The sequence below is a fragment of the Steroidobacter cummioxidans genome (genome assembly GCF_003104955.1).
Genome location: NZ_LSRW01000017.1, coordinates 114997 through 170456 on the forward strand (window position 1 = coordinate 114997; position 55460 = coordinate 170456).

General features: G+C 61.8%; 58 protein-coding genes and 1 pseudogene (2 of these 59 only partly in view). 31 read left to right on the forward strand and 28 right to left on the reverse strand.

Features of this window, described 5'->3' with window-relative positions; all coding sequences use genetic code 11:
* On the forward strand, positions 1–542 hold the 3' portion of the coding sequence (locus D0550_RS10815) for an alpha/beta hydrolase family protein (RefSeq protein ID WP_161965758.1). 1441 nt of this gene lie to the left of the window's left edge; the window shows 542 of its 1983 coding nt (coding positions 1442–1983); the start codon falls outside the window, past its left edge; its stop codon occupies positions 540–542.
* Positions 523–1839, forward strand: coding sequence for a spinster family MFS transporter (locus tag D0550_RS10820; protein WP_116809198.1), 1317 nt, complete (start codon positions 523–525; stop codon positions 1837–1839). The genes D0550_RS10815 and D0550_RS10820 overlap by 20 nt, the downstream gene beginning before the upstream one ends.
* 9 nt (positions 1840–1848) lie before the next feature.
* Here D0550_RS10820 and D0550_RS10825 read toward each other — a convergent pair whose 3' ends face one another.
* Both D0550_RS10825 and argE read right to left on the reverse strand, forming a co-directional pair.
* The gene (locus D0550_RS10825) at positions 1849–2595 is read right to left on the reverse strand and encodes a GntR family transcriptional regulator (RefSeq protein ID WP_116809199.1); all 747 of its coding nucleotides are present in this window, start codon (positions 2593–2595) and stop codon (positions 1849–1851) included.
* Positions 2596–2619: 24 nt separating this feature from the next.
* A complete protein-coding gene (argE, locus tag D0550_RS10830; protein ID WP_116809200.1) occupies positions 2620–3816 on the reverse strand; it encodes an acetylornithine deacetylase in 1197 nt (398 codons plus the stop codon).
* Between the two features lie 173 nt (positions 3817–3989).
* Here argE and D0550_RS10835 point away from each other — a divergent pair, with 173 nt between their 5' ends.
* From D0550_RS10835 to D0550_RS10845, 3 genes are all read left to right on the forward strand, one after another.
* Positions 3990–4376, forward strand: coding sequence for a VOC family protein (locus D0550_RS10835; protein WP_116809201.1), 387 nt, complete (start codon positions 3990–3992; stop codon positions 4374–4376).
* A gap of 26 nt (positions 4377–4402) precedes the next feature.
* Positions 4403–5293, forward strand: coding sequence for a class I SAM-dependent methyltransferase (locus tag D0550_RS10840; protein ID WP_116809202.1), 891 nt, complete (start codon positions 4403–4405; stop codon positions 5291–5293).
* A 385-nt stretch (positions 5294–5678) separates the two neighbouring features.
* Positions 5679–5942, forward strand: a complete 264-nt coding sequence (locus D0550_RS10845; RefSeq protein WP_116809203.1) for a hypothetical protein — start codon at positions 5679–5681, stop codon at positions 5940–5942.
* A 78-nt stretch (positions 5943–6020) separates the two neighbouring features.
* Here D0550_RS10845 and D0550_RS10850 read toward each other — a convergent pair whose 3' ends face one another.
* The 3 genes from D0550_RS10850 to ftrA are packed head-to-tail and all read right to left on the reverse strand — an operon-like array spanning position 6021 to position 8500.
* On the reverse strand, positions 6021–6299 hold the full coding sequence (locus D0550_RS10850) for a Dabb family protein (RefSeq protein ID WP_116809204.1): 279 nt from the start codon (positions 6297–6299) through the stop codon (positions 6021–6023).
* 36 nt (positions 6300–6335) lie between these two features.
* Positions 6336–7505 (reverse strand): MFS transporter, encoded by a 1170-nt coding sequence (locus D0550_RS10855; protein ID WP_116809205.1) that lies wholly within the window; start codon positions 7503–7505, stop codon positions 6336–6338.
* Positions 7506–7516: 11 nt separating this feature from the next.
* Positions 7517–8500 (reverse strand): transcriptional regulator FtrA, encoded by a 984-nt coding sequence (ftrA, locus tag D0550_RS10860; protein ID WP_116809206.1) that lies wholly within the window; start codon positions 8498–8500, stop codon positions 7517–7519.
* 94 nt (positions 8501–8594) lie between these two features.
* Here ftrA and D0550_RS10865 point away from each other — a divergent pair, with 94 nt between their 5' ends.
* Positions 8595–8996, forward strand: coding sequence for a rhodanese-like domain-containing protein (locus tag D0550_RS10865; protein ID WP_116809314.1), 402 nt, complete (start codon positions 8595–8597; stop codon positions 8994–8996).
* 55 nt (positions 8997–9051) lie between these two features.
* Complete coding sequence (locus D0550_RS10870; protein ID WP_116809207.1) at positions 9052–9471, forward strand: hypothetical protein; 420 nt, start codon at positions 9052–9054, stop codon at positions 9469–9471.
* On the opposite strand, the gene D0550_RS10875 is transcribed toward D0550_RS10870, so the two are convergent.
* Positions 9466–9849 (reverse strand): VOC family protein, encoded by a 384-nt coding sequence (locus D0550_RS10875; protein WP_116809208.1) that lies wholly within the window; start codon positions 9847–9849, stop codon positions 9466–9468. The genes D0550_RS10870 and D0550_RS10875 overlap by 6 nt on opposite strands.
* A 127-nt stretch (positions 9850–9976) precedes the next feature.
* Here D0550_RS10875 and D0550_RS10880 point away from each other — a divergent pair, with 127 nt between their 5' ends.
* Both D0550_RS10880 and D0550_RS10885 read left to right on the forward strand, forming a co-directional pair.
* A complete protein-coding gene (locus tag D0550_RS10880; RefSeq protein WP_116809315.1) occupies positions 9977–10249 on the forward strand; it encodes a DUF4242 domain-containing protein in 273 nt (90 codons plus the stop codon).
* Positions 10250–10323: 74 nt separating this feature from the next.
* Complete coding sequence (locus tag D0550_RS10885) at positions 10324–12921, forward strand: ATP-binding protein (protein WP_116809209.1); 2598 nt, start codon at positions 10324–10326, stop codon at positions 12919–12921.
* Positions 12922–12923: 2 nt separating this feature from the next.
* On the opposite strand, the gene D0550_RS10890 is transcribed toward D0550_RS10885, so the two are convergent.
* Positions 12924–13520: a hypothetical protein gene (locus D0550_RS10890; protein ID WP_153067117.1), complete on the reverse strand. Its 597-nt coding sequence runs from the start codon at positions 13518–13520 to the stop codon at positions 12924–12926.
* A 159-nt stretch (positions 13521–13679) separates the two neighbouring features.
* On the opposite strand from D0550_RS10890, the gene D0550_RS10895 reads away from it, so the two are divergent.
* From D0550_RS10895 to D0550_RS10905, 3 genes are read left to right on the forward strand one after another with little or no spacing between them, the layout of a single operon-like run.
* Entirely contained in the window at positions 13680–13913 is a 234-nt protein-coding gene (locus tag D0550_RS10895; protein ID WP_116809211.1) for a hypothetical protein, read from the forward strand.
* The gene (locus D0550_RS10900; RefSeq protein WP_116809212.1) at positions 13910–14101 is read left to right on the forward strand and encodes a twin transmembrane helix small protein; all 192 of its coding nucleotides are present in this window, start codon (positions 13910–13912) and stop codon (positions 14099–14101) included. The genes D0550_RS10895 and D0550_RS10900 overlap by 4 nt, the downstream gene beginning before the upstream one ends.
* An 8-nt stretch (positions 14102–14109) precedes the next feature.
* On the forward strand, positions 14110–15531 hold the full coding sequence (locus D0550_RS10905; protein ID WP_116809213.1) for an aminotransferase-like domain-containing protein: 1422 nt from the start codon (positions 14110–14112) through the stop codon (positions 15529–15531).
* A 24-nt stretch (positions 15532–15555) separates the two neighbouring features.
* Here the strand turns inward: D0550_RS10905 and D0550_RS10910 are convergent, their stop codons facing one another.
* From D0550_RS10910 to D0550_RS10920, 3 genes are all read right to left on the reverse strand, one after another.
* Positions 15556–15789 carry a LapA family protein gene (locus D0550_RS10910; protein WP_116809214.1) on the reverse strand — a complete coding sequence of 78 codons (234 nt, stop codon included), beginning with the start codon at positions 15787–15789 and terminating at the stop codon, positions 15556–15558.
* 116 nt (positions 15790–15905) lie between these two features.
* A complete protein-coding gene (locus D0550_RS10915; protein ID WP_116809215.1) occupies positions 15906–16679 on the reverse strand; it encodes a carbonic anhydrase in 774 nt (257 codons plus the stop codon).
* Between the two features lie 113 nt (positions 16680–16792).
* Complete coding sequence (locus D0550_RS10920) at positions 16793–17362, reverse strand: dihydrofolate reductase family protein (protein ID WP_116809216.1); 570 nt, start codon at positions 17360–17362, stop codon at positions 16793–16795.
* A 450-nt stretch (positions 17363–17812) separates the two neighbouring features.
* Between D0550_RS10920 and D0550_RS34875 the strand changes: the two genes are divergently transcribed.
* From D0550_RS34875 to D0550_RS10940, 4 genes are all read left to right on the forward strand, one after another.
* Positions 17813–17980, forward strand: coding sequence for a hypothetical protein (locus tag D0550_RS34875; RefSeq protein WP_161965759.1), 168 nt, complete (start codon positions 17813–17815; stop codon positions 17978–17980).
* A 177-nt stretch (positions 17981–18157) separates the two neighbouring features.
* The gene (locus D0550_RS10930; RefSeq protein ID WP_116809218.1) at positions 18158–19537 is read left to right on the forward strand and encodes a pectin acetylesterase-family hydrolase; all 1380 of its coding nucleotides are present in this window, start codon (positions 18158–18160) and stop codon (positions 19535–19537) included.
* Positions 19538–19545: 8 nt separating this feature from the next.
* Complete coding sequence (locus tag D0550_RS10935; protein ID WP_116809219.1) at positions 19546–20205, forward strand: hypothetical protein; 660 nt, start codon at positions 19546–19548, stop codon at positions 20203–20205.
* Positions 20206–20324: 119 nt separating this feature from the next.
* Positions 20325–21419: a DUF3500 domain-containing protein gene (locus D0550_RS10940; protein WP_116809220.1), complete on the forward strand. Its 1095-nt coding sequence runs from the start codon at positions 20325–20327 to the stop codon at positions 21417–21419.
* On the opposite strand, the gene D0550_RS10945 is transcribed toward D0550_RS10940, so the two are convergent.
* The 3 genes and pseudogenes from D0550_RS10945 to D0550_RS10955 form a co-directional block, all read right to left on the reverse strand.
* Complete coding sequence (locus tag D0550_RS10945; RefSeq protein ID WP_153067118.1) at positions 21416–22453, reverse strand: hypothetical protein; 1038 nt, start codon at positions 22451–22453, stop codon at positions 21416–21418. The genes D0550_RS10940 and D0550_RS10945 overlap by 4 nt on opposite strands.
* A 119-nt stretch (positions 22454–22572) precedes the next feature.
* A pseudogene (locus tag D0550_RS10950) lies at positions 22573–23365 on the reverse strand (SDR family oxidoreductase).
* Positions 23362–23691, reverse strand: coding sequence for a nuclear transport factor 2 family protein (locus D0550_RS10955; RefSeq protein ID WP_116809222.1), 330 nt, complete (start codon positions 23689–23691; stop codon positions 23362–23364). The pseudogene D0550_RS10950 and the gene D0550_RS10955 overlap by 4 nt, the downstream one beginning before the upstream one ends.
* Before the next feature lie 97 nt (positions 23692–23788).
* On the opposite strand from D0550_RS10955, the gene D0550_RS10960 reads away from it, so the two are divergent.
* On the forward strand, positions 23789–24712 hold the full coding sequence (locus D0550_RS10960) for a LysR family transcriptional regulator (RefSeq protein ID WP_116809223.1): 924 nt from the start codon (positions 23789–23791) through the stop codon (positions 24710–24712).
* 24 nt (positions 24713–24736) lie between these two features.
* Here the strand turns inward: D0550_RS10960 and D0550_RS10965 are convergent, their stop codons facing one another.
* The 4 genes from D0550_RS10965 to D0550_RS10980 all read right to left on the reverse strand — a co-directional run bounded on the left by D0550_RS10965 (position 24737) and on the right by D0550_RS10980 (position 28818).
* A complete protein-coding gene (locus D0550_RS10965) occupies positions 24737–25789 on the reverse strand; it encodes an asparaginase (protein ID WP_116809224.1) in 1053 nt (350 codons plus the stop codon).
* An 84-nt stretch (positions 25790–25873) separates the two neighbouring features.
* Positions 25874–27385, reverse strand: coding sequence for a COG3904 family protein (locus D0550_RS10970; RefSeq protein WP_116809225.1), 1512 nt, complete (start codon positions 27383–27385; stop codon positions 25874–25876).
* A gap of 124 nt (positions 27386–27509) precedes the next feature.
* Positions 27510–28265: a type 1 glutamine amidotransferase domain-containing protein gene (locus D0550_RS10975; protein ID WP_116809226.1), complete on the reverse strand. Its 756-nt coding sequence runs from the start codon at positions 28263–28265 to the stop codon at positions 27510–27512.
* A gap of 100 nt (positions 28266–28365) precedes the next feature.
* Positions 28366–28818: a YidB family protein gene (locus D0550_RS10980; protein ID WP_116809227.1), complete on the reverse strand. Its 453-nt coding sequence runs from the start codon at positions 28816–28818 to the stop codon at positions 28366–28368.
* Positions 28819–29097: 279 nt separating this feature from the next.
* On the opposite strand from D0550_RS10980, the gene D0550_RS10985 reads away from it, so the two are divergent.
* A complete protein-coding gene (locus tag D0550_RS10985) occupies positions 29098–29427 on the forward strand; it encodes a hypothetical protein (RefSeq protein ID WP_206606206.1) in 330 nt (109 codons plus the stop codon).
* On the opposite strand, the gene D0550_RS10990 is transcribed toward D0550_RS10985, so the two are convergent.
* Positions 29381–30730, reverse strand: a complete 1350-nt coding sequence (locus tag D0550_RS10990) for a S41 family peptidase (RefSeq protein WP_116809228.1) — start codon at positions 30728–30730, stop codon at positions 29381–29383. The genes D0550_RS10985 and D0550_RS10990 overlap by 47 nt on opposite strands.
* A gap of 116 nt (positions 30731–30846) precedes the next feature.
* On the opposite strand from D0550_RS10990, the gene D0550_RS10995 reads away from it, so the two are divergent.
* Complete coding sequence (locus tag D0550_RS10995) at positions 30847–31545, forward strand: extensin-like domain-containing protein (protein ID WP_116809229.1); 699 nt, start codon at positions 30847–30849, stop codon at positions 31543–31545.
* Here the strand turns inward: D0550_RS10995 and D0550_RS11000 are convergent.
* Genes D0550_RS11000 through D0550_RS11010 form a run of 3 tightly spaced genes read right to left on the reverse strand, consistent with a single transcriptional unit; the run spans position 31542 to position 35129 of the window.
* Complete coding sequence (locus tag D0550_RS11000) at positions 31542–31961, reverse strand: VOC family protein (RefSeq protein WP_116809230.1); 420 nt, start codon at positions 31959–31961, stop codon at positions 31542–31544. The genes D0550_RS10995 and D0550_RS11000 overlap by 4 nt on opposite strands.
* Before the next feature lie 35 nt (positions 31962–31996).
* Positions 31997–32770: an AraC family transcriptional regulator gene (locus D0550_RS11005; RefSeq protein ID WP_116809231.1), complete on the reverse strand. Its 774-nt coding sequence runs from the start codon at positions 32768–32770 to the stop codon at positions 31997–31999.
* Positions 32771–32780: 10 nt separating this feature from the next.
* Positions 32781–35129: an ATP-dependent DNA helicase gene (locus tag D0550_RS11010; protein ID WP_116809232.1), complete on the reverse strand. Its 2349-nt coding sequence runs from the start codon at positions 35127–35129 to the stop codon at positions 32781–32783.
* 127 nt (positions 35130–35256) lie between these two features.
* Here D0550_RS11010 and D0550_RS11015 point away from each other — a divergent pair, with 127 nt between their 5' ends.
* The 5 genes from D0550_RS11015 (at position 35257) to D0550_RS11035 (ending at position 41546) form a co-directional block, all read left to right on the forward strand.
* Complete coding sequence (locus D0550_RS11015; protein ID WP_241520782.1) at positions 35257–35799, forward strand: GNAT family N-acetyltransferase; 543 nt, start codon at positions 35257–35259, stop codon at positions 35797–35799.
* A 110-nt stretch (positions 35800–35909) separates the two neighbouring features.
* Positions 35910–39008 (forward strand): response regulator, encoded by a 3099-nt coding sequence (locus D0550_RS11020; protein WP_116809234.1) that lies wholly within the window; start codon positions 35910–35912, stop codon positions 39006–39008.
* The gene (locus D0550_RS11025; protein ID WP_241520783.1) at positions 39005–39826 is read left to right on the forward strand and encodes a CheR family methyltransferase; all 822 of its coding nucleotides are present in this window, start codon (positions 39005–39007) and stop codon (positions 39824–39826) included. The genes D0550_RS11020 and D0550_RS11025 overlap by 4 nt, the downstream gene beginning before the upstream one ends.
* A complete protein-coding gene (locus D0550_RS11030) occupies positions 39826–40401 on the forward strand; it encodes a chemotaxis protein CheB (protein WP_116809317.1) in 576 nt (191 codons plus the stop codon). The genes D0550_RS11025 and D0550_RS11030 overlap by 1 nt, the downstream gene beginning before the upstream one ends.
* The gene (locus tag D0550_RS11035) at positions 40398–41546 is read left to right on the forward strand and encodes a hybrid sensor histidine kinase/response regulator (protein ID WP_161965760.1); all 1149 of its coding nucleotides are present in this window, start codon (positions 40398–40400) and stop codon (positions 41544–41546) included. The genes D0550_RS11030 and D0550_RS11035 overlap by 4 nt, the downstream gene beginning before the upstream one ends.
* Here D0550_RS11035 and manD read toward each other — a convergent pair.
* Together manD and D0550_RS11045 are read right to left on the reverse strand one after the other, a co-directional pair.
* On the reverse strand, positions 41536–42747 hold the full coding sequence (gene manD / locus D0550_RS11040) for a D-mannonate dehydratase ManD (protein ID WP_116809318.1): 1212 nt from the start codon (positions 42745–42747) through the stop codon (positions 41536–41538). The two genes, D0550_RS11035 and manD, sit on opposite strands and share 11 nt — an antisense overlap.
* A 105-nt stretch (positions 42748–42852) precedes the next feature.
* Positions 42853–43644, reverse strand: a complete 792-nt coding sequence (locus D0550_RS11045) for a FadR/GntR family transcriptional regulator (RefSeq protein WP_206606207.1) — start codon at positions 43642–43644, stop codon at positions 42853–42855.
* 188 nt (positions 43645–43832) lie between these two features.
* On the opposite strand from D0550_RS11045, the gene D0550_RS11050 reads away from it, so the two are divergent.
* Positions 43833–46058, forward strand: a complete 2226-nt coding sequence (locus D0550_RS11050; protein ID WP_161965761.1) for a TonB-dependent receptor — start codon at positions 43833–43835, stop codon at positions 46056–46058.
* Between the two features lie 100 nt (positions 46059–46158).
* Positions 46159–46863, forward strand: a complete 705-nt coding sequence (locus D0550_RS11055) for a glutamine amidotransferase-related protein (RefSeq protein WP_116809238.1) — start codon at positions 46159–46161, stop codon at positions 46861–46863.
* Here D0550_RS11055 and D0550_RS11060 read toward each other — a convergent pair.
* From D0550_RS11060 to D0550_RS11070, 3 genes are read right to left on the reverse strand one after another with little or no spacing between them, the layout of a single operon-like run.
* The gene (locus D0550_RS11060; protein WP_116809239.1) at positions 46847–48205 is read right to left on the reverse strand and encodes a sensor histidine kinase; all 1359 of its coding nucleotides are present in this window, start codon (positions 48203–48205) and stop codon (positions 46847–46849) included. The genes D0550_RS11055 and D0550_RS11060 overlap by 17 nt on opposite strands.
* Positions 48205–48870, reverse strand: a complete 666-nt coding sequence (locus D0550_RS11065; protein WP_116809240.1) for a response regulator transcription factor — start codon at positions 48868–48870, stop codon at positions 48205–48207. Before D0550_RS11065 ends, D0550_RS11060 begins: the two co-directional genes overlap by 1 nt.
* Before the next feature lies 1 nt (position 48871).
* Complete coding sequence (locus D0550_RS11070; RefSeq protein ID WP_116809241.1) at positions 48872–49198, reverse strand: PepSY domain-containing protein; 327 nt, start codon at positions 49196–49198, stop codon at positions 48872–48874.
* Between the two features lie 152 nt (positions 49199–49350).
* Here D0550_RS11070 and D0550_RS11075 point away from each other — a divergent pair, with 152 nt between their 5' ends.
* The gene (locus tag D0550_RS11075; RefSeq protein ID WP_116809242.1) at positions 49351–49680 is read left to right on the forward strand and encodes a PepSY domain-containing protein; all 330 of its coding nucleotides are present in this window, start codon (positions 49351–49353) and stop codon (positions 49678–49680) included.
* Between the two features lie 49 nt (positions 49681–49729).
* On the opposite strand, the gene D0550_RS11080 is transcribed toward D0550_RS11075, so the two are convergent.
* Positions 49730–52069 (reverse strand): NADP-dependent malic enzyme, encoded by a 2340-nt coding sequence (locus D0550_RS11080; RefSeq protein WP_116809243.1) that lies wholly within the window; start codon positions 52067–52069, stop codon positions 49730–49732.
* A gap of 281 nt (positions 52070–52350) precedes the next feature.
* Between D0550_RS11080 and D0550_RS11085 the strand changes: the two genes are divergently transcribed.
* Both D0550_RS11085 and D0550_RS11090 read left to right on the forward strand, forming a co-directional pair.
* Positions 52351–52752: a hypothetical protein gene (locus D0550_RS11085; RefSeq protein WP_153067119.1), complete on the forward strand. Its 402-nt coding sequence runs from the start codon at positions 52351–52353 to the stop codon at positions 52750–52752.
* Between the two features lie 124 nt (positions 52753–52876).
* Positions 52877–53587, forward strand: a complete 711-nt coding sequence (locus D0550_RS11090) for a response regulator (RefSeq protein WP_116809245.1) — start codon at positions 52877–52879, stop codon at positions 53585–53587.
* A gap of 60 nt (positions 53588–53647) precedes the next feature.
* Here D0550_RS11090 and D0550_RS34880 read toward each other — a convergent pair whose 3' ends face one another.
* Positions 53648–53917: a hypothetical protein gene (locus tag D0550_RS34880; RefSeq protein WP_161965762.1), complete on the reverse strand. Its 270-nt coding sequence runs from the start codon at positions 53915–53917 to the stop codon at positions 53648–53650.
* A 6-nt stretch (positions 53918–53923) separates the two neighbouring features.
* Between D0550_RS34880 and D0550_RS11095 the strand changes: the two genes are divergently transcribed.
* Positions 53924–54943, forward strand: coding sequence for an ATP-binding protein (locus D0550_RS11095; RefSeq protein WP_161965763.1), 1020 nt, complete (start codon positions 53924–53926; stop codon positions 54941–54943).
* 122 nt (positions 54944–55065) lie between these two features.
* Positions 55066–55460: the 5' portion of a carbonic anhydrase gene (locus D0550_RS11100; protein WP_116809247.1), read on the forward strand. Its footprint extends 298 nt past the window's final position; 395 of the gene's 693 nt are visible here — the first part of the coding sequence; it begins with the start codon at positions 55066–55068; its stop codon lies off the right edge, out of view.

Here is a 55460-nt window from a genome sequence, read left to right on the forward strand (position 1 = left end):
TCGCGTCGCGCGTCATCGGTGAGTGGGGAGGCGAAGACAGCTTCGACATCCTCGCCGGTATCGATCATGTGGTCGCCAACTACTCGGTCGATGCCGAGCGATTGTTTGTTACCGGCGGCAGCTATGGCGGCTATATGACGTCGTGGCTGGTCGGTCAAACCCAGCGGTTCCGCGCAGCTTGCGCCATCGCGCCATTGACCGACATGCGCAGCCAGTTCTTCACTTCGCATCATCCGGAATTTCTGTCGATCTATACCTGCGGCGATCCGTACGAAAGTGGCGGGCCGTTCGATGAAAGAAGTCCGCTGCGTCACGCGCACAAAGTCACGACGCCCACGCTGGTGATCGCAGGCGAGCGCGACAAGACCACGCCTTCGAGCCAGGCCATGCAATTTCACCGGGCATTGGTGTTGAGAGGCATCGCGTCGACGCTGGTGCTGTACCCCGAAGAGGGTCACGCGGCGCAGCGCTACGAAGCGCAGATCGATCAGGGCATCCGCGTGCTGCAATGGTTCGAGGCGCATGGCGGACGGCGCCGTTAGGGCTGGCATCGAGCCGGCGGCGCCCGCGGCCGGCGTGATCGACTCCACGCTGTACTCGCCAGCGCGGCGCTGGTTGTTTCTGGCCATTCTGTTTCTGGTCGGCACCTCGAGCTCCGTGGACCGAGTCGTGATCTCGGTGCTGCTCGAGCCGATCAAGCAGGAGTTCCAGGTTTCCGACACCATGCTCGGCATGCTGAGCGGTTTGTCGTTCGCACTGCTGTACTCGGTGCTGGGATTGCCGATCGCGAGGCTGGCCGATCGAGGCGATCGCAAACTCCTAATCACTGTGGCGATTACCGTGTGGAGTGCGATGACCGCGCTTTGCGCCGCTGCAGGTACATTCTGGCAGCTGCTCATCGCACGCATCGGCGTCGGTGTCGGCGAGGCGGGCGCGACGCCGCCGGCGCAATCGCTCATCGTCGACTACTTTCCGTTGTCGCAGCGAGCGCGGGCGATCGGCATCTTTGCCACGTCGGGAACCGCGGGATATCTGCTGGGCTTGTCGCTCGGGTCGCAGCTGGTCACGTCGTTCGGTTGGCGCATGACGCTGCTTGCCTTCGGCTTACCGGGTCTGATCGTTGCGGCGATCGTTTATTTCGTGCTCGACGAGCCGCGTCGGCGGCAGGCGGCCGCCGCCAAAGCTCCGCCGGCCGAGGATTTCATGCAGTCGATTCGCCGGCTGCTCGCCAAGAAGTCATTCGTCCGGTTGCTGATCGGATTCACCATCTATCACTTCGCTGCGTATGGCTCGCTGGTGTTTGTGCCGTCGTACATGACGCGCGTGATCGGCAGCCCCATCGCGGACGCTGGGCTTTACTACGGCATGACTTCCGCGCTCGCGGTGCTCGTCGGCAGCCTCGCTGGCGGCTCGCTGTGCGACATGCTGGTACGTCGTGACAAGCGTTGGATCGCGTGGTTTCCGGCCGCCGGTTATGCGCTGGCGGCGGTGCCATCGGTGTTGATGTTTCTGATCGACGATCTGACGCTGTTTCTGTTCGTCAGCACGCTGAGCGGCATTTTGCTGTACGCCTCGCTGCCGGCCGCATTCTCAGCGGTGCACGCGGTGTGTGGCAGCGCGCGGCGTGCGACGGCGATTGCGCTCGTTCTGTTCTTCGGCAATCTGCTGGGCTTCGGTCTGGGACCGGTGCTTACCGGTGCGATGAGCGACGTGTTCAGTGCATCGATGGGTCCGACGGGGCTGCGTTATGCGCTGCTGTTGGTCATGGCGCTGACGGTGCCGACGTCGTTGCTGATGTTCAGCGCTGCGAAATCGGTGCCCCAGGATCTGGAGCACTGAAGCAAACCGTTACTTGCGCGGCGACAACGAGAAGTCGGCGGTGTTGGTGCCTGCGACGAAGCTCCGGATGCGGTCCCGGAACTCGTCAGAGTGACGGAACACCAGCTTCTCGGCGGCATCGGGATCGCGGTTCTTGATCGCAGCGATCATCTGGCGGTGCTGCTCGACGACATCGCCGTAAGTCGACTTGCGCACATCGGCGGGCTTGAACGCGAGAATAGACAGACGCATCACACTGCGGAGCATCTTGGAGCAGTCCGCCGCCAGAAATTTATTGCCGCAGGCCTGATTGATCGCATCGTGAAACATCCAGTTGGCTTCCACGATCAGACGCGGATTGCCGCCGGCTGAAGCCTGTTCGAACTCTGCATTTCGCTGCTCCAGCAGTTCGATGTGCGCAGGCTGACGACGCAACGCCGCCCAGCGCGTGGTGACGCGCTCATAAAGCTCCAGCGCTTCGAGTATCTGCGGCAGCTGATCGAAATCCAGAGGCGCCACGCGCGCGCTGCGATTCGGCGCGAGTACGACGAGGCCGTCAGAGGCGAGGCGAATCAACGCCTCTCGGATCGGCGTGCGCGAGAAGCCCATTTCATTGCTGATGCGGACTTCGTCGAGCTCGGCGTTCGGCGCCATCTCCATGCTCAGGATTTTTTCCCGCAGCAGTGAATAGACGATCTGCCCGGACGACTGGCGCGTTTCGTCGCCGCCCGCGTGGTTGCCCGCGCGGCTTCTAACCGCTTTTTTAGTGCGCTTCATGCGTGCCCCAGGATCCTTGCATGGTCATTGTGTGCGCACGAAGTCTACCAGTCTCGACATGAAGCGCGCGCCGGCCTCGATCTGACTGACCTCGATGAATTCGTCGGGCTTGTGCGCCTGGGCGATCGAGCCCGGGCCGCAAATCACCGTCGAGAAACCGGCTGCTTGGAATTGTCCAGCCTCGGCGCCGTACGGGACCGCCGTGCCTTCATCCTCCAGGCCCTGCAGCTTGGCGCACAATTTCTCGGCTGCACCGTTCTTTTCATAGCGAAGACCGGGCACTTCCGCCAACGCGCGAACCGCGATGCCCATGTCTGCGCCAGCGGCCTTCAACTTCGCATCCGCGTCAGCGACGGCATCCCAAAAATCTTTGAGGACCTGCTCCGCGTCGCGGCCCGGAATGCAACGCAGATCGAATACGAAGCGGCATTCCCGCGCCAGGATGTTCGCAGCCGTGCCGCCGTGGATCATTCCGACAGTGAGCGTGGACCACTCGGGCTCGAAGCGAGCATCGCGGTGGTGCTGCTGTTCCGCCTTGGCAATGCGCGACAGGATGGCGAGCAGATCGATGGCGATCATGTTCGCCGACACGCCCTCGTGCACCAGGCTCGAGTGCGCTTCGCGGCCCCTGATGACCAGTTCGTAGAAATGAATGCTCTTGTGGCTGTTGACGATGGTCATGCTGGTGGGCTCGCCGACGATGGTGGCGAGCGGCCGATAACCGCTGTCGACGATGTGCTGGATCAGATGCGGCGCGCCGAGGCAGCCGATTTCCTCGTCGTAAGAAAACGCCAGATGCACCGGGCGTTGCAACGGCGCGCGCTGGAGCGCCGGCACGGCGGCCATAGCCAGTGCGATAAATGACTTCATGTCGCTGGTGCCGCGCCCGTAGAGTCGATCGCCACGACGAGTCAGCTGGAATGGGTCGCTGCTCCAGGGTTGATTGGTCACGGGCACGACATCGGTGTGACCCGACAACACCACGCCCCCATCCGTGCCCGGGCCGACAGTCGCGACCAGATTCGCCTTGGTGCCCGCTGCATTGGCGATCCGCTTGGAGCTCACGCCATGCGCGGCCAGATAGTTCTCCACGTAGGCGATCAGCGACAGATTCGTGTCTGACGAAGTGGTGTCGAACGCCACCAGCTGCGCCAGGACGGTGAGCGCCTCGCGGGCGATCTCGACATTCAACGGCTCGGCATCGACCGCGGATTTCTGCATGAAAGACGGCAATTCTGGCGCATCCTGTAAAACGTCGCCGCGCTACCGACAACAATTATACAAATTGTATTTTCTTGCGGCACATCGAGCAACAGCCGCGATTGAACCGGTTCGGCGGGCGGTGCGATGCTTGCCGCCCTACAGCGGCGGCTGTCAGTCAAAAAGGGGGAACCATGATCGACCATCTCGGCATTTCCGTGCCGGATTTCGCGGCGTCGAAGCAGTTCTATCTCAACGCGCTGGCGCCACTAGGCATTGGCGTGGTCATGAACGTGCCCAAAGAGGAGAGCGGCGGCCCGAGCGATTTCACTGGCTTCGGCGCCGACGGCAAACCTTTCTTCTGGATCGGGCAGGGCGTGGGGCCGCAGGGCATGCATCTGTGCTTCACAGCCAAGACTCGGGCCGAGGTGGATGCGTTCTACCAGGCGGCTCTTGCCGCGGGCGCTCGCGACAATGGCCCGCCCGGCATTCGCGCCCATTATCATCCGAACTACTATGGCGCTTTCGTCATCGACATCAACGGTGTGAATCTCGAAGCGGTCTGTCATCGGCCCGCCTGATAACACTCAAACGCAGGAGACAAGAAATGAGAAATGTATTGCTCGCGTCCGCGCTCGCCACGCTTACGGCGCTGTCAGGTTGCTCGAAGCAAGAGCCCACGACGCAGCCCGTTGCTGAAACGACCCAGCCGGCGGCAGAGAGTCCGTTGGTCGCCAGCCTCAACGGCGAGTGGCGCAGCGCCGATGACAAGTCGCGCGATGCCTATCGCCATCCGCAGGAAGCGTTGGAGTTCTGGGGCCTCGCACCAGGCATGACGGTGCTCGAAGTGCAGCCCGGTGCCGGTTGGTGGAGCGACATTCTCGCGCCGTACGCGAACACAACGGGCGGCCAATACTACGCGACCGCTGCGGATCTGGCGAACCCCGAGCTGCCTGAAGCGGCTAAACAGGCGCGCCAGGAGTTCGAAGCGCGATTCGCAGCGAAGCCGGAAGTGTATGGCTCGGTGCAGTTCGTGAACTTCGGTGCCAAGTCGGCGCCGCTGCCGGAGAACACCTTCGACCTCGCGCTGTCGGCGCGCTCGTTCCATGGCTGGATGGGCAGCGGCCTCACCGATAAATTCCTCAAGGATCTGTACGGTGCGCTCAAGCCGGGCGGCATTCTCGCGATCGAGCAGCATCGCGCCAATCCGGGCACGCAGGATCCCAAGGCGCCGACCGGCTATGTGACCGAAGAGTATGTGATCGAGCAGGCGCAGAAGGCCGGCTTCGAGTTGGTGGAGAAGTCCGAGATCAATGCCAACGCCAAGGACACCAAGGATCATCCGTTCGGCGTGTGGACGCTGCCGCCGACCAAGCGCACGCGGCCGTACAGCGAAGGCCCCGATGCCAACGACCCGAACTTCGATCGCACCAAGTATGACGCGATCGGTGAGTCGGATCGCATGACGCTGAAGTTCCGGAAGCCGGCGACGGCTTGAAGCAAGCGTGCAGCACACTCGGACGGCTGGTGCCCATCGGGCACGAGCCGTTCCGAGAACGCGCCGGTCCGCCAGGACCGGTTCGATAAGATGACCGCCATAAGCCTCATAAACAAGAGACGGTCATCCAATGAATATTTGCAACTGTTCAGAAACTCGTCGATGTCTTGGTTCGCACGCGCTGAGGGACATCGCACTACAGTTATAACCTACGGCTGCCTCGGTTATTTCTTGCGCGCCGAGGGCATGTCCGCATGCAACTCGGCGAGGCGCTGCGCGTTTAACTCCGCGATGTCGGGCGCAACATCGATGAGGGCAATCTCCCCTCCGTAATTTACACGGAGGGCCTCATGAGAAGTCAACGCGCTATCCGAGGAGACTTTCAATGGCGAACGAGCGAAACAATCCTGAGGAAAGGAATCGTAATCAGCAGCAGCAACAGACGTCACAAGGTGGCAAGCAACAGGGCCAGGGCCAGGGCCAGGGCCAGGTGCGTCAGGATCAGCAAGGGGGCGGCTCGAAGTCGGGTCAGCACAGCCAGGAAGGCGGACAGCGCAATCAGCCGGGCCAATCGGGTCAGATGCGCTCACCCCAGCAAGGTGGCAATCGCACCGAGCAACAGGACAAGGATCGGGACCGTAATCGCTGAAGTATCGATGCAGTGAGTGGGAGCCAGCCGAGCAATCGGCTGGCTTCATTTGTTTCGAAGGGTTGGATCGAAAACGGCTCAGGCGTCGTAGTCCAGCACCCACCGCTCGGCCATCAATGGGCCGACCGCTTGCTTCACCGGCACATGCACTGGATGGTCGGCATAGGCGTCGAGCGCCGCCCGGTCGGAGAATTCGGAGTACAGGCCGATATCCACCGGTGAGTTCTCCGCGAAGTTGAGACCGACTTCCAGGCCGAGCAGGCCCGGAATCTTGCCGCGCATGCTTTCGAGTTCCTGCTTGACGCGCGCTGCATCAGCTTTGTTCTTGAGGCGCCACAGGACGATGTGCTTGACCATTGTTTGATTTTCCGCGTTCAGTCGAGGGCCGCGATATTACAACGCGGTGGCGCGTTGAGTACGGCGTAATGCCAGGTACGTCGTCAGTAGCACCGCCCAGCCCACAGTCAACACAACGGGAATCAGCTCCAAACCCCAACGCTGCGCAATCAAGCCGCACAGTGCGGGCAGCGCAGCCAGGCCGACCGCTCCCATGGAGATTTGCAGGCCGACGGTATTCGCCGTATGTCTCGGGCCCACCCGTGCCGGCGTGGTTGCGATCATGGAAGGGAAGATCGGGCCGGCGGCGAAGCCCATCAAGACGATTGCGACGGTGTCCACGGCCGGATGCAGGTCGAGCAGCAGTGTCACAACGCCGGCGAGTGCGGCAAACATGCAGAGCTTGATGATGGCATCAGGGCTGGCATCGGCAGGCAGGAACGCATAGCCGAGACGACTCGCAAACAAGCCGCCCCAATACAGCGTGACGGCTGTGCCTGCCGCCGCGGTGGGAATGTCGCGAGCTTCATATAACAACGAGAACACCCACGCACCCGCAGCAGCTTCACAACCGGTGTAAATCAGGAACACCAGCAACGACAGTTGCACCTTGCCGAGTTGCAACGTTTCCAGCAGCTTCGCCGGCCGCTGATGTTCCTCATGCGCCGTGACTGGAGGCGGCCACTGCCGACGCGACATGATGAAGGCAACCGCGAGCACGATCTCGACGACGACGATGATTCGATAACCCAGCTGCCAGGGGCGGCCGGTTGACAGCACTGTCGTCATCAATGCGGGTCCCGCAGCGGCGCCAACGCCATAGAACGCGTGCAGCACATTGACGAGCCGCGCCGAGTAGCGAGTAGCGGCATGCGTGTTGATGGCCGCATCGATGGCCCCCGCGCCGAAGCCGGTGAGCAATCCGAGCGAGACCAGGACAGTCCACGAGGGAGCGATGCTGTAACCAAACAGACTGAGGGCAGTGAGGGCACAAGACAGCGCGAGCAACTCGCCAATGCCCATCCGGCTGAGGATGACGCCGGTCGCAGTGCTCGCTATCACCGAGCCTACGGTCACGGTAATGAACAACGGACCGAGCGCATCCTGATGCAGACCAAAATACGTGCGAAGTGCCGGCCACGCGACTCCAATGACCGCATCCGGCAGACCAAGTGCGATGAATCCAACGAAGCTCAGGACGAGCAACAGCTTGTTCGGTCGTGACATGAAGCGGCGGGTCAGCTGTTGGCGAACTGGCGGCGATACATCGCCGGGCTGGTGCCGGCGACGCGACGGAAGTGGCGTCGGAATGTTTCTTGCGATTTGAATCCCACCGCCTCGGCAACCCGAGGCAGCGAATGGCGTCCGGCTTGCAGCATGTCTTTGGCCAGCGCGACCCGCTCGCGAATCAGCCACTCATAGGGTCCGAAGCCCACCGTTTCGTGAAACTGACGCTGCAGGGTGCGAGGGCTCATGGATGCACGACGAGCCAACGTTCGCAATGTGTGTGCCTGAGCTGGATGCGCGCGTACCCAGTCGAGGAGTTTCGAAAGACGGTTGCGATCATCCTGAGGCATGGGCCGCGGCAGATATTGAGCTTGTCCGCCTTCGCGATGCGGCGGGATGACCAGGCGTTGCGCGACCTGATTCGCGATGCTGGCGCCATAGTCCCGCCGGACCAGATGCAGCAGCATATCCAATCCAGCAGCGGAGCCGGCCGAGGTCAGCACCTGTCCCGAATCGATATAGAGTGAGTTGGGTTCCACGGTGACGGCCGGATAGCGCTTGCTCAGGCGCTCGGCGTAACGCCAATGCGTGGTTACCGTTCGGCCGTCCAGAACGCCAGCCGCTGCAAGCACGAACACTCCCGAGCAAATCGTGCAAAGGCGTGCGCCTCGCTCATAAGCGGCGCGAATCCGGCGCAGTAGTGCCGGCGGAGGGATTTCGTCCGCATTCCGCCAGCCGGGAATCACGATGGTGTCCGCCTCATCGAGCAACGAGAGTGAGTTCGGAACTCGAATCTCGATGCCGCCGGCTGCGCGCAACGGGCCGCGCTCCGCTGAGCACACGGCGAAGTCATACCACTCTACGCCGAGCTCCGGCCGCTCCAGCGCAAACAGCTCGACGACACAGCCGAACTCGAACGTGCACAGTCCGTCATACGCGAGCGCTACGACACGATGACGTTGGACGCGGCGGCTGCCGCGGGCGGTTTTGCTCATGGCGCGATGTTACCGATCTATGGCGTCGGCGCCAGTGGGTGGCGAAGTGGGCTTTGCGCAGAATGCTTACACCATCCAACGCCTGGAGGCACTCATGACCACCGCTGTGACCGCTGTCGCGCCCGCTGCAAGGGACCGCGCGCTGGCGCATTTCGAGACGGCGCTCGAGTTCGAGACCGATTGCTGGGACGTGCACGACGCCCTATCCAGCGGCCAGCAGGATTTTGTGTTGCTCGATGTGCGTAGTCATGCGTTGTATGAAAAAGGCCATGTGCCGGGTGCGGTGAGCCTGCCGCATGGAAAAATCATCGAAGGGACGCTGCGGCAGTATCCGTCCAATACCGTGTTCGTCGTGTATTGTGCGGGACCTCACTGCAACGGCGCACATCGTGGCGCGATCCGACTGGCGCGACTCGGCCGCCCCGTGAAGCTGATGATCGGCGGCATCACTGGCTGGCTGGATGAAGGATTCAGGCTGGCGACCGGTAAGCAATGATTCGTCGCCTCAGGGAGCGCTGGCGAAAGCGCGCGCAGGCTTCTACTCTTGCGGTATGCAAAACATCAGCATCCGCGCGGTCATTCTTGCAACGCTTGCCGTTCTGGGCATCGACATCATTTCCGGCATGGTGCTGACCCAGATGTTCGGCGGCCCGGGGTTCGATTCGGAGCTGTCGAGAGAAGAGATCCGGCGCGCCTATCAGGTAATGATGCAGGATGTCCGCTACCTGGCGCTGGGATTGCTCTTTGGCACTGCATCCACCGTGCTCGGTGGCTATCTGGCCGCACGGCTTGCGCGCGGCATGCCGTATTACAACGCGCTTGCGTTCGGAGTGCTCGGCATCCTCATCAGCATGATCGGCGCGGGCGATCTGCCGACGTGGGTCAAGGTCGTCGGGTTGGGATTGAGCGTGCCGGCCGCATTGGTGGGCGGACACATTGCGAAGCTGCAGATGAGCAGGCCAACGTCATGAGCCGCTGCCGTACGGGCGTGTGATGATTTCCAGATAGTGGCCGTTCGGATCGTTCCAATACACGCCGCGCCCGCCATCGTTGCGATTGATCTGGGCGGGGCGCGAGTGTCCCGGGTCGGCCCAATATTCCAGCTGGCGCTGCTGGATGCGCCCGAAAATCTCATCGAACTCGCTTTCGCTCACCAGGAAGGCATAGTGCTCGACGATGAACGGCTGGTCGGTATCGATGTAGTCGAGCGTGACGCCATTGTCGAGGTTGGCCGTCCAGAACGGCCCGAACCTGGTCGGCTCGGCCAGGCCCAGCAGCTGCGTTAAAAACGTCGCCGAAGCCTTTGCATCCTTCGCGTGCACAATGGTGTGGTTGAGCTGAATGGCCATGAGTTTGCTCTCCGCGCCGTGCGCTGCCCTACGTAGTATGTCAGAACGCAATATAGGCAATCCCGCCGTATCGTCCGGCACAGCAGGTTCGTATGTTGGCGAGGCTTGCCTATACGAGGAGACGATCATGGCACGTTATCTCATCGAGCGTACTTTTCCCGACGGTCTTGGGCTGCCGAGCAATGCGGACGGCGCCAAAGCGGCGTCGACCGTGGTCGCGAACAATGCCAAGGAAGGCGTGACCTGGGTGCATTCCTATGTGACCCCGGATCGCAAAAAGTCCTACTGCATCTACGACGGTCCGTCGCCCGAGGCCATCCGGCTGGTGGCCGAGCGCAATGGCTTGCCGGTCGATCGCATCACGGAAGTCAGGGTCCTGGATCCTTATTTCCTGTACTGACTGGAGTCGAGCTCGCACCCGGGCGCCGCCGCCGCGCTATGATCCCGTGACTTTGGGGCGTTGCGGGCCCGGGCATGAACCTGTTGGAACGGGATGAGCTGCTGACCTCACTACAGGTGCTGCTGCGCAATGCCGCTGCGGGCCAGGGCAGCCTGTTGTTTCTCGAAGGCGAGGCGGGCATCGGCAAGACCTCGCTGCTGCGAGCTTTCGCTGACTCGCAGCGTGCGCAGGTGCCGGTGTACTGGGGCGCTTGCGACGCTCTGCAGACACCCCGGCCGCTCGGCCCGTTGTTAGATATCGCCGCACAGCTCAAAGGTGAGTTGCAGACCGCTCTCGATGGCAATGTCGATCGTCTGCGTGCCTTCAGCAGTTTTCTGACCGAGCTGGCCCGCCCGCCTGCGCTGGTCGTGCTGGAGGACATGCACTGGGCGGACGAGGCGACGCTCGACTTGCTGCGCTATGCGGGCCGTCGTATCGGCCGCACTCGTTCGCTGCTCGTCGTGAGTTTTCGTAGTGACGAGGTCGGGCCGTCGCACGCGCTGCGTCTGGTGCTCGGTGATCTCGCCACCAGCGGCGCGAAGCGAATGTCACTGCAGCCGCTGTCGGTCGCTGCTATCGAGGCATTGATCGGCGATCGCGACATCGATCCTGCTGAGCTGCAAACAAAGACCAATGGCAATCCGTTCTTTGTTACTGAAGTTGTCGCGGCCGGTACAGCAGGAGTGCCGGCGACCGTGCGGGATGCAGTGCTCGCACGCGCTGGTCGGTTGCGACCATCTGCGCGTGCCATTCTCGATGCCGCGGCTGTTGCCGGTCCGCGTATCGAGCCGTGGTTGTTACAAGAGCTGACGTCGGCAGAGAGCGGTTGGATCGACGAGTGCCTCGCGACCGGCGTGCTGTGCGCACAGAACGGGGTGTTCACATTTCGTCATGAGTTGGCGCGTGAAGCCGTGCTCGATGCGTTGACTCCAACGAAAGCCATGAGCTTGCATCGAATGGTGTTGCAGGCGTTGCAATCGCGCTCATCCACGGACCTCGCCCGTCTCGTGCATCACGCCGAAGGTGCTGCATTTGAGGATGCCGTATTGGCGCTGGCGCCCGCAGCGGCTCGTGAAGCGGCGGCGAAAGGTGCGCATCGACAGGCGGCTCAGCAGTTCGCGCGAGCGCTCAAGTTTGCCACGGCATCTACAGCTCAGCGCGCCGCGTTGCTCGATGACTATGCTTCCGAATGTCAGCTCAGCGGCCTGGTGAGCGACGCCATAGTCGCACGACGGAGCGCCGTACAACTGTGGCAAGGCTTGGGTGAGCGAAGCAGTCAGGCGATCTCGCTTGCTCGACTCGCACACGCGTTGGTGGTGTCTGGAAAGAATGCCGAAAGCGAGTCGACGATGCGCGAGGCCGCGTCGCTGGTCGCCGATGATTTATCGAGCGCGGCGGTTGTCGTGCGCCGGTGGGCGGCACATTTGCGAATGCTCGATCGTGACGTCGAGGCAGCAATCAAGCAAGGGGAACAGGCCAAGGCGGTCGCGCAGCGGCTTGGCGATCGAGAGTCGGTCGTTCATTGTCTCAATACCATCGGCTCGTCGCTGATCGTCGCGGGTCATGTGGAAGAGGGCTGCGCGCAACTGGAGCGTAGCCGTGCACTCGCGCAGGAGATCCGCTCGGACTCATGGGTCGCGAGCGCCTTCGTCAATCTCGGCTCGGCGTGCGGCGAGGTGTATCGATTCGATCTGGCTGACAACTACCTTCGCCAGGGTATCGAGTTCTGCAGCGAGCGGGACATCGACTTCTCCCGCTTGTATCAGCTGGCGTGGCAAGCGCTGGTGTGGATGTATCGCGGGCGTTGGACGGAGGCGACGGGCACGGCCCACGTGGTGCTTGCCGATCAACGATCGCCGGTGATTGCTCGCATCACCGCGTTGATTGCACTCGGGCGTGTGCGCGCTCGTCGCGGTGATCCGGCGGTGTGGGAAGCTCTGCATGAAGCGCAGGAGCTGGCGGGCAACACGGGAACGTTGCAGCGGGTGGCGTTGATGCAGGCGGCGCGCGCCGAAGCTGCGTGGTTCGAGGGAAGAACTGCCGAAGCGGCGAGTGAAGCATGCGCAGGTGTCGAGCTGGCGGTCCGCAAACGACATCCGTGGTTTGCGTCGGAGTTGTTGTTCTGGTGTTGGCAAGGGGAGGGTTCCTTGCCGGGCGGCATGCCGCAGTTTTGTAGCCAACATCCTTTCGCGATGGAGATCTCTGGCCGCTGGCGAGAGGCAGCTGACGCATGGAGCGCGTTGAAGTGTCCGTTCGAGGCGGCGCGCGCGATGATGGAAGGGGATGAATCGGCGCAACGCGAAGCGCTGGCAGTGTTTGAATCATTCGGCGCGCGGCCCATGATCGAGCGGATGCGCTACAAGTTGCGCTCGGCCGGCGTTCGTGGAGTCCAGCGTGGGCCGAGAGAGAGCACGCAGAACAATCTGGCGGGGCTCACGACCAAGGAAGTGGAAGTGCTAGGTCTGCTGGCGCAGGGGCTCAGGAATAAGGAGATTGGCCAGCGATTGCATCGCTCGGCGAGAACCATCGATCATCACCTGGCGGCGATATTCACCAAGCTCGATGTTTCAACCCGCGCCGAGGCGGTCAGCGCGGCGTACCGCCTCGGGTTGATTTCAGCCAGCGCGCCGTAGCGTCACTGCGGAGGCTGCGTCGTCGTCACGCCGGCCGGCAAATCATCGCGCGATGTATCGCGACGCTCGCACTCCGACTTCTCCAGTCCCTGCATCTTGGAGCAGTCAGGCCGACCTGGCTTGCCCACGCCTTGCGAAGCAGGCGGTACGTGCGGCTGAGTGTTGACGTTGTTGTTGGGGGCCATGCTCTGCTGCTGCTGTTGTTGCAGCGGGCTGTTCGCCGGATTGTTGGGATCGATGCGCGAGTCCGGCGGAAACACAGTCTGCTGTACCGTCGAGTTCGGGTTGGTCGGAGTCGGCTGCGCCGGCTGCATCGGCTGAGTCGTCGAGTTGGGCATCAACTCCTGCTCGGCTGCGTTCGGCTGCATTGGCTCGGTCGCCTTCGGCAGCGATTCCGGATTGGGCGGGTTCGGCATGTCCTGCCCCATGCTCGAGTTCGGTTGGATCGGCGGCATCGGTGCCAGTCGTGCTGGTGGTGCCGGTTCCGCGACCGGGGGCAAATTCAGTGGCCGACTCGCCGGGTTGCCGGTGTTCTGTGCGCCGGCGCTCGAAAAGCCCGTCACAGCCACGGCTGTGATGACGTAAATATATGTGCGCATTGAACTTTCTCCACAACCTCCATGCAGGAGTAACGGGCCGGGCAGGGGCCGGTTCCATGGGGTACAGAAGGCCTTCTGTGCCACTTTTTTTTCACCGATCTGCATCTGTTATGCAGCACAGACCGTCCCTACCATGGCTCTACCCACGGAGAAAAAGCGATGCGGATTGCCAAGCCCCTGCTGCTGATAACGACGCCGATCGGCGTCATAGGCGCGATTTACGAGGCATACCGCCAGGCCGGTGGCCTGGTGATCCTGATGGTGGCGCTCATGTCATTGATCGGCGTCGCGTTCGGTACGCTCGTCTACACCATTCGCCGTGAAGCGGCGGAAGAGAAGCAGCGGCTCGCCGCCAAGCAAGCCATCCAGGCCAACGCATCGGAGCAAGCATGAAAGAGCTCATCATCCTGACGATCATCGGTATCGTCATCAGTCTCGGACATGCGCTGTTCAGCATGGTGTCCGGCCCCACCGACTCCAAGCGCATGGTGAAGGCGCTGACCATTCGGGTCGCCTTGTCGGTGGCCTTGTTTGCCTTCCTCATGATCGGCTGGTACATGGGAGCGCTGCAGCCCCACTAGACGCAAGCATGAAGCTGTATCAGGAGCTGGCCGCCGATATCACGTCGCTCATCCAGCAAGGCACGCTGCAGGCGGGCGAGCGGATTCCATCGGTGCGCGAGCTGTGCCGTGAGCGAGGAGTGAGTCCCGCCACGGCGATGCGCGCCTACGACGTGCTCGAAGCGAATGGTCTGGTCGAGAGTCGCCATCGCTCGGGTTATTTCGTCAGCAATCGTTGGCAGCAGACACCCAATGAGCCGCGCGCCTCGCGGCCGTCGTCGCGCACTACGCAGGTCGATGTCAGCGATCTGGTCTTCAATATTCTCGAAGCATCGCGCGATCGCGATGTCGTGCCGCTGGGATCGGCATTTCCGAGTCCCACCTTGTTTCCCTGGGCAAAACTCGCCAGACATCTCGGCAGCAGCGCGAGAAACATGGATCCGTGGAGCACCGTCGAGAGTCTGCCGCCCGGCAGTCCGGAGCTGCGACGTCAGATCGCGCGTCGCTATTTGCAGTTCGGTTCTCGGGTGCCGGCCGACGAAATCGTCGTCACGTCCGGTGCGCTCGAAGCACTGACGCTCTGCCTGCAAACAGTCACGCGCCCCGGCGATACGGTTGCGATCGAAGCGCCGGCGTTCTACGCCTGCTTGCAAGCCATCGAGACGTGGGGCTTGCGAGCGGTGGAGATTCCAACCCATCCGCGCGAAGGCATCGATCTCGGCGCGCTCGAGCAAGCGATCGTAAAACACAACGTGCGTGCCTGCTGGGTCATGACGACGTTTCAGAATCCGCTCGGCGCGTCGTTGCCGGAAGAAGAAAAAAAAGAAAAACGCGATCTGGTACAGCTGCTCGCCGAGCATGAGATTCCGTTGATCGAAGACGACGTGTACGCCGAGTTGCATTTCGACCAGCACCGTCCGAAACCCGCGAAGGCATTCGACCGCAAAGGCCTGGTGCTCAACTGCGGCTCGTTCTCCAAAAGTCTGGCGCCCGGCTATCGATTGGGCTGGACCGCCGCGGGTCGGTTCGCCCCCGCAGTTCAACGCCGCAAGGTGACGACCTCACTCGCGACCAGCGTACCCATTCAGAACGGCATCGCGCAGATGCTGCGGAACGAAGGTTACGATCGTCACCTGGATAAGCTGCGTCAGGCGTTGCGGTCACAGCAGGGCACGGCACTCGCATCTATCAAGCAACATTTTCCCTCGGGCTCCCGCGTCGCGACGCCCGAAGGTGGCTACTTCCTGTGGATCGAGTTGCCGGAGCAGGTGGATGTGCTCGAAGTTCATCGCCGCGCCATCGAGGCCCACATCAGCATTGCGCCCGGCCCGATGTTCTCGGCGCGTCGGCAGTTCCGCAATTGTCTGCGCTTGAACTACGGCCACCCCTGGACGGCCCAGGTCGAGGACGCCGTGGCGGAGTTGGGTCGCATCATCCGCGGGCTGACCTGAAAAATTTTCTGCTGGGCTCGAGATTCAGCGTGAGCTCGCCCTGCCGCGCGAGAACCGCCCGCTGAGCCAGCCAGCCACGAATACCAGCGCCAGGCTGATCCACAGGGGGAGGCGCGCGCTGATGAAAAACAAATCGATCGACACCGCGTCTCGGTTCTGGACGATGAATGCAATCGCGAGCACTGCAAGTGCGATCGCCAGCCAGTTTCCGAACGTCAAGCGAGCGATGAATGACCGTTGTTCCAGCTGTGTGTTCATTGGGGACTCACCTGCGAGAGGTTGAGTACGCTCGTCGTGCTCTCTGTAGAGAATCGAGGGTAGCCGGGCGAATCATGGGGCCCAATAGGTGACGAGGGCACTTGCGCCAGGAACGCTCAGTGGCTGGCCCGAACCTCTCGGCCATAGAGCGGCTGCACAGGGCGGGCATTCATCGGATAGATCGCGCCGAAACGCGCGATCTCCTCTGCCGAGACGGAGGTCGGGTGTTGCAGAACGAACCATGTGACGCCTTCCGTGCACGGTGGCGTGGTGAGCGATCCCGTGAACGTGTAGTAATCGTGGTTCTCGGGAAGTAGATCCGCTGCGTTGATGGTCACTCGATCGACCGCGATCTCTTGGTTCTGTTGCGCGGGGAGATTGCTCCAGAGGTTATCGATGAGTGGGCTCGCGTGTCCCTTCGCGAGCAGCACTGCTACGACGGCCAGCCGGCCGTCGCTACCCTTGTGCACCAGGTGTGCAACCATGTCATAGCGCTTCTCGTCGATCTCCTCCTCGGAGGGTTTGTGGAAGTGAAACTGCATGAGTTGATAGCGTCGGCCACCTACGTCAATGAAGCTGCCCGGCGCGTAGTTCACCTGGATGGTGTGACCGTTGTCGACGATCCTGAGCGGCGACGGCTGGTAAGCGAAATCGATGGAGGGCAGATTCTCCGCGTGCACGTCGTCATCGCTGATATCGATCGGTGACTGATCGTGTCCCACCGCACAGCTATCGTAGTCGTGCTCGAGGCTGCCCCATTTCTCCGGCCCCGTCTTTCCGCTGTAGCTCCAGTGCGCGCTTTCTTCGGCGGAGACGGAAACAGTCATCGTCAGTGAGACAGCAAAAATTGCGGCCAGCGTCGACTGCCGCGTTGCGCTAGTGCCTGACATGGAAGACTCCTGTGTCGATCGCACTTAGACGCGAGCCTGGGAAGCTGCTGGCGGCGAGTCAAATTACATCCGTGCTGTCGGGCAGGAGCGGACAGCCCGTCGATGCGCGCAACTCAGTCCGCGGCCGCGTCACCCTTTTGTACTTCGTAACGCAATTCAGCCATGCCCGAGCCCATCTGATGAACGGACATCAGGCGCAGAGCTGGGCTGAGCAGCCTGCGCGGCAATAGCGGCTTGCCGCTGCCTAGCGTGCACGAGCCAATTTGAATGATGAGTTGATCCAGCAGGCCACAATCGTAGAACTGGCCGGCGAGACCTCCGCCGCCGACAATCCAGATGTTCTTGGTGCCCGCAGCAGCTCTCATCTCAGCATGTATCTGGCGAACATCTCCGCTGACGAAGCGAATGTCATGGCCTGCCATCGTGGGAAGCTTGCGAGAAGAAAAGATCCATGAGGGCTGACTGTACGGCCAGGGTGAGCCTGTCTCCGCGGCCACCTTGTCCGCACTCCTGAGCATCCACTCATACGTGGCCGATCCCATCGCCAAGGCACCCACGCCTGAAATGAACTCCGGATAGCTGGAGTCATTCAAGTTGCCGAGGGCGAACAGCCAGTCCAACGAGTCGTCCTCAGTCGCAATGAATCCATCGAGGCTGGCTGCTGCGTAGTAGATGGTCTTCATGCTCTGCTGGTGCTCAAATGACGTGGCGTGCGTGTGTCGGTTCGCAACTATGATAGCGTTCCGTCGGTGACATGGTCTGTCATGGATTAGGCGAGGCACTACCATGCATGCGAATCTGTCTGTCGTCGTGGCGCTGGTTGTCGCACTGGTTTCGGCGCCGCTTGCAAGTTTCGCGAATGACAATGGAACCCTCGATGGGTTCGTGGCACGCGAGTATCAAAGCGGGGCGGGAATAAAGCTGCCCTATCGCCTCTATGTGCCGGGAGCTGCTAAACATGGCGAGGAGCTGCCATTGATCGTGTACCTGCACGGCAGAGGCGGCGCAGGCACAGACAACCGAAAGCAGATCTCGGGCGGCAATGCGCGGGGCACCCATGTCTGGATCGAACCGGCGGTGCAGGGACGGCATCCCGCGTTCGTGCTCGCGCCACAGATTCCTGAGGCCTCGACATGGCATTGGTCCTCGCATCGCGCTCGCGCGAAATGGTCGCCGCGCTGCGAACAGTCAATTCGTCGGTTAGATACACGGAGTACCCGGACGTGGGCCACGATGTGTGGACCCGAGCGTTCGCGGAGCTCGATCTGCCGGAGTGGATGTTCGCGCAGCGACGGCTCTGATTCACCCGTTATGGAGTAGCTATAGTTCGATGTGCATTTGTTGACAAACATCTCAATTGGGGAGCAGCATGCCTTCGGGCTATAAGGCAGTGCCCACCAACGCAGTTGCCGTAAAGTTGCGGACGGATTCCCAAGGAGAAGGTCATGGACAGACTTGTTTTCTCCACTGCGCGCACGATGCTTTCTTCGCTTGCCCTGATCGCCTGCACAGTGGGCGCGACGTCGCAGGCGCATGCCGAAGCAGGCGATTACAGCGCCCTGCAGACGATCGTGAATCTGGTCTCCCCGCCGCCTGCCGACAACCCGGTGACGCCGGCGCAGATGCAAGGGCCTTATCCACTGCTGCCGAATCCTTCTGGGTTCAATGACGGCTTCAACCCCGGCGCCTACTATCAATGGCAGACAATCAAACTCGCGCCCTCAACCGGCGCAGTGTGCGGCAACGGTTCGCAATACAAATTTTTCGTGAACCGTGTGCCCAATACGCGCAACACCATCATATACATGGAAGGCGGTGGTGCGTGCTGGGACTATGCAAGTTGCAGCGGCCAGACTGGTATCCGCGGCGCTCGCAATCCGAATGGCATTCCGGACGACTACATGAGCTTGCTCAGCCCTGCGAGCAGCCTGGTCAGTCCCTTTGTCGTGCGCGCGCATCCGTGGTCGTCGGTCAAAACCCAGAACTGGAACATGATCTATGTTCCTTACTGCACCGGAGACGTGTATAGCGGCGACAAAGTCGCGGTGTACAACGATCCCACCGGGCAGAACGCTCCGCTGGTGTGGCATCACAATGGCGCCCGCAACACCCGCGCCGTCCTCGCGTGGCTGAAAAATCGATTGCCCCGGCCGACGCAGATGCTGTCGACGGGCTGCAGCGCAGGCGGCATCGGTAGCCTCAATAGCTATGCGACTGTCCGGCGTGACATGGCTCCAACCTACGGATATCTGATCAACGATTCCGGGCCGTCGTTCTCGGCGCCTGTCGGCGGCAATCCCGCGCAGTATCCGTCGGTACCGTTACATACTCAGATTCGCTCCGCGTGGGGATTGGATCAGGGGCCGATGCCGTATCTGGCTTCGGCGCTGCCCGGCTTCGACAGTAACAATTTCGGCAGCATTTACGCGGCGCTGGCCGCGAAAGTGCCGAACGATCGCCTTGGCCACACGCATTTCTGGCAGGACCTGAATTATTCGTCGTACTCGTACGAGCGCTTCTTCCCAGACATCGTCAACGCGCCGAGCCAGGCTGCGAAAGAGGCGCTGATCCATGCGAAGTGGGGCACGGATACCGAACGTCTGAGACAAACATTGCAGACGCTGCCGAGTTTCGGCGGCTACTTCCCACAATTTCGTGCGCTGAACGAAAGCCACTGCACGACCATCGTCGATTTCGAGAACGGCGACATTCAAGAGCGCTCGCTGGAGCTGCGCCACTTCATCGACAGCGTGCTGGACGGCAGCGGCGCCGTGCTGGACGCGTCCGAAGCCAGCGATCAGGCCGACCGAGCCAAGGCGCCCAACTTGCTTTATCAACTGATCGAGTCGCTGTTGTAGACGCGTCGATGCAAGCTCGATGGACAAAGATCATCGCCCTTGCACTCGCAGCCATGGCCTTGGGCTGGGCGCTGCATCTGAGAATGCCAATAGCGGAGCGAACGAAGCCGACCGACGCGAGCGGGACCCCCGGTGAAGCGAAGGCGAATCGGGATGCTTCCTCGTATTCGCCTGCACCTGCTCGTGCGGACGCGCAAGCACGCGCGAGCGAGAGTGCCGGCCCTGTCGATGCTCACGAGCGCGCAAGATTCAATGAGCGGGCCCGAGAATTTTTCGCGCAAGCTCCGGCCTTATCCCCCGAGGAGGCTCGTCAGCGAGCAGCAGATCTCTCACAAGAGCTCTCTCGCATCGAACAGGTTGGAGGCCTGTCGGCGGGTGAAACGTTCCTGCTTCGTGCCGGATTGATTCGAGCCACCGTTGCCGATGAACAACAACAGGTAACGCAGCTCCGCGCCCTCAAGGAACGCTACGAGGTAGATGCCCGTCAACGCAACGCTCTGGCGGCCGCACAGTCCGATCCGATGTTTCAACTGTACAAAGTTCGGGAAAGTCAGATCGTCGCCGAGACCCTGTCGCTCCAGACCATCCCGAACGGTCTGAGCCGCGACGAATATCTCCGACGCCGCTTGCAGGCGGAACGCGAGCAACTGCTCGGCGAGGCGATGTAGTTGGATTTTCAGGCCCGACAGCGCAGACTCGCGCGATAGTCCGTTGACAAGGGGAACCGCACCGAGACCCCAAGCGTAAACCGGACAGGGCAGTGGAATCCTTTCATGAGCGCCTCCACATGGCTAACGGACCCACGATGAAGCGCCTCAAGCCCGGGGCGCTCATCGGCGCAGTCGTAATCTTCGTCAGCCTGGGAGCTGCTCTCATGTCCAGTCGCGCGAACGAGCCCGATAAGAGTGATGACAAGGGGGCTTCCGGGACAGCGGCTGCGCGTGCAGTTCTGCAATCGCTACCGGAAGCCAAGCGAACGCGAGCCAACGTGTCATTCGATTCGTCTGAGCGCACGAACTGGAACTACGTTCCCGGCAGACGCGCCGGCGTCGCTCTGAAAGAGCTCGATGCAAACCAGAAAGCGCTGATCGATCCATTGCTGCGTTCCGCGTTGAGTCCCGCAGGCTTCGCGACGGCTCAACAGATCGTGCAGCACGAATCGATCCTGGCAGAGATCGAAGGCAACCCGCGGCGCGATCCGGAGCTTTATTACACCGCAGTTTTTGGAGAACCCGGTCCGCGTGCCCCCTGGGCATGGCGATTTGAGGGCCATCATCTTTCTGTCAACGTGACCCATGTCGACGGTCAAACTCAGGTCGTGGCGCCGCTCTTCATGGGATCGAACCCCGCGCGCGTACCGCGCGGTCCAAAAGCCGGCCTGCGATTGCTCGCGGCGGAGGAAGATCTGGCTCGCGATCTGATACGCATGTTGCCGGAGGAGCGACGCACCCGCGCGATCCTTGCCAAGGACGCCTTCTCAGACATCGTCACGCGTAACGATCCAAAGGTAAGTTCGCTGAACATGGAAGGGCTTGCGGCACGCGACATGTCTGAGACGGAACAAACCCAGTTACGCAAGCTACTGCACGTGTACTCGGATCGCATGACGGAGAGTGCTGCACGAGATCAACTCGAGCGCATTGAGCGCGCGGGCTTTGACAAGCTGCACTTTGGATGGGCTGGCAGTATCGAGCCGGGCAAGCCCCACTACTACCGAGTGCATGGCCCGACTGTCCTCATCGAGTACGACAACACTCAGAACAACGCCAATCATATCCACAGTGTCTGGCGCGACCTGGAGCGCGACTTCGGCGGTGACTTGCTCCGTGCGCACTACGAAGCGCATCAGACTGACGGTCACGGTCACGGTCACGAGCACTAGCGTGTCCGCGCAGACCCTTCCGACGGTGGGGGAGAGCTGCCAAGCACTTCTACGGAATCTGCACCATCCAGGACGATTTGTACGTTGGCCTGGTTGGGATCGATTGCATTGAATTTACCCGTTGCGCGCACCCTCACGTTGGTGCTGATCAGCTTGTTCCGCCCGCTCACTGCCACATTGCCACGCTCATCCCAGGCCAGTTGCAGTTTCTTTCTGATCTCCTCGAACCTCTGCTCACTCTCGAAATTCGCCAACGTGTATTGCCGTCGCAATCCGCCCGGCAACTCCTGCAGAACTGCGAAGACGTTGAATGCGACCTGCGGGCTCTTGGGAAACAACACCAGCTGCCCCTCGACGGCCGCCGGTTTGAGATGAAGCGCCATCGCCGAATCCACCACCTCAACGGGCTGCGAGGCGTCCTCTCGTAAGCGCAGATGCACCGGTTTATCGGGCTCCGATCTGATTTGGTACGACAGTCGCACCACGTCGTTGCGGGCCAGATTGCGGGTGAGCTCCGGGCGGCGGACAGGAACGGGCAGTACCACATCTTTGTACTCAACGACGAGTATCCGACCGCCGGCGGCCACGTTATGAACGAGGAATAGCGCGCTGTCTTTGCCTCGCAGATCCATTGGAATGGCGGCGCTATAGGTGTACGCAGGCACCGCAGGCGTAGACTCGTATCTCTTCACGACTTCCAGCTCACTGAGCTCGACGTGGGGCTGCGGGGAAGGATTGTCGAGCAGCTGCCCCTTGATTCTGACCCGGTCGTGACGATGCAGGCCCGCAAGCGCAGAAGAGACTGCTGTGTTTCCAGAGATCAGCGAGACTTCGATGAAATCGAAAAAGTTCTTCGGATTGCGGTACGTGAGTACGTAGAGGTCCAGTTCGGGATACGCGCCATGGATTTCTCCTACCACGCCGCCCTGCGATGTCAGTTGTCGTTCGAACAACTGCTGCTGACTGACGGCACATCCCTGCAACAGAATCAGGCACGCAATGGCGGTGAAGCAAGCAAAGGGTCTACGAGTCATCTGACATCCGCGTACGAAAGTTGCTTGGAGCGGCCGAGTCTGCCAACTGTCGATCGATGATGTCCAGACGCGTGCGTCTGATCCCGCCGAGGCCAAAGCCGTTGGTCTGACTCGGCCGCTCAGACCGTCGGCACCGTGCCGCCATCGATCACATACTCCACCCCCGATATGGAAGCCGCTCGCGGCGAGACTAAAAACGCGATGAGATCCGCGACTTCGCGTGGCTGCGCGGGGCGCCCTAACGGGATGCCGCCCAGTCCATTCATGATAAGCCGCTTAACCGCCCTCGTAAAAATCCGTACCAGCTTGAAGCGGCTAAGAACGCTCGGCAGCAAGCGCAACTGCGGCTTCGGTCTCGATCCAGCCGGGAGAAACGCGCACGACACGGACGCCTTGCGGCGTAACCTCTTTCGAGAGCGCCTTGCTGTAGGTCGACAGAGCGGCCTTCGCCGCTGCGTATGCGATCGTGGAGTCTGGTAGTGGCAACACTCGCTGAATGGACGTGACATGGATGACCACCCCGGAACGTTGCGCGATCATCGCAGGCAGCAAGGCGCGATCGAGGCGGACCGCGGACATGAGGTTCAGGTCGAGCTCTTTCGACCACTCTGAATCGCTGAGCGCCGCGAATCCGCCGGCGGGTGCCGTCGAACCTCCGACCACGTTGACGAGGATATCGATGCCACCGAGATGCTGGCGCACCGAGTCTGCCGCCTGATGCGCGCCTTCTGCAGTTGAAAGATCCACAGCGACATAGCGCACGTTGTCGAGAGTGCGGCTCGGAAGCGAGCGGCCGGCGGCAATGACTCGGACGTCCGCTTCTACCAGTGCCTGAACTACCGCCGCCCCCACGCCACGGGAGCCGCCAGTGACTAACGCGCGCATGCCAGCGAGTTGCAACTCGAAGCTCATGGCTTGATCTCCAACGATGCGATCTTGCCGCGCTCGAGCGTGAAGGCATACCGAAGATTGACGGGACTGCCGGGAAAATCGCCGGTCACTTTGCTCGTCACGATATGCGTGCGATCCTTTTGCTCCAGTGCAAGGGGCTCGCTGATGTACGGAAACTGTGCGGACGCTGCAGTTTTCCACGCTTCGATGGCGGCCAGGCCTGCGTGCGTCCGTCCCTCGTCGATCACCACTCCGTCGTTCGTGAAGCAGCGCGCCACGGCGTGACCGTCGCGTCGGTCTGCTGCGAAGTACGCCTCGATAGGCTCAGGAAGGCTCAAGTCGTTCATGGCGGTCTCCTGTGGGTTCGAGACGCCAAGATGCCGTACGCCGACCGATAAGAAAATCGCCTATTATCTACGCAGGCTATGTAGAGATCAGTGCACAATGCGTGGATCCGAAAATTTTTGCCCGAAGCTGAAAAAGCGTTTCGTTGCGGTCGTCGACCGGGCGAGCTTTGCGCGTGCGGCCGATCATCTCGGGATATCGAGATCGGCGCTCAGCCAGGTCATTCGTCAGCTCGAATCGCGCCTGGGCGCTCGCCTGCTCAATCGAACGACTCGGAGTGTGGCGCCGACAGAGTCGGGGCGGCGTCTTCACGAGCGCATCGCTCCGATGCTTCGAGAAATCGATGACGCCGTCGCGCAGACGATCGGTGCGACCAGCCGAACGGCCGGAACACTGCGGATAAACACGCTGAGCATGGCGGCGAAGAAGCTCATCGCGCCGCGCCTCGGACGTTTTCACCGATCGCATCCCGAGGTGGTGCTCGACATAGTGGTCGACGATGGCCTGAGCGACATCGTGGCCGGCGGGTTCGACGCCGGTATCCGCGTCGGCGAGCGCGTGCAAAAAGACATGGTCGCCATCCGTCTCACACCGGACGTGCCATTGCTCGCGGTAGCCTCGCCCGCGTATCTCGCCAGATCCGGTGAGCCCAAGACCCCCGCCGACTTGCACCGTCACGCCTGCATCAACTGGCGCTTTCCCGGCAGCGGCAGGATTGCGCGATGGGAGTTTCAAAAGAGGGGCAAGAAGATCGAAACCCTGGTCGAAGGCCCGCTGATCTCCAACCATCAGGACATCGTCGTGCCGGCCGCCCTGCAGGGATTGGGAATCTTCTATGCTTACAACGACGATGGCATCGCTGAGGCACTGGAGCGCGGACGGCTGAAGCGCATTCTCGCCGATTGGTCACTCACGATGCCCGGCTTGTACCTCTATTATTCCAACCGTCGCCACATGCAGCCTGCGCTGCGCGCCTTTATCGACTGCCTGCTCGATCGAGACGAAGGCAAGCCGCCGAAATAGTGGCAGATCGCACCCGCGACCGATCTATCGATCGAACGCCATCTGCAATGCCTGCTGGCTGTTGCGACCGTTACTCAACAGCAACATCAATAGAATTCGCGCCTTCTGCGCAGACAGGTCATCGCCCATCACGGCGCCTGCTGCGACCAGCGTCTGGCCACCGCCTTCGAAGCCATAGTTCGGCAACACGCGGCCATTCGGCACGCGCGACGTGATGACGACAGGCACTCCTCGCCCGATCGCGTCCTTGACTGCGGCATACACAGAGGGGTTCACGTTTCCCATGCCCAGGCCTTGCACGACAATACCCTTAGCGCCGTGATCCACAGCCGCCTTTAGTAGATAACCGTCGGCACCTCCGTACGTGGCGATGATGTCGACCCGAGGCATGCGATCGGCTCGCAGCTCGACATGCTGACGGCGCACCGGTGCACGCGAATACACGATACGGTCGCCGTACACTTCGCCCAGAACGCCGAACTCGCCCGACTTGAATGTCTCCACATTGGACGTGTGCGTCTTGGTAACGCTGCGTGCAGCGTTGATCTGTCCGTTCATGGCCAGAACCACGCCCTTACCGCGAGACTGCGAGTCGACGGCGATGCGCACCGCGTTCGTGAGATTGCGTGGCCCGTCGAAATCGGATTCGGACGCGTTACGCTGCGCGCCGATGAGTACCACCGGTTTGTCGGAGTCGACCGTGAGATCGAGCCAGTAGGCCGTTTCCTCCAGGGTATCCGTACCGTGCGATACAACGACACCCGCCACTTCGCTACGTGCGAGCGTGGCTGTGACCTCGTTAGTCAATGCAGCCCATCGAACCGGGTCCATGTAGGCCGAGGGCACATTGGAAAGATTCTTGACCTCCACGGTCGCGTACGTCGCTACCGCCGGCACCGTCGCCATCAGATCCTCGCCCGAGATGGCGGGCACGGGCGCGTTCTTCTCCGGATCGATCTTCATGGCAATGGTGCCGCCAGTCGCGAGCAGCACCACGACTGGCCTGTCCTGCCCAACCGCCGCGGTCGCGACACTAGAGACGAGCAACGCAGTGAGGAGTATGTGTTTCAGTTGCATGGGGGGCTGGCATGTCAGTGGCAGGACACTGTATCAGCTTACCTGCGCGCAGACGCCAGAGGCCGAGGGGATGTTCGGGAGCTATCAATCGCGGGATTGAAATAGTCCGCGCAGCAGGATTGCTCGCTCACTCGGCGGTTGCTCGGCGACGGCCTGGTAGAAGGCGAGCGTCGAATTGCAGCGACGTTCCGGCTCGTTCGCGAATTTGTCGGGCGCCGCAACGACCTCCAGCATCGAAGGGCCGATCGCCACGGCAACCGGCTTGAGTGCTTGATCAAACAGCGCTCCGGCCACTGCCGCACGCGCGGGCGGAGATGCTTCGAGTTGCGCAAGTCCCCAATCCAACTCTTCCTGGATGAGTTCGGGAGCGAAGACCTTCGTGCCATCGAGTTTCGATTCTAAGAACAGCCCGCAGGCTGTCGGGCCCAGCTCCTGCGCTGCGCTTAGCTGACGCAGCAGTAGATTCAGGAAACTCTCCAGGCCCGCATCGTCCGAGGTGGCAAGCAGCTTGGGGTAGATATCGGCGACGATCCTGCGTGCGGCGGCGTTGATGTCCGCGTCGCTCGCCCCCGATTGATACTGCGTCCAGGCCGCATCCGAGGCTTGCTCGATCGTACCGGGGAATCGCTTATCCATGGCGCGGATCATCGGTATCGAACGATAGGCGAGCTCGAATTCCGAGCGCGAGCGGATTTTCGAGGCGAGGGTCGTCGTCTCGCCCCCGAGCGAAACACGTGTGAGCACGCCATTGTCGATCAGCTCAGCGCGCGAGGGATGCCACATCTGCGGCGATTTCGTGTTGCGAACCCGTTCGAGGAACGGCTCGGAGATGCCGGCGGTGCGGTAGTAGGTGAGCATCCTGGTGAGGCTCGCCTGATGGTCGCTGTTGCCAGCGAAGGAGGGACTATGAAAGCCGATCCGGGCGTTCGGCGTCGCGGCGCGGTCGCCTCCCGCGAGGAACAAGTAGGTGCAGGCACTGACGCATTGACCTTCCACATAGGTGTCGAGCCCTCGCTCACGCACGAGTGCGGCGAGGTGCTCGGCTTCACGCAGCCGTCCGCCCTGGGAGTCGAGCACAATCGTGCGAACGTCAGGCGCCGAGCTCAGAATCTGCTGCACGTATTCGTAGCTGCCCGTGCCGATCGTCCCCTGAAGCGCGAGGCTCTTGCCGTCGGGGGAAAGCGTGGCGTTCACGCGCTCCAGCGAATCGTAGTTGAAGGCGATCGCGGCGAACTCGCGCATCTGCGGACCGATCTCAGTGCCCAGGCGAGCCACGAAACTGATCGCGCTCAAGCAGGTGACGACCTGCGCCGTGACCGCCCAGGCGGCGCTGCCGCCACGCTCGGCGTGTCGGCTGGCCGATCGCAAGATGCCCACCGTAGACCAGATCGTCACGAGGACGAACGCAGTCATGAGCCCGAGCATCGTGATAGCGGTGGGGCGAAGCTCCCACTGACTGGTGACTTCGCCGATGAGGTGAAACAGCAGCAGAAAGCCGATCCCCAGCAGCGATCCGTTGATCCAGTAGGAGATCGGGAGCGACAACTCGCCGCGCCAATGGCGCACGAAGTAATCGAATATCGGCGGTCGCTTCATACGGCTCCCTTGCAGTGTCCTTATAGTTCGAGCAGGGGCGTGATCGGGCGAGGAATGTTGTCACAAATCCAAGGATTTGTGCTGCGTCCGAAGCGACTTCAGCGGCCAGTAGTGACCGGGCCGACTATTTCATGAGGTTGACCATTTCCTGAGCGACGGCCGCGGAAGACGGTAAGAACATTGCTGTGACGATTCTGCTGTCGATGACCACGTCGTGTTTATCCGGCAGCTCCTCCTTGCTCACGAACAGCGCTCCCCGGGTGCGCAGTCGATCTTCGACACGAAATGGCAGCAGCGTCCCGCCCTTGGTCCACTTGCTTCTTTGCTCGGTCGAATTTGGAAAGCCCGTGACTCGCTTGCCGGCCACCAGATAACGGCCATTCGAGAGCTTCGCGTTGCCAAAACTGCCCGGCCCATGCCCGCCGCCGCCAACGATTCCGCCGTTCTCGTAAACTCGCGCGATGATGGACATCAAGCGCTGGTCCTCGGCCACGTCGAACAGAGTGCCGGTACCTCCGCCAATGAACACCGCTCTGTAATCGTCCGCGTCGATCGCCCCTGGTTCGAGCGTGCGGTCCGCCTTCTGCCGGAAGCCCTCATACTTGATTGTGTAATTCACCATGCCGGGCGGATCGGTCTCGTCGGCATCTAGGGAAAATGACACCCGACCGCCGCGGGGCGAGACGAAGTCCACGATCAGGCCGTGCATCACGAAGATGTGATGTGGCTCCGCGTACTCCCACAAGTTGTTCTTCGCCTCGAATTCTCCGACGGACGCGCCGTTCGAGAGAATCATCAGGACTTTGCCGCCGGTCTGCCCGGCCAGGACGGCGGGACTGACCAGCATGCCGAGCAGCAGTAGAGCGCGCACCAGTTCCATTCGGCTCCTCCGGGATCGCAGAACTGAACTGATGTGAGATGCATGCACTCGCCTGAAGGTTTAACTGCAGGCGAGGGCAGTGGGGTGGAAACGCCCGTCGTCAGTGAGACAGTTCCTCATCAGTGGGGATCCGCCCGTGCGGAGTGAGTTTGTCGATGGCGTTCGGCAGTTCGCCGCTGAGACCGGCGAGCAATTGATCCCGGGGCAAGCCGGTTTGCTCGACCAGCCACTCGATGCGCTCCTCTCCCAAAGACTGTGCCAGTTCGGTCGGGTCGATGGGCTTGTTCGGCCCCTTGGATACCCAGCTTTGTGCCTGCTCCTCGTGACCGCCCTCGCGGAACCGATCCAGCAAATCCTTCAAGCCGCCGGCAAGCGCGCCTCCGGACAACGCGCCGCCCGCAGCGCCTGCAGAGCCGGAGCCGCCAGTCCCGAGCATGTCCGCCAATTTCCCTTTGCCTTTGAGTGTGCGGTACGCCAACAGGCCCATGAGCCCGACCATGACCGGTGATATGCCGCCGCGGCGATTGCCGCCAATTGAATCCAGCAGTCCCATGAGTCACCTCCGGTTGTTACCACCAGAAATTCTTTCACCACTGAAGCTGAGTGGATGTAGGCGGTCGACACGGATTGGTTGACTGGGATCGCTGGCTGCGGCGGCACGCGTTACCCAAGGGTTCGACCTACCAGCAGCGAGTCGTTACGCTACGAACAACGGGAATCGGTGCGGAAATCAAGCGCGGGACAGGCTCGTCCGACTCGAAAATATTCACGCGTGACTGGCACGGGTCAGGCAGGATTTGTGCTCGGGTTGAGTGATTCGCCGGAGGACTCCATGTCATACCGAAAACCCAAATGGGCCGACTATCGGTCGAAGATTCTTTCCCGCTACCGGGCGCCTCGCTGGAGGCGTGACCTTCGGCATCGGTCGCAAGCGATTGGCGCGCAGGCGATAGGCACACGAGCAATCGGTTCCACCGCGATGGGCGCGTTCGCTTTAGGTGCGATCGCTATGGGTGCGCTGGCCATCGGCGCTGTGGCCATCGGGCGGCTCGCGATCGGACGCGCTCGGATTCGTCGCGTCGAGATCGACGAGCTGGTGGTGCACAGGCTGCGCATCACCGAGGAGCTGCAGACACCAGACAAGTCCGAGGCTGAAAAATAGGATCTACGCCAGCGATGTAGTCGCGCCACGACCACGACATCGTGATGTCCGGTTCCAAACTGCGCACGTCGATGTGCAACGGCAGATGTTCCTTGATACCCGGCGGCACGGGGGCATCGGAGTATTGATGCAAGCCATCGGCGTAATGCATCACCAGGCCTGAGTTCGGCAAAGTGACATTGCCGCCCTCGGCCCAGAAGTCGGGTCGGTCGCCGGGATGAGCGCCAACGAGGATCGCCTTGCTATGAGCACGCAACCAGGCGGCAGGGGTGATTCCGGCCGAGAACGTTGTGGGGCCGACCAGCACGGCAATCGCGCCTGGCTCGTGCGCGAGGTTGGATCTGGCCAATGCCTCGATCAACGGCTGACCCAGCGAAAGATCGCCGCCCGTGTTGAAACGCAGGTCGAGGACGAGCTTGCGAGGCGGCTGGGAAGCAATACTCTCGATCAGTCTCTCGCCGAACATCCTTACTGTTTCAGCGCCGGGCCCGTTGGACGCGCGGTTGTAGCGAACATAGAGAACATCGCGGTCGCATCGAGAGAACACGTAATGGACTGCTGGCGAGGTCAGGGCCGGCGGCAGATCGACCGACTTCAGTGCGTGAGTCCAGCCGGATGCGGCGGGATGTTGGGGAGAAAGGAACCACCAGCTCTCTTCCGGGGTGGTGCGTGGGTCGAGCGGCTCGGGGCGTAACGTCACCGATAGCGAAGCATCGTCGCCCACCACCGAAAAACTGGCGACCGCATCGTCGATCAATCCGACGCCCATGAGAGCGTCAGGACTGGTCAGTGTGTAAGTGCCCATATAAGTCGACCAGCCACTGTTGCCGGCGTAGAGAGGTGCAACTTTCTCGAAGGCTTGCTCGATGGGGACGCCGTGGATGTGGGAAATGCGGCGACCCAGGAGCGGCACAGCGTCGGCCCTCGCGGCGACGACGTACCAACCGTCGTCGAAGCGCCAGATCCGAAGGGGATAGCGACGCCAGTAACTTCGGTTTCGTAGCAGATAGGCTCGTGTATGAGCGTTGTCCGAGAGCGCTGCTGCGCGAGCCAGGCTGGCGACGATCTGTTGATCGGAGAGCTGACCGATGTTTTTACGGGTGCGTTCGATCTCTTCACGCGCTGCGCGCCGGGCTTGCTCGGAATAGCTGCGGTCCCTGTCGAGAAAGCTATCTCTCGCAACGACCAGGTCCTCGGCCCACCGGATCTCGCGGTCTTTTGCAGAAGCGGCACTTGCCGCCAGAAACACGCCAACAATTGCGATGCCACTTTTGAGCAATGTCGATTGAATGGTTGGGCGCATGCGGCTCCGCCTCGACGATGTTTTCGCTTCAGATGCACTGGCCGGGTCTTGGGTTTAAACGAGGCGGCGGGTCGCAGTGCATGCAACCTTGGCGGCAAGCTGCGGGTTCTTGTTCCATGCGCCTGGTGTTTCTACTCGCTTTGCTCGCGCTGACTGTCGCCGCCGCGGTCTACGGGGTACGCAGCGGCATGATCGACGTGCCACCGGATTGGAACCCGTGGGAGCAGCTGGATGTAAATGCCGAGCCCAACTTTCTCACCCGGTACAAGCTCGATCGGCTGTCGGAACGCGCTGAGCAATGTCAGCAGGTGCTGGCGACGACCGACATCGAATACCAGCGGCTGGACAACCGCGTTACCGGCCCGGCGTGCGGATTTTTCAACGCGGTGCGTGTCGAGCGGACAACGAGTCGAGTTGGCAAGCCGTTCTCCTTGAGCTGCCGGACGGCAGTGTCTCTGGCCCTCTGGGAGCGCCACGTGCTCGACCCGGCGGCGCAAAGGCATTTCGGCCAGAAGGTCGCGACCCTGGAGCACTTTGGCAGCTATTCCTGTCGCAATGTGTACGGCCGTGCCCAGGCGACGCGAAGTCAGCATGCGAACGCGGAAGCGCTGGATGTCGCGGGCTTCGTGCTCGAAGACGGTCGCCGGATTCGCGTACTGAAGGATTGGGAGGAGGACGGAGCAAGCGGCGCGTTTCTAAGAGAGATTCGTACCGGTGCGTGCCGCTTCTTCGATGGCGTGCTCAGCCCAAATTACAATGCCGCTCACCGCGATCACTTCCACTTCGATCGCGGTCCGTATCGAGTCTGCCGCTAGGCGCTCTTCATATAAGGATCCCAGAACCCCGCCGCCGGCTCGATCTGCTGGACCACATCGACCCAGGTGCCCGACGGATCGACCAGCCCGAAGCGGCGTTGACCCCAAGGTTCATCGCGCAGCTCGTACGCAATGCGCGCGCCCGACTGCCGTACTTTTACAAACTCGGTCGCTGCGTCGGTCACCTGCAGGGTGAAGAACATGCCCTGGCCGTTGAACTTCTCGGGTCCGGGCGGCGACGACGGATGGTCGGGGGACATGAACGCGATGGCCAGCACCGGATTGGCTGTCGATGCCAGATAGATGAACCACGACGACTCGAACACGACCTCGAAGCCGAAGTGGCGCACATAGAAATCGCGGCACGCGTCGAGGGCGTCAGTGACGATGACCGGGTAGGCGGATTCCAATTGCATGACGAGTCCTGGCGGCAGAAAACGCGAGCATGCGCTCAGCGGGGCGAGTGGTATTGAAAAAATGCGTCATCCGTCCGCAGTCGGCCAGGAGAGGTGCCGGCCAGGCGGGCGAAGTCGCGCGTCATGTGGGCCTGGTCGGAATAGCCGGCGTCATGCGCAATCGTGGTTAAAGAGCGCGCAGGCGGATGAACGATCAGATCGGCCGCATGCCGCAGCCGAGAGATCATGCAAAAGAATTTCAGCGGCACACCGACGGTCTGCAGGAACACGCGTTCCATCTGCCGGCGACTCCTGCCAAAGCGGAGCGCGACATCCTCGATCCTCGTGACGCCATGCTGAGCGCTGATGTGCTGAACGACGCCATCGATGTAACTTTCAACTGGCGGAGCCCGACACAGCACTTCGATCAGAATCGCATCGAGCTCGTCGAACAACGCCTCGGTCGCAATGTGAGTGGCAATGCGTTCCGATGGAAAGCGCATCAAGGTCCGCAGGTCCTCACGACCATCCGTGATCTCATGCGCGGCGGCGTCAATGAAATGACGGCTCTGCCCCGGATGAAATCGAATGCCGAGGTAATGAGTGCCGGCCCTGCAGGGAATCGCGGTGGGACGCGTCGTGCTGCCATAGATCCACGAGCGATAGCCCCGGGCGGTGACTTCGAGCACCAGGTCGACACATCCGTCCGGCAAGGCCGCGTACACGGGCGACGTGTTGTTGAGGCTGAGCCAGTATTGGCTGACATAGCGCGCCAGCCCGGCGGCGGGTTGCCGGACGGTGAAGGTGCTCGGAGCGGGCGCGGCTGTCATGCGCCGAAGATTAACCCGCCCGATCGGCACTTGGGTCAGGACTTGCCCGCTTCGGGCGGGGCGCGGGCAATTTCCGCAACTTCCACCATTTCGGCAACTGCTGCCGCACCTCGCGCTGGCCGAAGCGGTCGTCGATCAAATACACGATACCGCGATCGTTGCGTGTTCGGATGACACGCCCCGCGGCTTGGATGACCTTTTGTAAGCCGGGGTATAAATAAGTGTACGCATAGCCGGCCTCGAACAGCTCGTCCAGGCGCTGGCGCATCTGCTCGCTTACGTCATTGAGTTGCGGCAGCCCAAGCGTGGCGATGAACGCGCCGATCATGCGCTCGCCCGGCAAATCGATGCCTTCGCCGAACGCGCCACCTAAAACCGCGAGCGCGAGGCTGCGGCCATCGGGCGCGAAGCCGTCGATGAACTGTTTGCGCTCGGCCTCCGACATATTTCGAACCTGCAGCCGATTCGGAATGTGCGGAGCGACGCGGTCCAGCTCCTGCGCAATTCGCGCGAGGTAATCGAAGCTGCTCGCGAACACCAGATAGTTTCCGGGCCGGCGCTCGAACTGACGAACGATGAGCTCGACCATGGGCGCGATCGAATCGTCGCGATGTTGATAGCGCGTGGAAATATGCTGCACCAGTTGCACATCGAGCTGCTCCGGCGAGAACGGCGACTCCACATCCAGCCAGCGGGTGGTGTCGGGCAGGCCCAACAAGTCCAGATAGAACTCGCGAGGCGACAGGGTGGCCGAGAACAGCACTACTGAGGTCGTGTGTGCGAAGCGCAGTTTGAGGAAGGGCGCGGGCACGACGTTGCGGATCGTAAAGGTCGCGTGTTCCGGATGGGTGATGTCGAACAGCGAGTGTTCGGCGAAGTCCTCCGCGAGCCCATGAAAAGCCAGCGCGTCGAAGAACAGCTTCTGCACGTGTTCCGGGAACAGCAGCGCCTGGTCGGCAAGAGCGCCTTGCTGGCTGATGTATGTGTCCAGTGCCTTCAGCAATGACTTCGGTGGCATGTCATAAACTTGATACGGCACCTGCTGCGCATCGGCGATGCGCTGGAATTGAGCGCTGAGCCGTTGAATGGCGCCCCTGAGCAAGGGCGGCGACTCTTTTTTCGCTCGCCGCAACGTTTCCGCGTCGATGGCTGCCGAATACATGCGTCGGGAGCGCTCGATCAGGTTGTGCGCCTCGTCGACCAGCACGCCGACGCGCCAACCTTGCTCCTGTGCGAGGCCATACAGGAACGCGCTTTGGTCGAAGTAATAGTTGTAGTCGCCAATTACCACGTCGCTCCAGCGCGCCAGTTCCTGCGACAGGAAATAGGGACAGATGCTGTGCTCGGTGGCGATACTGCCAATGATCTTCTGAGTCATCGTGCCGCGGTGGAGTGCCGCCGATCTGGCGCCGGGCAAGCGGTCATAGAATCTCTTGGCGAGCGGGCAGGAGTCGCCGTGACAGGCCGAGTCCGGATATTTGCAAACCTTCTCGCGCGCCGTGATTTCCAGAACGCGCAGCTTGAGATCCGGTGGCGTCAGCGCCTGCAACGCGTCGAGCGCGAGCTGGCGCCCGGTGGTCTTCGCAGTGAGATAGAAAATGCGATCGATCTTCTGCGCACCCATGGCCTTGAGCATGGGGAACAGCGTGCCGATGGTCTTGCCCACCCCGGTGGGGGCTTGAGCGAGCAAATGCTCGCCCGACGCGGCGGCCCGATAAACCGTCTCGGCCAGCTGACGTTGCGCTGGATAGAAATCGTAAGGAAAGCTCAACCCCAGCAGCGCCCGATCGCGCGCCTGGCGATACTCCAGCTCGGCGCGGCCCCACGCGGCGTAGCGAGCGCAATGCTCTGCAAAGAATGCCTGCAGCTCTTCGGCGGTGAAATCTTCCGCCAGCACGGTCTCATCCTCGGTGTCGACGTCGTAATAAACGAGAGCGACGCGAAGCTCGCGCAGTTGCTGCTTCCGGCACAACATCGCGCCATACATCTTCGCTTGAGCCCAATGCAACGCGCGATGATTGTCCGGCATGCGGGCCAGGTCGCCGCGATACGTTTTGCATTCATCGAGTCGTCGCCTCTTGCTGTCATAACCATCGGCGCGGCCACGCACTTGCAGGCCATCGTGCGTGCCTTCGAGCGTCACCTCGGCTTGATAATCGCGCCCACTGCGACGGTTCGCGACGCTGATGTGGCCCGCGATACCTTCGCGAGCACTAGGTGCGGGTGTGAAGCGCAAGTCCAGATCGCCGCGCTTGGCGGTGAATTGGCACAACACTCGCACAGCCACCGACAGAGTCGCGGAAGCAGTGGCAGAAATGGACGGCGCGGCCGCCGGTGGTGGGGGATTCCCGGTCGACATGGGGATACTGCGGGGCTGGTGTTATATACAGTATCATCCCGGCCGCGCGCCTGTGCCAGCCATTGAACACATATCCGCGTCTGTATATCTTTTTCGGACTCGCAGGACGCCCTGCAAAGGATTTCACGTGCCGGACGGCATTCAGATTCGTCGCCTGCAAGTCATTGGCGAACGAGAGATTCAAGGCTTGAGCGAGGTGCTGATCGATTGCGTCGAAGGCGGCGCGTCGGTGAGCTTCATGCTGCCCATGACGATCGAGAAGGCGCGCGCCTTCTGGGTAAAGGCGGCAGAAAGCGCGGCGCGCGGCGAGCGGATGATCTTCGCCGCCGAAGACGGCTCAGGCGCCATTGTCGGCACCGTGCAGGTGGTGCTGGATCTGCCGGAGAACCAGCCGCACCGAGGCGACTTGTCGAAAATGCTGGTGCATCGGAAAGCGCGCCAGCTCGGAGTTGGTGCGGCCTTGCTGACGGCCGCTGAAGAGGGGGCGCTGAGCGTAGGCAAGACCGTGCTGGTACTCGACACAGCCAGCGATGCCGCCGAGCGTCTGTATCGCCGTCAAGGCTGGCAGTACAGCGGCACGATTCCGGACTTCGCGCTCATGCCCGACGGCGCGTTCTGCGCCACTCATATCTTTTACAAGATGCTGAAGCCCCGACCTGCAAAAAATTGACCACAACTGGGAACTTTCGCTCGCCTTGGCTCGTTGTCCGCGTCATGCCAATTATTAAGCTGCGGCCAGATTCCTGACGCCGCGGCACCAGCGGAATCCAAAGCAGCGATATGCGTAAACGTTTCGAGAAAGAGACGCACGACGGTTGGTATGTGTTCATTGCCGCGAGCATGCTCGCGATCTTCGTGGTCGATCTGCAGACCAGGATCGGGGTGGCGACCTGGCTGTTCTACCTCATCCCGCTCGGCGCCTGCATCTTCCTGACCCGCCCGGGCGCGCCGATCGCTGTCGCCGGGCTGTCGACCATCCTGATCGTCATCGACTTCATGTTCTCGCCCGAGGGCGGGACGGTGAGCGTCGCGATCATGAATCGCAGCTTCGCCACGGTCGTGATCTGGGCGTTCGCCTTTCAGACCCGCATGACCATCATCACGCGCCAGTCGTTACGTAAAGACGAGTGGATGCGGACGGCGCAATCGATCCTTTCGCAACGGGTGTTGGGCGAGTTGTCGATGACTGACGTCGGCGAGCGGATCATCTCGTTCATCAGTGAGTATCTGGGCGCCAGCGTCGGTGCCCTGTACGCCCGTCAGGACGCTGCTGGCGCGGCCTTCATCGGCGGTTACGCAGTTCCCGCCGCGCATCCGGCCCGAGTCAGCATTGCGGCCGACGATGGGCTGGTCGGTCAGGTGCTCAAGGGCCGTAAGACCATTCATTTGAATTCCGTCCCGGCCGACGAGCTGGAAATCACCGGCGCGCTCGGCACCATCCGTCCCAAGACGCTGCTCGTGACTCCCGTGATGGCCGACGGCGAAACCATCGGCGCGCTGGAGCTGGGCTTCATCGAGGCCATCGGCCGGGCCGATCTGGAATTGCTCGAGCTGTTGAGCGAGCCGATGGGCGTGGCGATCCGGACCGCTCGCTTGCGCAGTGAGCGAGAAGAGCTGCTGCGCGCGACTCAGCGGCAGGCCGAAGAGCTGCAGACCCAGCAGGAAGAGCTGCGCGTCAGCAATGAAGAGCTCGAACAGCAGAGCAATATGCTTCGCGACAGCCAGGCGCGCCTGGAGGCGCAGCAGGCCGAGCTGGAGCAGAGCAATGTCCAGCTCGAAGAACACATGCAGATGCTCGCGCACCAGAACGACGATCTGGACGCCGCGCGGCGTGAGCTGCTCGGCAAGGCGGGAGAGCTGGAGCGCTCCAACCAGTTCAAGTCCGAGTTCCTCGCCAACATGTCGCACGAGCTGCGCACGCCGCTGAACAGCTCGCTGATTCTGGCGAAGCTGCTGGCCGACAACGCCCCCGGCAATCTCACCGAAGAACAGGTGAAGTTCGCGCGCAATATCTACTCGGCGGGCAACGATCTGCTCGAGCTGATCAACGACATTCTCGACCTGTCGAAGATCGAAGCGCGGCAGATCGACCTGAAGCGCGAGCACATCGGGCTGCGATCATTGCTCGACAACATGGGGCAGATGTTCCGGCCCATGGCGAGTCAGAAGCGGGTGGAGCTGGAGCTGACGCTCGCGTCCGATGCGCCCAGCGAGCTCGAGACGGACTCGCAGCGGCTGCGTCAGATTCTGCGCAACCTGCTGTCGAATGCGCTGAAGTTCACTATGCAGGGCAAGGTTTCCCTCAAGATCTCCACGCGCGCCGAGAGCGGCGAAATCGCGTTCACGGTCGAAGACAGCGGCATCGGCATTCCGCCGGACAAGCAGGCAATCATTTTCGAGCCGTTCCGTCAGGCCGACGGCACCACCAACCGCCGTTTCGGCGGCACCGGTCTGGGCCTGTCGATCTCTCGCGAGCTGGCGGCGATGCTCGGCGGCCGCATCGAATTGCACAGCGAGCTCGGCGCGGGCAGCACGTTCACTCTGGTGCTGCCGCGGGACATGCCGGCGCAGGAAGAGAAATCGGAGCGCGTCATTCCACCGCCGCCCATCAGCGTTCCGATGCGCACTCGGGACAGCAGGCACGCCGTGCGGGCTGCGGAGCCTGCGCCGTCGATTTCCAGTGGCGCGCGCGTACTGCTCATCGTCGAGGATGACGCATCGTTCGCGCAGACGATTGCCACGCTCGCATCCGGCCTGCAATTCGAATGCATCATCGCGACGACGGCCGACGAAGGCATCGAGCTGGCGCTGAAGCATCGGCCGACGGCCATCGTGCTCGACATTCGCTTGCCGGATCACACCGGTCTGACGGTGCTCGACCGGCTCAAGCACGATCCGGCGACCCGGCACATTCCGGTGCAGGTCGTTTCGGGTCACGACTACACGCACGTTGCGTTGGAAATGGGTGCCGCGAATGTGTTGCGCAAGCCGGTGGAGCGAGATCAGCTGCTGAATTCGCTGACTAAACTGGCCAGCAAGGCGAATGACGCTGCCACCCGAGCGGTGCTCATCGTTGAAGACAACGCCATGCAACGCGACAGCATCGAACATCTGTTGCGCTCCGAGCAGGTCCAGACGGTCGCGGTCGCTTCGGCCGGGGACGCGCTGGAGAAGCTGCGCTCATCGACCTTCGACTGCATGGTGCTGGATCTGGCGCTGCCCGATGCTTCGGGCTATGAGCTGCTGGAGAAGATGGCGACCGACGAGACGTATTCGTTCCCGCCGGTGATCGTTTATACCGGTCGCACGCTGTCCGCGGATGAAGAGCAGCAGCTGCGTCGCTACTCCAAGTCCATCATCATCAAAGGCACGCGCTCGCCCGAGCGACTGCTGGATGAAGTGACCTTGTTCCTGCACCGAGTGGAGGCGTCTCTGCCGGCGGAACATCAGCGCATGCTGCGGGTGGCGCGCAGCCGCGAATCCGTGTTCGAGAAGCGTCGGATCCTGTTGGTAGAGGACGACGTGCGCAACGTGTTCGCGATCACGCGAGTGCTCGAGCCGCACGGCGCCATCATCGACATCGCTCGCAACGGCCTCGAAGCGCTCGACGTGCTGGCGCGCAATCCAGAGATCGATCTGGTGTTGATGGACATCATGATGCCCGAGATGGACGGCTTCGAAGCGACGCGGGCGATTCGCGCCGAGCGTCGCTGGGCGAACCTGCCCATCATCGCGCTGACTGCCAAGGCCATGCCGGATGACCGGCAGAAATGCCTGCAGGCCGGCGCCAACGATTACATCACCAAGCCCATCGACATCGAGAAACTGTTGTCGCTGCTGCGCATCTGGATGCCCGCGCGGCGAGGAGCGCCGCGTTGAGGCTGGAAATCTCGGAAGCGGAGATTCGCCAGCTGCTGGAAACGGTGTACCAGCGGTATCACTATGACTTTCGCCAATACGCCGCCGCATCGTTGAAACGCCGCCTGCTGCAAGCGCTGACTCACTTTCAGTGCCAGACGCTGGCGCAGTTGCAGGAACGGGTGTTGAGGGATGAGAGCGCGTTTCCGCGCCTGCTCGAATATCTCACCGTGCAGGTCAGCGATCTGTTTCGCGATCCGGAGTTCTTTCTGGCTGTGCGCCGGCAGGTGGTGCCGCTGCTGGCGACCTATCCGTCGCTCAAGCTTTGGGTCGCTGGCTGCAGCACCGGTGAGGAAGCGTACTCATACGCGATTCTGCTGGCGGAGGAAGGGCTGCTGGATCGTACGCGGATCTACGCCACTGACATCAACGATGAGAGTCTGCGCAAGGCGCAGAAGGGCGTGTATTCGCTCGATCGGATGAAACAGTTCACGCTGAACCATCGCACGGCGGGTGGTCACGGCTCGCTGTCCGATTACTACCATGCATCTCGGGACAGCGCGGTGATGTCGCCGGAGTTGAAGCAGCACATCACGTTTGCCGATCACAGCCTCGCGACCGACAGCATTTTTTCCGAAGTGCAGTTGGTGTCGTGTCGCAATGTGCTGATCTACTTCGACAAGACCTTGCAGGATCGGGCGCTCGGGCTGTTCAACGATGCGTTGTGCCGGCGCGGCTTCCTGTGTCTGGGCACCAAGGAGTCGGTGCGCTTCTCGGCTCATGCGCATCGCTTCCAGGAGGTCAGTGGCGAGCAGAAAATCTATCGGAGGGTGGATTGATGGCTGCGCCGGTCGCAGTAGTCATCGGAGGCTCGGCGGGCGCGCTCGAAGTATTGCGTATGATAGTGCGCGAATTGCCGCAATCACTGGCCTGTCCGGTGGTGATCGTGATTCATTTACCTTCGCATTCGAGCGGTCTTGCCGAGTTGCTCGGGGCCGACACGTCGCTGACCGTCAAGCAGGCGGAAGACAAGGAACCGATGGCCGCAGGCACCATTTACATCGCGCCGCCGAGTTATCACCTGTTGATCGAGTCGCAGGGCGCCTTTGCGCTGTCGGTCGATCCACCGGTGCATTTTTCCCGGCCTTCCATCGACGTGCTGTTCGAGACGGCAGCCGATGTGTATGGCGCGCGCCTCATCGGGGTTTTATTGAGCGGTGCCAGTGAAGATGGCGCCACCGGTTTGCAGGAGATTCACGCGGCGGGGGGCACGACCATCGTGCAATCGCCGCTGTCCGCCGAGGTGGCCATCATGCCGGCCGCGGCGCTGGCCTTGTTCGAGCCCACTTACGTATGGTCGCCCAACGACATAGCCTCTGGCCTGACGACATTGCTGAGCGGGAGGTCGTCATGACCGAGCGCTCGCGCATTCTGGTCGTCGATGACATCGATGAGAATCTGGTCGCGCTGGAGGCGCTGCTGCGCCGGGACGATGCGGACATCATCACCGCCCGCTCGGGCACCGAAGCGCTCGAGCTGGTTCTGCAGCACGAGTTCGCGCTGGCATTCGTCGATGTGCAGATGCCGGAGATGAATGGCTTCGAGCTCGCCGAATACATGCGCGGCACGGAGCGCTCAAAATACATTCCCATCATCTTTCTGACTGCTGGCACCGGGGAGGCGAACCGGGTATTTCGCGGCTACGAGTCCGGTGCGGTGGACTTTCTGTTCAAGCCGGTCGATCCGAACATCCTGCGTCACAAGACCGACACCTTCATCGGGCTGGATCAGCAGCGCAAGAAGCTCGCCGAGCAATATCAGCAGTTGCAGGAGAGCGAGGCGCTACTGCGCGACGCCGTGCAGGCGCGCGAGGATGTGCTGGCCGTCGTGTCGCACGACATTCGTAACTTTCTGCAGGCCATCAAGAGCGGCGTGCAGATGCTCAACAAGCCGCCGGAGAAGCTGGGCGCCGATGCCAGGGCTGCGATCCATGGGCGCTTGTCGAGTACGGTCGATCTGATGAGCCGGGTGATCGCGGACCTGCTCGACATGGCCAGCATTCGTACCGGTCGTATCGAAGTGAAGCCGCGGCCGGAGATTGCCGCGTATCTGGTGAATGAAGCGGTCGCCGTGCATGAGCCGTTGGCTCAACAGAAGGGCATTCGGCTCACGGCGGAGTGTGACGCGCTCGCATCGGTCGTGTTGTGCGATCGGGAGCGCGTGCTGCAGGTGTTCTCGAATCTGCTGGGCAATGCGATCAAGTTCTGTCGCCATGGCGATCAGATCCGCGTCAGCCTGCAGCACGACGAGGAGCACATCCAGGCCTCGGTCATCGACACCGGGCCCGGCATTGCCGGCGAGGATCTGCCGCTGGTATTCGACGCCTATTTCTCAGGCGCCAAGAACCGGCGCAATGGCACCGGCCTCGGGCTCTACATCACCAAGCGCATCGTCGAAGCGCACGAGGGGCGCATCTGGATCGAGAGCGAAGTGGGCAAGGGCACAGCCGTGCACTTTACGCTGCCGCTGGCGAAGTCGGAACCGGACGCTACCAGTTGAACAGCGTGCCGTCCTCGAGACGGTTGACGGGCAGGCTCGCTGGTCGATAGGGATATTTCGCGGCCAGCGCTTCATCGATATCGACGCCATGGCCCGGTGCCTCGCCGGGATGCAAATCGCCGTTCGAGAACGTGTACGCGTGCGGGAACACCGCGTCGGTCTCGTCGGTGTGGCGCATATATTCCTGAATGCCGAAGTTCGGCACCCACAGATCGAAATGCAATGCCGCCCCCATGCACACCGGCGACAAGTCGGTGGCGCCGTGGAAGCCGGTTCTCACATTGTTCAGTTCAGCGAGGTGCGCGATGCGCCGTACGTGGCTGATACCGCCGGCGTGCACGATGGTTGTGCGGATGTAATCGATCAATTGCTCATCGAGCAATTGCTTCGCGTCCCACACTGAGTTGAACACTTCGCCGACGGCCAACGGCGTCGTCGTGTGCTGGCGGATCGTGCGGAAGCCTGCCTGATTTTCCGCGGGCGTCGCGTCCTCGAGCCAGAACGGACGGAACGGTTCGAGATCCTTGCCGAGACGGCCGGCTTCGAGCGGCGTCAACCGGTGATGCACATCGTGGAGCAGGTGCACGTCCCAGCCGAGCGCCTCGCGAGCGGTAGCAAACAGCTTCGGCACGGTCGGCATGTATTTGCTCGTCGACCAGACGTTTTCCGTGGGCTTCGCGGCGTCGGCGGGTTCGTAGTAAAGCTTGTCCTTGGACACGCCATAGGTCGAAGCCAGGCCGGGCACGCCGCTTTGCAGACGAATCGCCTTGTAGCCCATCTCTTTATATTTCTTCGCCTGCGCGATGGTTTCGTCGATGTCCTTGCCGTTCGCGTGGCCATACACCATCACGCCCGTGCGGCTGGCACCGCCGAGCAAGTCGTATAGCGGCATGTTGGCGTTCTTGGCTTTGATGTCCCACAGCGCTACGTCGACGGCCGCGATGGCGGTCATGGTGACCGGGCCACGACGCCAGTAAGCGCCTCGATAGAAGAACTGCCAGATATCTTCGATCTGCCGCGCGTCGCGACCGATCAAACAAGGAACCACGTGGTCTGTGAGATAGCTCGCGACGGCGAGCTCGCGGCCATTGAGGGTGGCGTCACCCAGGCCGTAGACGCCGCTCTTGGTGGTGATCTTGAGCGTGACGAAGTTGCGGCCCGGGCAGGTGATGATGACGCGGGCGTCGACAATGGTGTGCATGGAGGATCGCAGCGGCGCAAGGTTATTGGTCATGCCACTGTGGCCTGACCAATTGGCGATGTCAACGGCGCAGTCGCCTAAACCTGCGCCGCTTCACGTTATCGACTACTTGCTGCCGAGGGAGTACCGCTTGCGCTGCTCGGCGATCTGCTGACGGGCGCGCTCCAGCTCCTGGACCTCGGTAGCCTTGAGCAAGGCATCGATGACGCGCGTCAGATGTTCGCGCATCGCGGCCCGAGCTCCGTCCGCGTCGCGCTGGCGAAGCGCTTTGAGAATCGCGGTGTGCTCGTCGATGCGAGGCTTGACGCCGGTCGCGCGGACTTTGGCGCTGAGCGAGCGGCTTTGCGGCGAGCGGGTGCGCGCATCCCAGAGCATTTTCACGACGGCGATCATGCCGCTGTTCTGAGTGGCTGCCGCGATCAGCTCATGAAACCGTCGGTCGGCATCTTCGCTGGCCATCACGTCATGCTCGTTTTCGTTGCGCATCTCATTGAGCAGCGACGCCAGCTCTTCGAGCTGCGAGTCGTCGATGCGACTGGCGGCCAGTGCGCAAACCTCACCTTCGATGGAGCGTCGCGCTTCGAGCAATTCGAACGGGCCAATATCGGTCGCGCCGGCTTTGCCGCCGGGCGGCTCGGTATTCGTGACGTATACGCCGGAGCCGACGCGCACTTCGACGAGCCGGTCCAGCTCCAGCGCGATGATTGCTTCACGAACCGTCGGGCGCGACACCGAGAAGGCCTGCGCCAGCTCGCGCTCGGAAGGCAGGCGCTGGCCGACTTTGTATTCGCCGCGCGCGATACCAGTCGCCAGCTTCTGAGCGATGCGTTCGTACAGTCGCTGTGTGTCTGCTGGCATTTTCTTGAGTTGCAGGTCGCCTGACGGGATGGTCGGCATTATTGCTGGCTTGACCAATTGCCACAAGTCGCGGCCCGGCAAATTGCCGCCGAATTCCCCTGGCCCAGGCGGGCTCGTGGGGAGCGGTTCCAGGTGCCGGCCTGACCTAATACTTGTAAGTGGTCAGGCCAATTGATACTTTCGGCGCCACGGGCGGCATGAAGCTACCCGAGCCAGGGAGGTACAAGATGAGTAGGTTCACTGTGCCTGCGAGCGCCATCGCGTGCGCGCTCATCGTGGTCCCATCGATTCAGGCTCAAACCAATACAGACGCCGGCCGCCAGCTCGAAGAGGTGGTCGTCACGGCGCAGAAGCGAGTCGAGAACGTGCAGGACGTGCCACTGGCCGTCTCCGTCGTGTCCGAAAGTCAAATGGAAAGCGCCGGTGTGCGTGAGTTCGCGGACATGGCGAAAGTCGCGCCGTCACTCAACATTCGCGCCGCCGATCAACCGGTGAATGCGTCGGTTGCGTTGCGCGGCATCGGTACTTTTGCATTCGGCATTGGCGTCGAGCCTAGCGTCGCTGTTCAGTTGGATGATGTTCCGGTTGCCTTCCAGGCGCGCGCATTCACCGACCTCACCGACGTGGAGCGCGTCGAGGTTCTGCGCGGACCACAGAGCACGCTGTATGGGAAAAGCGCCTCCGCCGGTTTGATCAACATCACTACACGTGCACCGACCGATGAATTCACTTCGTTGATCAACCTGCAAGCCACCACGGATGACGAATATCGTGGCGCGGTGAGCGTGTCGGGGCCGATCGGCTCGCGCTTGAAGTATCGAGTCACCGGCAGCCACAGCGACTTCAAAGGCAACATCGACAACATCGCGACAGGCAAGACCGTCAATGGCCGCGATGACACGACCCTGCGCGGCAAGCTGCAATGGGATGCGACCGATGCGCTGACCGTTACGCTGGGTATGAACTACTCGGAAGGCGAGGCGACGGCAGTGTCCTCTTTGAGCCGAATGTCACCTGCCGCACGCCTGCGGGGCAATCCCGCGCTGAGCTCGGATGTGACGATGCCGGGCATCGTTGCGAGCGAGGACAATCTGCGCATCAGCCATGATGTCGAGCCGATGGCGCGATCCGACGGCTTCGGTCAATCGCTCAAAGTGAGCTATGACTTCGCCAACGACTTCACGCTCACGTCGATTTCCTCCCACGACGAGTTCCAGCTCGACGACCGCCTGGACGTGGATCGCACCTCGTACGCCCAGATCGACAATTTCCAGGGCGGCCGCTTCGGCGCCAATGTCGTTACTCAGGAATTTCGATTGCTGTCGCCCGCGGATGGCGACATCCGCTACACCCTGGGCCTGTTCTATGGCGACAACGATCTGACTCGCCGCTTCAGTCGCGGACCGCTGTTCTCGCTCGCCAACTGGTACGCGACGGCGGGCTCGACCGTGAAGGCGGTATTCGGCCAGGCCGACTGGACGTTCCTGCCTGCGACCACTGCGACTCTCGGTGCGCGCTTCCAGGACGAAAAGATCGATTACACGTTCGCTGACATTCAGAACTCGGCGTCGTTTCGCGGCTCATCGACCGATGAAGCGTCGACCTATCGCATCGGCTTGCGGCACGAGTTCACCGATGACTTCATGCTGTTCGTCTCGCATGCCACCGGTCACAAAGGTCAGACGTACGATCTGACGACTGGTTTCAACGCCGCGCGTGCAGCTGCGGGCCCGGTCGAACCGGAGACGTCAAAGTCTTACGAGATCGGTTTCAAGAGTCGCCTGCTCGATCGGAGCCTGGTGCTGAATGTCACGGCGTTCAATGTGGACTACGAGGATTTCCAGCAGCAAGGCATCGAGTTCATCGGAGGCGCGCAGAACTATCGACTCACCAATGTGGGCACGGTGAAGACACGCGGTGTGGAGTTGGAAACCGATTGGCGGGCGAGCGACAACTTGCGTCTGAACGGTGCGATTGCGTACGTCGATGCGTTCATCGACAAGTATCCGACGGCGAATTGCTATCCCGGTCAGACGGCGGCACAGGGCTGCACCGGGACGCCGCAGCGGCAGGATCTGGCGGGCAAGCGGTTGCCCAGTGCCCCGGAATGGAAACTCAACGTCGGTTGGGACTACGGCATCGACCTGGGCTCGCGGCCTTTCGAAGGCGTCTTCAGCGGCAGCTACGTTTGGCAAAGCGAGCAGAATTTCTCGCTGAATCAGGATCCGCAGACCGTCCAGGAAAGTTACGGGATCCTGAACTTGTCCGCCGGCATTCATCACCTCGAAGATCGCTATCGCGTCACGCTGTTCATCAACAACGTGTTCGACACGGGCTACGCGGTGGGCGGCGGCAATCAGTTCGGCAACTTCGGCAACCAGCTCGCCACCGAGATCCTGCCGGCGCGCGACTTCAAGCGTTACGGGGGCGTGCGAGTAACGCTGTCGTATTGAGAAGCGGTAGAGATGGGACAGCGCGCACCGGGAATGTCTTAGGGGAAATAACGCGTGGCATTGCTATGCTAGGCGCCATCGTCCTTTTCTTAGGATCGCGATGCACCTGGGCATTCTCGAGACCGGCGCCCCGCCGGGAGATCTGCAGCACCACTTTGGCTCATATGGCGACATGTTCCGGCAACTATTGGGGCCGGAGTATCGATATTCCTATTACGACGTGCGCAACGGCCAACTGCCCGAGCGGATCGATAGCCACGATGCCTATGTCATTACCGGCTCCGCTTCAGGTGTGTATGACGGCGACCCGTGGATCGAGTCGCTGAAGCAGTTCATTCAGCAGTCGGCGGGGCAGGCGTCCATGGTCGGCATTTGTTTCGGCCATCAGATCATGGCGGAGGCTTACGGCGGCCGCGTGACCAAGTCTCCGAAAGGGTGGGGTGCGGGGTTGCACAGTTATGACATCAAGCGGCACGCCGACTGGATGAATTCGGATCGCGGGCCGACGCTGAGCATTCCAGTGTCGCATCAGGATCAGATCGTCGAGCTGCCCTCGGATGCGATCGTGCTGGCAGCCAGCGAGTTCACGCCGTACGCAGTGCTCGAGTATCCGCAGCGTCGCGCGATTTCATTTCAAGGGCATCCGGAGTTTTCGCCGAACTACGCCACGGCGCTCATCGATTTGCGCCGGGGCACTCGCTATCAGCAGGACTTCGCGGATTCCGCGGTGGCTTCGTTGCAGGCGCCGAACGATGCGCAGCGCGTGGCGGGCTGGGTTCGTAACTTCCTCAACGGCTCGCGCTGAGATCTGTCGCCGGCCAGGCAACGGTGACCTTCAGTCCGCCGAGCTCCGAACGCAGCAGTGTGAGGGCGCCGCGCGTGGCATCGACGAGATCGTTCGCGATGGCGAGGCCCAGGCCGTGGCCCGAGCCGGCCTCGTCGAGTCGTCCGCCGCGCATCAGCACCTCGGCGACCTTTTCCGATTCGATCCCAGGGCCGTCGTCCTCGACGACCAACGCGCCGCCTGCGATCGCTTGCCCGGTCACACGCACGCGTCGACGAGCATAGCGTGCCGCGTTTTCGATCAAAGCGCCCGCGATCTCGAGCAGATCTTCACCGGCCACCGGCAGGCGCAAGTCCTCCGCAACGTTGACTTCGAACACCAGCCTGGCGCCGAACTCGGTTTTTTCCACGACCCCGACCAGCGATTCGATCAGCGGCTGAGCGATCGTGGTATTGCCACTCGGCGCGGCACGAATCGCAGCGGCTCGGCTGCGAGCCAGCTCACCTTCGATTGCAGACGTGGCTGCCGAGATCGCCTGATCGAGTCCGTCCGCCGCTTCTCTAGCGCCGGCTTCACGGGCGCGACGACTCTGCGCCGCTAGCGCAGCGAGCGGTGTTTTCAAACCATGCGCGAGATCCGCAGCGCGGCGGCGTGCTCGGCTCAAATCCTTCTCACGAGCGTCGGCAAGCTCATTGATGGCCCGAGTGAGTGGCTCGATCTCGGTGGCATGCACTGCGGTCATGCGCTCGCGAGGATTGCGCTTCAATGTTTCTACTTCGTTGCGCACGTGGCGCAGCGGTCGTAGTCCCAACTCGACTTGCGCCCACGCGGCAGCGGAGAGGATGAGCCACAGGATCGCGAGGAACAACGCCAGCTCCTCGCCGAATTCTTCGCGAGCTTCATGCAGGGACCTTTGTTCGTGCGCGAGCTGGATCAATACATCCGTGTTTGCGCGCACGGGACGGATGAAGCGCTCGACCAGCAACACCTGCTGATTGAATGGACCAGCGAGGATGCGATTCTGCCACTCCAGTGAAGTGACATTCTTGGGCTCGGGCAGATGTTGGTCCCACAGCGAGCGGGAGTTCAATACGCCTTGCGGCGTGGAGACCTGCCAGTACAGGCCGCTGGCCGGGTCGAAGAACCGCGAATCGCCGGGCTCGTGCTCCAGGACGGGAGTGCCGTCTGGTGCAACGGATAACGCTGCCGCGAGTTGCAGACCGTCGCGAATCAGATCGGCTTCGATGCGATGCTCGACATGGCGCTCGAACAGCACGGTCATCGCCACCCAGGCGGCGGCCAGCGCCAGGAAGATCGCGATCGCAGCGCCCAGCAGCAGCCGAACGCGCAGGGATCGCAGCATCACTCACCATCACCGGCGAGCAAATATCCAAAGCCGCGCCGGGTCTCGATCACCTGCGGACCGATCTTGCGTCGTAACCGCACCACCAGCGCTTCAATGGCGTTGGAGTCGCCGGGCTCGTCGGCGCCATACAAATGTTCCGCCAGCTCGCCGGCCGAAACCGCGCGCCCGCTTTGATGCGCGAGATAGTCGAGGAAACGAAATTCCAATTGCGACAATCGGATCGGGCGACCGCCGAAGGTCGCGGACATGCGATGCGTGTCGAGCACCAGATCGCCGACCTCGATGGTCGAGGAGGCTCTGCCGGCAGCGCGACGGACCAGGCCGCGAATGCGGGCGATCAGCTCGCCCATCTCGAAAGGCTTGCCGAGATAGTCGTCGGCGCCGGCTTCGATGCCCGCGACCTTTTCAGTCCAGTCGTTGCGGGCAGAGAGAATCAGCACAGGGAACGTGCGCTGCGCACTGCGCCAACGTTTCAGTACTGACAGACCGTCGATGCGTGGCAGGCCCAGATCCAGCACGGCGACGTCGTAATCTTCGACGCTGCCCTTGTACCAGGCGTCTTCGCCTTCGGTGGCGATGTCCACGACGAAGCCGGCGCTAGCCAGGGCTTGCGCCAGGTCTGCAGCGACCGCCGCTTCGTCTTCGATCACCAGGGCACGCAATTCAATCGTCCTCGACTTTCACTACCGCGCCGGTACGGGCATCTATTTTCACTTCGCGCACGCGGCCGGTGCCAGTGAGTATTTTTATTTCGTAGATCAGCGCCTCTTTCTTGTTCTCGAGCTCGACTTCGATCACATCGCCGGGCACCTGCTGGTTGGCGATTTCGAGAATCTTGACCAGCGGCAGCACTTCGCCGCGCTGCAGGGCTTCGCGCACCAGCGTGTGTTGTTCTCTCTTCCTGTCTTGCTTGTCGGCCAGCCCCGTGGACACGCCGAACGACAGCGTGCCGAGCAGCAGCGCGCAAGCGACGAGAAATCTGGATTTCATGGCTTTACTGTGACTGCCGGGCGCTGACGCCAAGCTGACGGTGGGTGTCGGGTTGTCGTCAGCGTGCCGTGCGTAGATTACGTCGCCATGGCAGCCCGATAGCTCCCCTTTCTCGAAGCGGGCCGCTGTCAGTCTTACATAGGAGAAGTGGCATGACTATTGAAACTAACGGCGTGCGTGCGCTGATGCTGGCGGCCGTGGTGGCGATGATGGGCGTGGCTGGCGCGTCGGCCTGGGCTCAAAGTAGTGCACCCGAGCAGGTCGTCAAGGTGCCCGCCAATGCGCTGAGCATCGCCGACATCGAGAGCCGTCTCGGTGCCCAGGGCATCAAGGTGAAGGAGATCAAGCTGCGCGATCTGATCGCCAAGGTCGAGGGCTATGACGCACAGGGGCGCGAGATCGAGATGGTGATCGATCGTCGCAGCGGTGAGACGCTGTCACATGAGTATGACGACGACGATCGCAAGGGTAAGCGCAAGTAACGCTCCGCAGACGGTCGCTCCTTTAAGGGGAGCGACCGTAACCGTTCGCTCAGGGTGAGGACAGCCCCAGCTGAATCTGCTTGGCGGCGTTGGCGTGCACGACGGTCAGTGCCGCCATGTTCACGATCCGGCGCACTGTGACCGACGGTGTCAGGATGGTCACCGGCGCGGCGCAGCCCAACAGGATCGGCCCGATCGCCACGTTCTGACCGGCGGCGGTCTTGAGCAGGTTGTAAGAGATATTGGCCGCATCCAGGTTCGGCAGCACCAGCAGGTTCGCCGAGCCATGCAGGGTGGTCTCGGGCAGCGCGGTCTTGCGGATTGCTTCATCGAGCGCCGAGTCGCCATGCATCTCGCCATCGATGTCCAGGTGCGGCGCGCTGGCACGCACCAGTTCCAGCACTCGACGCATCTTCACGGCCGACGGCGCATTGCTGGTGCCGAAGTTGGAATGTGAGATCAGCGCGATCTTGGGCTCGATACCGAAGTTCCTGACTTCCTCGGCGGCCAGCACAGTGATCTCGGCCAGCTCTTCCGCCGTCGGATCCAGATTCACGTGCGTATCGACGATGAACAACTGTCTGCCCGGCAGCACCAGCGCGCTCATTGCGCCGTACACGCTGGTACCAGGCTTCTTGCCCAGTACGCGATCGACGTACTTGAGATGCCGGCCGCTGCTGCTGATCGTGCCGCAGATCATGCCATCGCCTTCGCCCTTCTTCATCAGCATCGCCGCGATCAGCGTCGTGCGTCGGCGCATCTCGAGCTTGGCGTACTGCGCGGTCACGCCCTGGCGACCCATCAGGCGGCGATAGTCGTCCCAGTATTCGCGATAGCGCGGATCGTTCTCCGGATCGACGTTGGTGAAGTGTTCATCGCGCTTCAGGCGCAGTCCGTATTTCTGAATGCGCTTGTCGATGACGGCGCGACGGCCGATCAGAATCGGGCGCCCCAATTTCTCATCGACCAGAATCTGCGCCGCGCGCAGCACGCGCTCTTCTTCACCTTCGGCAAAGATGATGCGCGCATGCTCCGGCTTGACGCGGCGAGCGGCGGCGAACACGGGCTGCATGAACGTGCCGCTGTGGTACACGAACTGTTGCAGCTTCTGGCCGTAGGCGTCGAAGTCGGCGATCGGTCGGGTTGCCACGCCGCTGTCCATGGCCGCTTTTGCAACGGCAGGCGCGATCTTCACGATCAGCCGCGGATCGAACGGCTTGGGGATGATGTACTGCGGACCGAAGCTGAGATTTTCGGTGTTGTAGGCGCTCGCGACGATGTCGTTCTGTTCCTGACGGGCCAGTTCGGCGATCGCATGCACGGCCGCGATTTCCATCGAGCGCGTGATCGTCGTGGCGCCAACATCGAGCGCGCCCCGGAAGATGTACGGGAAGCACAGGACGTTGTTCACTTGATTGGGATAATCGGTGCGGCCGGTGGCCATCACTGCGTCGCTGCGTACGGCCGCGACTTCTTCGGGCAGGATTTCAGGCGTCGGGTTGGCGAGCGCCAGAATCAGCGGGTTCGGCTTCATGGTGGCGACCATGTGCGGCTTCAACACGCCGCCGGCCGACAGGCCCAGGAATATGTCAGCATCGACGATGACTTCGGCGAGCGTGCGCTTGTCGGTGTCCTGCGCAAAGCGCTCCTTCTCCGGATCCATCAGTTCCTTGCGGCCCGTGTAAACCGCGCCGGCAAGATCGGTGAGCCACACATTTTCGCGCGGTAAACCGATATCGACCAGCAGGTCGACGCAGGCGAGCGCGGCGGCACCGGCACCGCTGACTGCCAGCTTCACCGACTTGATGTCCTTGTTGACCACCAGCAGACCGTTGAGCACGGCGGCGGCCACAATGATGGCGGTGCCATGCTGGTCGTCATGGAACACCGGGATCTTCATGCGCTCGCGCAGCTGGCGTTCGATGATGAAGCACTCCGGCGCCTTGATGTCTTCGAGGTTGATGCCGCCGAAGGTGGGCTCGAGCGCGGCAATCACATCGACCAGCCGGTCCGGATCGTTCACATCCAGCTCGATGTCGAACACGTCGATGCCGGCGAACTTCTTGAACAGCACCGCCTTGCCTTCCATCACCGGCTTGGACGCCAGCGGGCCGATCGCACCAAGACCGAGCACTGCCGTGCCGTTGGTGATGACAGCGACCAGATTGCCGCGCGCGGTGTAACGAAATGCCGCCAGAGGATCGTCGACGATGGCTTCGCACGCCGCGGCTACGCCGGGCGAGTAGGCCAGTGCCAGATCGCGCTGGTTGGTCAGTTGCTTGGTGGCCGTAATGGCCAGTTTTCCGGGCGTCGGTCGCTCGTGGTAGTCGAGAGCGGCCTTACGAAGATTGTCGCGCGCGTTAGCTGACAAGGAGCTGTCTTGACTCATTCACCCGGACTCTTTTTGTTGACCTGAGAATAATTCATGCAAATTTGGGAGCGTCACTGTATGCGATTCACAGGTCCAATGCATACAACTTGCGCCGAAGTACTGGAGCCATGGGCCGCGAGCGCCTATCCTATGCGCCGCCTACCGACAGGTAGGTGAATCAGGTTCTGAGTAAATCACGCGACATGACCCACTCCTGTGACTTTGTGGCGCCGATCCGGCGATCGAAAGAGGTCAAGGCAGTTTGCGCGGTCCTACGTGCTGCGGTGGAGCGCGGCGAATTGCGAAGCTTTCAGGAAGGTAAGCTGCGCGTTGGCCGCATGCCCATCGAAGTCGAATGGCCCGACGGCAGATTCAGCCGACTGCGCATTGACATCGAAGCTGCGACTGTGACGTTCGCTGCCTTGCTGGAGGCAGGCGCGGGCTCGGCGTTGTATCGTGAATTGAAGGCGCTGGCGCGCGTTGCGCAGGCGTCGGGCCGGGAGCCTGCGCGCATCGATCCCGCTCGGGCTATGTTGCGTGTGACGGAGCAGGGCGGCGCAGTGTCGTATTCGATCATCGTCACTCGTGGCGAATACGAGTACTGCACGCGACGCTTGATCGACCTGGCGCGCGAGGCGCTGGCGCTGGCGATGGAGGTGCCACCGCTTGCCCAAAACTATCGGCCCGCAGTCGCGAACTGAAATCTCTACGTAGATAGTTCCGACCCGCATGGCTCTCATAAGTTTCAAAGCGGGTTGACTCAGTGGCGCTGAAGCGGGCTAGATGCCGCGTTTACAACGCAGCCGAAGACCCCAGTAACCTTGCATGACTGCCCAAGCTGTGCTCGTCGTCGAGGATGATCCGGGCCTGCGAGTGCTGATGACTCGCGCACTCCAGCAAAACGGTTTCGCCGTTTTTCAGGCCCGTTCCGGCCCGGAAATGTGGAACTCACTCGATCAGCGTCCGGTCGATCTGATTCTGCTCGATATCATGCTGCCCGGTCAGAGTGGCATCGATCTATGTCGCGAGCTGCGCGCGCGCAGCGACACGCCCATCATTTTCGTCAGCGCCAAAGGCGACGAAACCGATCGGGTCATCGGCCTGGAGCTCGGTGCCGATGACTACATTGCCAAACCGTTCGGCACGCGCGAGTTGCTGGCGCGCATCCGCGCGGTGCTGCGTCGCCGCCCCAGCAACAGCGAAGCCAGCCCCACGCGCGAGGAAAAAGTCCGGTTCGCGGGCTGGACGGTGGATTTACGACGTCGCTCGGTGTTGTCGCCGAGCGGTGCGAGTATCGACCTCACCGGCGCCGAGTTCGACCTGCTCGCCAGCTTCATCGGCAGCCCACAGCGCATTCTCGGGCGCGATCGATTGATCGAGTTGTCCCGCGTGCGCCTGGGCGATGCTTCCGATCGCAGCATCGACGTCCTCGTCAGCCGCTTGCGGCGCAAGCTTTCGAATGCAGGGGAGGAGGCGCCGATCACCACCGTGCGTGGTGTCGGATATATGCTGACCGCAGACGTGACACACGATTGACGATGGCTGTGCGGCTCGTACCTCGTGGCGCTCTAGCGAGTGTGCTCGCTGTGGTCGCATTCACTGCCATCGTCGGCCTGGCTGCGACCACGATGCTTTTATGAAGGCGCGAGCGCTTTCAGCCTTGCGCGAAAGAGGAAAGCGCGCCCGCACCTCCGAGCAACAATCGTCGTCGTCGCGCGCATGCTCGAAAAGCGAGGTGCCCGAGCGCCGCTCCAGGAATTTGTCGAAAATTTCAAGCTCCAACCGAGCATTTTCAAAAAGCTCGGCTGGTTCCGGCAAACCCCGATCGAGCCGGGCGAGCGCTCCGACGCGCTGATGCAAATGCATCGGCAGATGGTGCTGTGGGAACCGAGCCTGCGCGGCAAGGATCTGCGCCTGCATCTAGGCTCGGCAGACGTGCCGACGGAAGTGATCGGCTCACTGCAACTTACCGACGGCTCGTGGTTGCATTTCCGTGCGCAGGATCTGGTCGGCGAGTGGCCGCTGAAATTGCGTCGTGTGTTCATTGCCAGCATGCCCATGGTTGCGCTGGTGTTGATCGCATTGGTGACATTGCGCGTCATCCTGCGGCCGTTGGGCTTGCTGGCCGATGCTGTGACTCGCGTGGGTTATGGCAATTCGACCGTGCTGGAAGAGCAGGGGCCGGCCGAGTTCCGGCGCCTGATTCGCGCCTACAACGAGATGCAGAGGCGCATCGTTACCATGATCAAGGACCGCACCGAGGCGTTGGCTGCGGTCGGACACGATCTGCGAACACCGCTGGCACGGCTGCGACTGAGCGTCGATGGGGTCGACGATGTGCAGACTCGCGACGATCTGAACCATGATCTGGACGAGATGGAGTTGATGCTCGATTCGCTGCTTACTTACTTCCGCGGCGACGATCATCCGGAGAAGCCGAGTCTGGTCGATCTCGCGGTGCTGGTGGCGACCGTAGTGGATGATCTGCAGGATCGCGGCTACGACATCACCTATTTCGGTCCCGAGCATTGTGACGCAAGGTTTCGGCTCGTCGAGTTCAAGCGCGCGTTGAGCAATCTCACCAACAACGCGGTTCAATATGGCAACCGCGCCTGGGTGCATTTGATCGAAGAGCCGCACCAGATCCGCATCCGTGTCGAGGACGACGGCCCGGGCATCCCCGAAGCGGACCTGGAGCGCGTGCTGGTGCCGTTTCAACGGCTGGATCCCGCCCGTCAGCGAAACACTTCAGGGGTCGGACTGGGCATTCCCATTGCGGTGCGTGCCGTCGCGGCCGCTGGCGGCAAGCTGCGCTTGAGCAATCGCGACGAAGGCGGGCTGTGTGCTGAGATTGCTTTACCGCGCAACAATAAGATCAGCAACACTTTGTAATAAACCGATCAGCAACATTTCGTCACAAACGTAATAGCAATACTTTGTAACGAACGGGCCGCAGATCAGCAAAACGAGCCCGGCACTCTTACACCTCGACAACTTCCAAGTTCGAGGTTGAGATGAACGAAATCATCGGCCGAGTGTTCAAATTCGAGAAGCATGTCTTTGCACGTCATGCTGACCTGTACAACCGTCTAGCTACCAAGGGCCAAAGTCCCAAGGCGTTGATGATTTCCTGCGCGGATTCGCGCATCGTCCCCGAGCTCATCCTACAAGCGGAGCCCGGCGATCTATTCGTCACACGCAACGCTGGCAACATCGTGCCGCCGTTCGCACAAATGAATGGCGGTGTGTCGTCAGCCGTCGAGTACGCCGTGATGGCGCTCGGGGTCACTGACATCATCGTGTGCGGTCACTCTGGCTGCGGCGCGATGGAAGGGCTTATGAAGCCCGGCGCACTCGATGACATGCCCAATGTCGCTGCCTGGCTCCGTCATGCGCATGCCGCTCAAGG

Excerpts from the sequence above, each read along its gene's own strand:
- D0550_RS10930 (WP_116809218.1), top strand. The coding sequence starts at position 18,158 with ATGCTTTCTTCGCTTGCCCTGATCGCCTGCACAGTGGGCGCGACGTCG.
- D0550_RS34880 (WP_161965762.1), bottom strand. The coding sequence starts at position 53,917 with ATGCATTTGCATCAGCGCGTCGGAGCGCTCGCCCGGCTCGATCGGGGT.
- D0550_RS10910 (WP_116809214.1), bottom strand. The coding sequence starts at position 15,789 with ATGAACACACAGCTGGAACAACGGTCATTCATCGCTCGCTTGACGTTC.
- D0550_RS10980 (WP_116809227.1), bottom strand. The coding sequence starts at position 28,818 with ATGGGACTGCTGGATTCAATTGGCGGCAATCGCCGCGGCGGCATATCA.
- D0550_RS11010 (WP_116809232.1), bottom strand. The coding sequence starts at position 35,129 with ATGTCGACCGGGAATCCCCCACCACCGGCGGCCGCGCCGTCCATTTCT.
- D0550_RS10885 (WP_116809209.1), top strand. The coding sequence starts at position 10,324 with ATGAACCTGTTGGAACGGGATGAGCTGCTGACCTCACTACAGGTGCTG.
- D0550_RS10875 (WP_116809208.1), bottom strand. The coding sequence starts at position 9,849 with ATGGCCATTCAGCTCAACCACACCATTGTGCACGCGAAGGATGCAAAG.
- D0550_RS11090 (WP_116809245.1), top strand. The coding sequence starts at position 52,877 with ATGACTGCCCAAGCTGTGCTCGTCGTCGAGGATGATCCGGGCCTGCGA.
- D0550_RS10915 (WP_116809215.1), bottom strand. The coding sequence starts at position 16,679 with ATGTCAGGCACTAGCGCAACGCGGCAGTCGACGCTGGCCGCAATTTTT.
- D0550_RS10955 (WP_116809222.1), bottom strand. The coding sequence starts at position 23,691 with ATGAACGACTTGAGCCTTCCTGAGCCTATCGAGGCGTACTTCGCAGCA.
- D0550_RS10990 (WP_116809228.1), bottom strand. The coding sequence starts at position 30,730 with ATGCGCCCAACCATTCAATCGACATTGCTCAAAAGTGGCATCGCAATT.
- D0550_RS10995 (WP_116809229.1), top strand. The coding sequence starts at position 30,847 with ATGCGCCTGGTGTTTCTACTCGCTTTGCTCGCGCTGACTGTCGCCGCC.
- D0550_RS11095 (WP_161965763.1), top strand. The coding sequence starts at position 53,924 with ATGGTGCTGTGGGAACCGAGCCTGCGCGGCAAGGATCTGCGCCTGCAT.
- D0550_RS10935 (WP_116809219.1), top strand. The coding sequence starts at position 19,546 with ATGCAAGCTCGATGGACAAAGATCATCGCCCTTGCACTCGCAGCCATG.
- D0550_RS10880 (WP_116809315.1), top strand. The coding sequence starts at position 9,977 with ATGGCACGTTATCTCATCGAGCGTACTTTTCCCGACGGTCTTGGGCTG.
- D0550_RS10920 (WP_116809216.1), bottom strand. The coding sequence starts at position 17,362 with ATGAAGACCATCTACTACGCAGCAGCCAGCCTCGATGGATTCATTGCG.
- D0550_RS10825 (WP_116809199.1), bottom strand. The coding sequence starts at position 2,595 with ATGAAGCGCACTAAAAAAGCGGTTAGAAGCCGCGCGGGCAACCACGCG.
- D0550_RS11055 (WP_116809238.1), top strand. The coding sequence starts at position 46,159 with ATGCACCTGGGCATTCTCGAGACCGGCGCCCCGCCGGGAGATCTGCAG.
- D0550_RS10900 (WP_116809212.1), top strand. The coding sequence starts at position 13,910 with ATGAAAGAGCTCATCATCCTGACGATCATCGGTATCGTCATCAGTCTC.
- D0550_RS10905 (WP_116809213.1), top strand. The coding sequence starts at position 14,110 with ATGAAGCTGTATCAGGAGCTGGCCGCCGATATCACGTCGCTCATCCAG.
- D0550_RS10895 (WP_116809211.1), top strand. The coding sequence starts at position 13,680 with ATGCGGATTGCCAAGCCCCTGCTGCTGATAACGACGCCGATCGGCGTC.
- D0550_RS10855 (WP_116809205.1), bottom strand. The coding sequence starts at position 7,505 with ATGTCACGACCGAACAAGCTGTTGCTCGTCCTGAGCTTCGTTGGATTC.
- manD (WP_116809318.1), bottom strand. The coding sequence starts at position 42,747 with ATGCACACCATTGTCGACGCCCGCGTCATCATCACCTGCCCGGGCCGC.
- D0550_RS10865 (WP_116809314.1), top strand. The coding sequence starts at position 8,595 with ATGACCACCGCTGTGACCGCTGTCGCGCCCGCTGCAAGGGACCGCGCG.
- D0550_RS10940 (WP_116809220.1), top strand. The coding sequence starts at position 20,325 with ATGGCTAACGGACCCACGATGAAGCGCCTCAAGCCCGGGGCGCTCATC.
- D0550_RS10870 (WP_116809207.1), top strand. The coding sequence starts at position 9,052 with ATGCAAAACATCAGCATCCGCGCGGTCATTCTTGCAACGCTTGCCGTT.
- D0550_RS11050 (WP_161965761.1), top strand. The coding sequence starts at position 43,833 with ATGAGTAGGTTCACTGTGCCTGCGAGCGCCATCGCGTGCGCGCTCATC.
- D0550_RS11030 (WP_116809317.1), top strand. The coding sequence starts at position 39,826 with ATGGCTGCGCCGGTCGCAGTAGTCATCGGAGGCTCGGCGGGCGCGCTC.
- D0550_RS11000 (WP_116809230.1), bottom strand. The coding sequence starts at position 31,961 with ATGCAATTGGAATCCGCCTACCCGGTCATCGTCACTGACGCCCTCGAC.
- D0550_RS10965 (WP_116809224.1), bottom strand. The coding sequence starts at position 25,789 with ATGCAACTGAAACACATACTCCTCACTGCGTTGCTCGTCTCTAGTGTC.
- D0550_RS10835 (WP_116809201.1), top strand. The coding sequence starts at position 3,990 with ATGATCGACCATCTCGGCATTTCCGTGCCGGATTTCGCGGCGTCGAAG.
- D0550_RS11045 (WP_206606207.1), bottom strand. The coding sequence starts at position 43,644 with ATGCCGACCATCCCGTCAGGCGACCTGCAACTCAAGAAAATGCCAGCA.
- D0550_RS10840 (WP_116809202.1), top strand. The coding sequence starts at position 4,403 with ATGAGAAATGTATTGCTCGCGTCCGCGCTCGCCACGCTTACGGCGCTG.
- D0550_RS10975 (WP_116809226.1), bottom strand. The coding sequence starts at position 28,265 with ATGGAACTGGTGCGCGCTCTACTGCTGCTCGGCATGCTGGTCAGTCCC.
- D0550_RS11060 (WP_116809239.1), bottom strand. The coding sequence starts at position 48,205 with ATGCTGCGATCCCTGCGCGTTCGGCTGCTGCTGGGCGCTGCGATCGCG.
- D0550_RS34875 (WP_161965759.1), top strand. The coding sequence starts at position 17,813 with ATGGCATTGGTCCTCGCATCGCGCTCGCGCGAAATGGTCGCCGCGCTG.
- D0550_RS10985 (WP_206606206.1), top strand. The coding sequence starts at position 29,098 with ATGTCATACCGAAAACCCAAATGGGCCGACTATCGGTCGAAGATTCTT.
- D0550_RS10890 (WP_153067117.1), bottom strand. The coding sequence starts at position 13,520 with ATGCGCACATATATTTACGTCATCACAGCCGTGGCTGTGACGGGCTTT.
- D0550_RS10845 (WP_116809203.1), top strand. The coding sequence starts at position 5,679 with ATGGCGAACGAGCGAAACAATCCTGAGGAAAGGAATCGTAATCAGCAG.
- D0550_RS10960 (WP_116809223.1), top strand. The coding sequence starts at position 23,789 with ATGCGTGGATCCGAAAATTTTTGCCCGAAGCTGAAAAAGCGTTTCGTT.
- D0550_RS10970 (WP_116809225.1), bottom strand. The coding sequence starts at position 27,385 with ATGAAGCGACCGCCGATATTCGATTACTTCGTGCGCCATTGGCGCGGC.
- D0550_RS11075 (WP_116809242.1), top strand. The coding sequence starts at position 49,351 with ATGACTATTGAAACTAACGGCGTGCGTGCGCTGATGCTGGCGGCCGTG.
- D0550_RS10945 (WP_153067118.1), bottom strand. The coding sequence starts at position 22,453 with ATGACTCGTAGACCCTTTGCTTGCTTCACCGCCATTGCGTGCCTGATT.
- D0550_RS11035 (WP_161965760.1), top strand. The coding sequence starts at position 40,398 with ATGACCGAGCGCTCGCGCATTCTGGTCGTCGATGACATCGATGAGAAT.
- D0550_RS11005 (WP_116809231.1), bottom strand. The coding sequence starts at position 32,770 with ATGACAGCCGCGCCCGCTCCGAGCACCTTCACCGTCCGGCAACCCGCC.
- argE (WP_116809200.1), bottom strand. The coding sequence starts at position 3,816 with ATGCAGAAATCCGCGGTCGATGCCGAGCCGTTGAATGTCGAGATCGCC.
- D0550_RS11020 (WP_116809234.1), top strand. The coding sequence starts at position 35,910 with ATGCGTAAACGTTTCGAGAAAGAGACGCACGACGGTTGGTATGTGTTC.
- D0550_RS10850 (WP_116809204.1), bottom strand. The coding sequence starts at position 6,299 with ATGGTCAAGCACATCGTCCTGTGGCGCCTCAAGAACAAAGCTGATGCA.
- D0550_RS11070 (WP_116809241.1), bottom strand. The coding sequence starts at position 49,198 with ATGAAATCCAGATTTCTCGTCGCTTGCGCGCTGCTGCTCGGCACGCTG.
- ftrA (WP_116809206.1), bottom strand. The coding sequence starts at position 8,500 with ATGAGCAAAACCGCCCGCGGCAGCCGCCGCGTCCAACGTCATCGTGTC.
- D0550_RS11080 (WP_116809243.1), bottom strand. The coding sequence starts at position 52,069 with ATGAGTCAAGACAGCTCCTTGTCAGCTAACGCGCGCGACAATCTTCGT.
- D0550_RS10820 (WP_116809198.1), top strand. The coding sequence starts at position 523 with ATGGCGGACGGCGCCGTTAGGGCTGGCATCGAGCCGGCGGCGCCCGCG.